The sequence below is a fragment of the Streptomyces sp. NPDC026659 genome, from assembly GCF_040638245.1.
Lineage (GTDB): Bacteria > Actinomycetota > Actinomycetes > Streptomycetales > Streptomycetaceae > Streptomyces.
Window position 1 is genome coordinate 112677 of the sequence record NZ_JBEZXY010000013.1, and the last position, 57671, is coordinate 170347.

Consider the following 57671-nt stretch of genomic DNA (forward strand, 5'->3'; position numbering starts at 1 on the left):
CCTCGGGCTCTTCTCCCTGCGCTCCTTCACGCTCGGCACCCTGATCAGTCTCACGTTCTTCGGCGGGCTGACCACGATCTTCTTCGTCCTGTCGCTGTTCCTGCAGAACTCCGTCGGGTACAGCCCCCTGGCCGCCGGTGTGACGATCCTGCCGTTCGCGGCCGCCTCGGCGGTCGGCGCGGCCTTCGGGGGGCGGCTGGTGATGCGCTACGGCCGCGGCCTGGTCGTCATCGGCCTGAGCGGGGTGGCCCTCGGGCTGCTGGGCGTGGTGCTGGCCGTTCAGCTGGTGCCCGGCGAGGGCGTGGGCTGGGCCATGGCGCTGCCGCTGCTCATCGGCGGGATCGGCTCCGGGCTCACGGTCTCGCCCAACACGACCCTGACCCTCACGCTCGTGCCGGTACGACGTGCCGGTGCGGCCGGCGGAGTGATGCAGACCGGCCAGCGCATCGGCTCGTCCGTGGGCATCGCCGTGGTCGGCGCCGTGTACTTCGCGCACCTCGCCAACCACGGCCGTGCCACGACGGCTCTCCAGCTCGGGCTGCTCACGGCCGTGGCCATCATCCTCGTCGCCCTCGCCCTGGCCGTGGCGGATCTGCGCGAGCGCCGGGAGCATCCGGACGACGACGGCCCCGCGGCGACGCCGTGGCGCGGCGTGGGGGAGAGCGGGGCGGGCGAGAAGGCGGGCCACGGGGTCTGAGTTCCGGGCGGGGAACGCGAAATCCGGGCGGCCCTGAGCCGCCCGGATTCCGGACGCGTCAGCCCTTCGACGCGGTAGGCAGTCGGCGTGCCGCGAAAAGGACCATCGAAATCTTCAGCGCGGTCGAAATGGTCAGGGCCTGGAGGAAGGGCATTCCCATGAGCCACAGGGCCACCATCATGACGGTGAGGACCAGAAGGACCGGAACCAGATTGGTCTGTCCGACCGTGGAACGCAGTACACCAACGGGAGTTCGACGCCGAGCCCCCGTATCGACCGCGTCGACGGGCCTCACTTCTTCTTCGGCTTGCGGCATTTTCTTTCCTTCCCGGATTCGTTTTCCGTGAACAGCGCAGTGTCCCTTCGCGCCGCTCCCCCGTGAGCGGTACGAAGGGACACTGCCGGGTGAGGTGACCCGCGTGTGTGCCCCGGGCGCGCTCAGGCGCGAGCGAGCGTGGGCAGCAGACGCAGGGCGTTCGCGCGGTTGATGTGGCCGCGCTCCAGGTCGCCGAGGGCGGGGTCCGCGTCCAGCGCGGGGGCGGTCACCTCCGTGACCACACGCGTGGGGGTGGGCGGCCAGTCGCTCCCGTACAGAATCCGGGAGGAGCCCGCCGCGGCCAGCAGCGTGGGCGTGGCCGAAGGGGACATCGGCGCTGCCGTGTCGTAGTAGAAGCGGTGCAGGTAGTCGCGGACGCGGCCCGGGTCGACGGCGGGGACGAGTCGGCGGCCGAAGATCTCGATCCGGCCCGCGATGTACGGGAGGTACCCGCCGCCGTGCGGGAGGATGAAGGTGAGCCGCGGGAAGCGGTCCAGCGTGCCGTTCATGATCAGGCTCAGGGCGGCGCGCGTGGTGTCCATGAGGAAGTCGCACACGAACGGCGGTACGCCCTGGGGGCCGCCGGAGGTGGCCACCTGCATGGGGTGCGTGCTGATCACCGCGCCGCGTTCGTCGAGTTCCGCCATGAGCGGGTCGAGCGCGGGATCGCCCAGGTACGTCTCGCCCGTACTGGTGCGCGCGCTGACGCCGACGGCCCCGAGCTCGTCCATCCCGTGGGAGACGGACCAGCGGGAGAGCTCGGGGTCGTCGAGGAAGACGGGCGTGAAGAAGGCGAAGCGGCCGGAGTGCCTGGCCGCCAGGGCACCGGCGGCGTCGAGGGAGACCCGCGCGCTCTCCTTGCGCGCCGCCGCCTCCTTGGAGCGTCCCAGCATGGCCACGGTGAGGATGCTGGTGCGGGTGCCGGTCCGGTCCATCAGGTCCAGCGCGGCGGTCTCGTCCCATTGGGTCCACGGCGGCAGTTTGTCCCGGTCCACCATGCCGTTCTCCTCGGCCCACCGCACCCATTCGGGGGCGGTGTAGTGATGGTGGACGTCTATTCGTTCGCGGCGGGCGTCGTCGCCGCCCGGTGCGGTGCGGCGACCTATGTCGCCCGGGGCTTGCAGGTCGGTCGGCATGGAAGGGCTCCCTGGGGTGGAAGGGTCCGGGTGCGTCTGAAAGCGGGTCAGCGGCTGAGGAGACCTTCGAGGACGTGCGTCAGCTCGAGCTCGGGGTCCGTGGGGAGGTCCGTGGCGCGCCAGGCGACCATTCCGTCGGGGCGGACGAGTACCGCACCCCGGGCGGTGACGCCGTGGACGGCGGCCCAGTCCGCGCCACCGCCGCCGTCGGCGGCCGTGGTGTCGAGGTCGAACTCCGGGCCCGCGCCGACGCGGTAGGACTTCAGCGGGACGCCGAGCCGGGTCGCCGCGGCCTTGGCGGCATACGGCCACGGACCGGCCGCGGTGCCGGAGAGCAGGACGAAGGACCGCTCGTACAGATCGACGGTCGACCCGGTCTCCCCGTCGCGCACCACGGTCATGTGCGGGGCCCGGGTACCGGGGTCCCCCTCCAGCCGGAGGTCCTCCGGGATGGTCGGCGCCTCGGTGTCCGCGCCGGACACCGCCGTGGAGACGTAGCGGTAGCCGAGCGACACGGTCATCAGATCCGTGCTCTGCGCCGTGCTCTGCGCGGCCGCGTAGCCGGGGTGCTCCTCGCGGGCCGCCTGCTCGATGGCCCGCGCGATCGTCGCCAGGGCGACCGGGCGCCGCTCGTTCTCGTACGTGTCGAGGAGGCCCTCACCCGCCCAGCCGCGCAGTACCGCCGTGATCTTCCAGGCCAGGTTGTGCGCGTCCTGGATACCCGTGTTGGAGCCGAACGCGCCGGTCGGGGGCATCTCGTGGGCCGAGTCCCCGATGAGGAAGACGCGCCCCTCCCGGTAGCTGTCGGCGACCCGGTCCGCCGCGTGCCACGGGGCGCGCCCGGTGACTTCGACGTCCAGGTCCCGTACGCCGGCGGCGGCCCTGATGTGGTCCGTGATGCGCGTGTCGGTGAAGGACTCGAGCGTCTGGCCGCGCTCGGGGAACCACGGGATGTGGAAGACCCACTTCTCCTCGTTGTCGACGGGCAGCAGGACCCCGTCGCCCTCGGTCCCGTTCAGGTAGCAGACGAGGAAGCGCTGGTCGTTCACCACCTCGCGCAGGAGCTTGCTGCGGAAGGTGACGCTGACGTTGTGGAACAGGTCGCCCGCGCCGCTCTGCCCGATGCCCAGGCGCTCGCGCACGGGGCTGCGCGGCCCGTCGGCCGCCAGCAGATAGGCCGCACGCCGCGTGTACGTCAGACCGCTCTCCCGGTCGCGCAGTTCGCACGTCACGCCGTCGGCGTCCTCGGTGAAGGAGACCAGCTCCGTACCGAAGCGCACGTCCCCGCCCAGTCGGCGGGCGTGGTTCAGCAGGACGGGCTCCAGGTCGTTCTGGCTGCACGCGCACCGCACGGTGGAGCACAGGCCCTTCTCGGGCGCCCCGCCGGTGAGCCGGGCCGAGAGCCACCGGCTGGTCTCACCGCCCGAGAGCCGGTCCGTCTGCAGGATGCCGTGATTTTTGGACAGGGCGGACGCCGCCTCCCTGATGTCCGGCTCCAGACCGGCGGTGCGGAACAGCTCCATCGTCCGCATGTTGTTCCCCCGGCCCCGGGGGTGGTCGGACGTGGCGGCCCGGCGTTCGGCGACCATGTGGCCGACGCCCAGTCTGCCCAGAAACACCGACGCGGACAGTCCGACGAGCGAACCGCCCACGATCAGTACCGGCAGCATTTCTTCGTTTTCTTCGACTTCTGAGGCACGCTTGTCCACGGCCCGTCCTCCTCCAGTGACCCAGCGGTGGTTCGGGCAGCGATTTCGAACTCGTGGCGGCCCTGATTCCGAACCTGTCATACGGCCACCGGGTCGGCAATCGATCCTTCCCTCGGACGGCGCATTCGCCGTTTTCCGCGTCCGTACGGTGCCCGTAAAGACCGGTCGGCGTCAGGGTGAATCGGGTTTTCCCGTTCCGGGTGGCGTCAATGCATTCCAGCGTTCCGGCGTTCAGCCGCCTCGTGCCACTGCGGGAAGACCACTGCGGGAAGAGAAGAAGGACCGTCGATGACTCAGTTGCAAGAGCAGGAGAACACGGACGAGACAGCCCGGGCAGTGGACGCGGCATCCCGCGGCTGCCCCGTGTACCGCGCCAACCCGCACCCCCTCTACCGGCATCTGCGCGAGAACGCGCCCGTGTCCCGGCTCACCCCGCCGCACGGTGTGGACTCGTACCTCGTCACCCGGTTCGAGGACGCGAAGGCGGCCCTGGCCGACCCGCGGATCAGCAAGGACATGTACGCGGCCATCGACGCCTACCGGTCCATCTTCGGCGACTCCTCCATCGCCCTGGACGACAACATGCTGTTCGCCGACCCGCCGAAGCACACGCGGCTGCGCCGGATCGTCAGCAAGGCATTCGTCCCCCGCCGCATCGAGGCCCTGCGCCCCCGCGTCCAGGAGATCACCGACGCGCTGCTCGACCGGTGCGCCGCCCAGGACTCCGTCGACCTCCTGTCGGCCTTCGCCTTCCCGCTGCCCCTCCAGGTGATCTGCGAGCTGATCGGCGTCCCCGAGGAGGAGCGGGACGAGGTCCAGCAGTGGTGCAGCGTCGTCGCGCGCACCGGGTTCAGCAAGAAGGACAAGGACAAGCTGGCCGAGGCGGAGACCACGCTCAAGGAGTACTTCGAGGTCCTGATCGCCCGCAAGCGGCAGACCCCCGAGGACGACCTGCTGAGCGTCCTCATCCAGACGAGCGACGAGCAGGAGTCGCTGACCGACGGCGAGTTGCTGTCCACGCTGTGGGTCCTGCTCTTCGCGGGTCACAAGACAACGGCCTACCTCATCGGCAACGCCGTCTACACCCTCCTCACCCACCCCGACCAGCTCAAGCAGGTCATCGACTCGCCCGACCTCCTCCCCAACGCCATCGAGGAGGTCATCCGCTACGAGGGCTCGGTCGAGAACGCGACCTTCCGCCACGCCCTCGAGGACATCACCATCGCGGGAACGGTCATTCCCAAGGGCGCGCTCGTACAGATCGCGGTGACCTCGGCGAACCGGGACGACGCCGCGTTCGAGAACCCCGACGTCTTCGACATCACCCGCCCGGGCGTACAGAGCAACCACCTGGGATTCGGCACGGGCCCGCACTACTGCCTGGGCGCTCCGCTCGCCAGAATGGAAATGCAGATCGCCCTGACCTCCCTCCTCCACCGCTTCCCGGAACTCTCCCTGGAAACCCCGGACGACGAGGCGCAGTGGCTGAAGGTGCCGTTCCCGGCGTTCCGGGGACTGACGGAGCTGCGTGTGGCGCTGGGGTCGGCCGGGGCCCGGGGCGACCGGGAATCCGAGATGGCCAAGACCTTGTGAGTGCGTAGAGGCAGGGGCGGGGCCGGCGTCATCACCGACGCCGGCCCCGCCCCTGCTCACCCCTTCACCCGCGGTGCTACGGCGCCTCGAAGGCGCCCTCCCTCCCGGCCAGCCAGTGGTGTACGGCGAGCGCGGTGGTCCGAGCGTGTTCCTCCAGCACGGTGTAGTGGTCCCCGGGAACGGTGACTTCGGTGTGCGGCACGCTCCAGGGCGGGGCGGGCTCCGTGCCGGGCAGCGGGTCCCCGGCCCGTACGAAGAGGGTCGGGGCGGTGAGGCCCGAGGGCTGCCGGCCGGTGAAGAGCTCGAAGTATCCGGCCATGGCGGTGAGCCGATCCGGCTCGGCACCGGAGAACCGCGCCGCCCGGTGCAGCATGTCCGACGTCATCGCGGAGAGCGACTGACCGCGGTTGTCCGCGTCGTGAGGGTAGGTGTCCACCAGGACGACGGCGGCCGGGGCGGAGCCCTCCGCTTCCAGCCGCTCTGCCACGGCCTGAGCCACCCAGCCACCGGCCGAGCGGCCCAGGAGGACCACGGGCTCCTGACCCGCGAGCGCGCGGACAGCGGCGGTCTGCGCGGTGACGAAGGCGCTCAGCGTGGCCGGCAGCGCCTCTTCGGGCCTGAACCCCGGGTACCGTACTGCCGAAACCGGCCGCAGACCCCGCAGTCCGGCGCCGAAGCGCGCGTATTCCTGAGGCCCGGAGAGCGCGCTGAGCGCGGGGAAGCAGATCAGCCGGGCCCCCGTGCCACCCGCTTCGAGCGTCACGGGGGCGAGCACCGCATCGGTCGCCCCGGCGTCGTCGAAGACCGCGCGCAGGCGTGCGGCGACCGTGAGCAGCACCATGCCGTCCCAGGTCCGGCCCCGGCCACAGGCACTGCGGAACAGGGCGCCCAAGGAGTCCGGAGCGTCCCTGGGCTCCGGTACGCCTGCCACCCGCACCGGGGCATCCGCGGGACCGGCCGCGCTCGGACCGCCGGAAGCGCCGTCATGCGCGAGGCGGTCGGTGGCGGCCGGTCGTTCCGGAGCACCCGGGGAACCGGAAGGAACCAGCTCCCGTGCGTACCGTTCCGCCAGCTCGGCGGCGACCGCACGCGGCGTCGGGAAGTCGAACAGCAGCGTGGGCGGCAATGTCAGCCCCGTCGACGCGGACAGCAGGTTGCGCAGATCGACCGCGGCCAGGGAATCGAGCCCCAGGTCCGCCAACAGGCCGCCCTCGTCGATCGAGCCCGTGCCCTCCTGGTGGCCCAGTACCGAGGCCGCCCTGGACCGTACTTCCGCGAGCAGCAACCCCGTCCGCTCCTCCGGGGCGGCGGTCGCCAGCCGCCGGTTGAACGAAGCAGCGGCTCGGCCGTCCGCGCCTGCGGCGGCCCCCGGCAGGCGGGCCGCCTCCGGGACGCCCCCGTCGAGGACCGCGGGGTCGAGGCGGGCCGCGATCACCACGGGGTCGTCACCGGCCACGGCGGCGTCGAAGAGACTCAGCCCCTCCTCCGCGCCGAGCGGGGCGAACCCGGAGTCGGCCACCCTTCGCAGGTCCGTGCCGGCCAGGTGTGCCGTCATGCCGTCGCTCTGCCGCCACGGCCCCCAGACGATCGACGTACCGGGCAGCCCGAGTCGTTTCCGGTGCCGCGCCAGCGCGTCCAACACACAGTTGGCCGCCGCGTAGTTGGCCTGACCGGCGGCGCCGAAGACCCCCGCCACCGACGAGTACAGCGCGAACATCGCGAGCTTGTGCCCCCGCGTCAGTTCGTGCAGGGCGAGGGCTGTCTCCGCCTTGGGACGCAGCACCTTCTCCAGACGGGCGGGGGTGAGGGCCGGGACGATTCCGTCGTCCAGCACGGCCGCGGTGTGGACGACACCGGTCAGGGGATGAGCCGCCGGTACGGAGTCGAGCAGCGCGGCGAGCGCCGTCCGGTCCGTGAGGTCACATGCCCGTACGGTCACCCGGGCACCGGATTCGCCCAGCTCGGCGACGAGTTCGCCCACTCCCGGCGCGTCCGGCCCGCGCCGACTGGCGAGCAGCAGATGCCGGACGCCGTGAGTGGTGACCAGGTGCCGTGCGACCAGCATGCCCAGCGACCCGGTGCCGCCGGTCACCAGCACGGTGCCCTCCGGATCGAGCGCGGGCCGCGACCGCTGTCGCTCACCGGGCCCGGCCGACCGGGCGAGTTTCGGTACGTACGCCGTCCCCTTCCGTACGGCTGTCTCCGGTGCCGGAGTGGCCAGCAGCGCGGGAAGGACCCGCCAGGAGTCCGGGTGATCGTCCATGTCGATCAGGGCGAAACGGCCCGGGTTCTCGCGCATCGCCGAGCGGACGAGCCCCCACGCCGCCGCATGGGCCGGTACGCGGTCCCCGGGATCGTCGCCGTCATCGGCCGGATCACCGTCGTCCGGACCACCGTCTTCCGGGCCACCGTCGTCCGGGCCGACGGCGCCGGAGGTGACGAGGACGAGCCGGGAGCCCGCCAGGTTCGGATCGGCGAGCCATTCCTGTACCAGTCGCAGGGTCAGGCTCGCCGTCCGCAGAATCTGCGCCGACGGGCCCTCCGTACCGTCGGTCGTGCCCTCCGTACCACCGGTCCTGCCCGGCGACCACGGGCACGGTGCGACGACCACGGCCGGTGAACCCTGGCCCGCCGAAGCCGGATCGGCATACACGGGAACGCCGGAGCCCCGGGGTGCGAGCACCTCCGTCAGCCTGTTGCCCGCCCTGCCCAGAACGCCCCACACCGGCGCCGTGGGAGGCACCGGCGGCTCGGACAACGGAACCCAGTCCCTCCGGTGCAGCACCGCGGTGTCCGGAACCGCCCGTCCCGGTCCGCCGGGCGGAAGCGGCCGGAGCGCCAGCGAACGCACCCGCGCCACCGGAGCCCCCTTCTCGTCGGCCAGCTTCACTTCCGTCCGCCCGTCCGGTCCCGGAGCGAGCCGCACCCGCAGCCGCCGCGCGCCAGAGGTGTACACGTGCACCCCGCCGAAGGTGAACGGCAGGGCCGTGCCCCCGCCGCCGTCCGCCTCGAAGCGGCCCACCACCATGGGGCCGGCGAGTGCCAGCGCGTGCAGCGCGGCGTCCAGCAGCGCGGGATGCAGGACGAACCCCGGGCCGCCCGTCTCCGTGGCACCGGCCGCGTCGGGCAGCGCGACCTCGGCGTACAGCTCCTCCCCGACCCGCCAGGCGGCGCGCAGACCCCGGAACGCGGGCCCGTAGTCCAGACCGCTCCCGGCCAGCGGCCCGTACGGGTCGGCCCCCGGACCGGCTACGTGCAGCGGGACCGCGCCCGGCGGGGGCCAGGGCGCGGCGCCGGTCCCGGTGGCCGGTGTTCCGCGATCCGTCGGCCGCTGTGGGACCAAGGTCCCCGAGGCGTGCCGGTGCCAGGGACCATGACCGGCAGACGCGTGCGGCCGGGCGTGGAAGCGCACGGTCCGTCGCCCCGCGTCGTCCGGCCCCGACACCTTCACCTGGAGTTCGACCGGGCCCTCCGGGGGCAGCGACAGTGGCGCCTCCAGGACGAGTTCGTCCAGTACCGGTGTGCCCACCGACTCGCCGGCATGCAGGGCCATCTCGACGAAAGCGCTCCCCGGCAGCACCACCTCCCCCGCGATCCTGTGGTCGGCCAGCCAGGGCCGCTCCCGCACGGAGAGCATCCCCGTCAGCAACACTCCGTCGTCGTCGGCCGTCGTGGTGCGGTACGACAGGAACGGATGGGCCGGCGTGTGCGACGGGGGAGTGGGCCGGTTGCGCGGAGAGGCGTCGAGCCAGTAACTACGGCGCTGGAAGGGGTAGGTGGGCAAGGCGACCCGTCGGCCACCGCGCGCTGAGAGAACGGCCCGCCAGTCGACCGGAGCGCCATGGGCGTGCAGAGCGGCCAGGGTGTCGGTCAGGGCATCGCCCTCCGGCCGTGCCGCGCGCAGTGTCGGCAGGACCAGCGGCGGCGGCACCTCGCCGCCCGTGTCCGGAGCGGGCCCCGGCGCGGCGAGGCAGCCCTTGACCAGGCCGGTGAGCACCGCGTCCGGTCCGAGCTCGACGTAGTGTGCCGCGCCCCGGCCCCGAAGGTGTGCCAGCGAGTCGGCGAAACGGACCGGGCGGCGCACATGGTCCACCCAGAACTCCGGGGAACGCAGCTCTTCTTCGGTGGCGGCCCGTCCCCCCGCCACGGCGGAGACCAGGGGAATGCGCGGTGCGTCGAAGGACAGGCCCCGCAGCACCTCCGCGAAGTCGCCCAGCATGGGTTCCACGCGTACGGAGTGGAAAGCATGGCTCACCTGAAGCGGTGCCGTGAACCGGCCCCGGTCGCGGAAGTGCGCGACGGTCTCCCGTACCGCCGTCTCGTCCCCGGAGACGACCACCGCGCCGGGTCCGTTGACGGCGGCGATCTCCACCGCACCACCCGTATGCGCGAGTTGGGCGGTCACCTCTTCCTCACCGGCGGCCACGGCGGCCATCGCCCCGCCCGGGGGCAGCGCGTCCATCAGCCGGCCCCGCGCCGCCACCAGGGTGCAGGCGTCCGCGAGGGAGAGCACCCCGGCGACGTGCGCCGCCGTGATCTCGCCCAGTGAGTGCCCGGCCACCAGATCCGGGCGTACCCCCCAGGACTCCAGCAGCCGGAACAGAGCCGTCTCCAGGGCGAAGAGGGCCGGCTGGGCGAACCGGGTCGTGTGCAGGAGCGCGCCCGTCTTTGTGCCGGGGTCCGCGAGGACGACGTCCCGCAGGGGCACCGGCAACAGCGGATCGAGCAGGGAGCAGATCTCGTCGAACGACCGGGCGAAGGCCGAATACAGCTTCCGCGACGCGTACAACTCGCGTCCCATGGCGCTGCGTTGACTACCCTGACCGGTGAAGAGGAAGGCCAGCGGGCCGTCTTGGCGGCGCGAGGTGCCGTTGTGCACCAGGGGCCCGTTTCCGCCCTCCGCCACGACCCGCAGGGAAGCGAGCAGTTCCGCACGGTCCCGGGCCACCACCACGGCCCGGTGCTCGAAGGCCGTACGGGTGGTGGCGAGCGAGTACCCGATGTCCGCCGGGGCCGCGTCCGGATCGGCGGCCACCCGGTCGTACAACCGCCTTGCCTGCTCTTTGAGCCCCGGCGCGCTCCTCGCCGAGACCGGAACGGCGACCGCCTGGACCGCCCCGTCACCCGTCTCGGGAACCGGTGTTGGTGTGGCGGGATCCGTCGGTGCCTCTTCGAGCACCACATGGGCATTGGTGCCGCCGATGCCGAACGAGGACACTCCCGCACGGCGCGGCCGCTCCGAACTCGGCCATTCCGCGGCCCGGTTCAGCAGCGCCACCCGCCCCGGCGACCAGTCGACGCGGTCGGTCGGCTCATCGGCGTGCAGGGTGCGCGGCAGTACACCGTGTGCCATCGCCTGCACCGTCTTGATCACACCGGCCACCCCGGCGGCGGCCTGGGTGTGACCGATGTTCGACTTGACCGAGCCCAGCCAGAGCGGACGCTCCCGCTCCTGACGTCCGTACGTCGCCATGAACGCCTCGGCCTCGATGACATCGCCGAGCCGGGTGCCGGTGCCGTGCGCCTCCACCGCGTCGATGTCGCCGGGGCCCAACCCCGCGTCCGCGAGGGCCTGTTGGATCACCCGCTGCTGTGCCGGTCCGTGCGGTGCCGTCAGTCCGTTGCTCGCCCCGTCCTGGTTGACCGCCGAGCCGCGCACCACGGCCAGTACGGGGAGCCCGGCGTCGCGCGCCTCCGACAGCCGGCTGAGCAACAGCATCCCCGCGCCCTCGGCCCACCCCGTGCCGTCGGCGGACGCGCCGAACGCCTTGCAGCGGCCGTCCGGGGCCAGCGCCCGCTGCCGGCTGAACTCCACGAACGACAAGGGAGCGGACATCACGGTGGCCCCGCCGACGAGCGCGAAGGAGCACTCCCCGCGGCGCAGCGACTGGGCCGCCAGATGCAGAGCGACCAGGGACGACGAGCATGCCGTGTCCACCGTGATGGCCGGGCCCTCCAGCCCGAAGGTGTAGGCGATACGGCCGGAGGCGACGCTTCCGGAGTTGCCGATGCCGAGGTACCCCTCGACATGCTCCGGCACCTCCGTCAGCCGGCCGGCGTAGTCGCCGTACATCAACCCTATGTACACCCCGGTCGCCGAGCCGCGCAGAGTACGGGGAACGACACCGGCGTTCTCGAAGGCCTCCCACGCCACTTCGAGCAGCAACCGGTGCTGTGGATCCATGGCCGGGGCCTCGCGGGGCGAGATGCCGAAGAAGCCCGGATCGAATCGGTCCACACCCGAGAGGAAACCGCCCTCACGCACATATGTCCGGCCGGGGCGACCCGGGTCCGGGTCGTACAGCGCGTCCGTGTCCCAGCCCCGGTCGGTGGGGAACGGACCGATCGCGTCCCTCTCGTCGGCCACCAGCTGCCACAACTCCTCGGGGGAGGTCACACCCCCGGGATAGCGGCATGCCATCCCCACGATCACCACGGGGTCGTCGTCCCGCCGTGCCACGCCACGGTCCACGGAGGCGGGGCCGGACGACGCGGCGGCGCGCAGCGACCGGAGGTGCGCGGCGAGCGCGGCGGCCGTGGGGAAGTCGAAGGCGACGGCCTCGGAGAGCGGGAGCCCGGTCGCGTCGGACAACCGCTCACGCAGCACGGTGGCCGTCAGGGAGTCCATGCCCAGGTCCCGGAGCGCCGTCGTCGGCTCCACCGCCTCGGCCGGGCGGCCGAGCAGGGCCGCCACCTCGCTCCGCACCAGCGCCAGCAGTTCCCCCGCCGGTTCCCCGGTCGCCTCGGCGTCCAGCGCCCGACGGGACAGCCCGGCGAGGGCGTGCCGCCGTACCTTCCCGGAGGCGGTACGGGGAACGCGCTCCACCTCGTACAGGTCCGTGGGCACTTTGAAGGCGGACAGTTCCGCACGGCAAGCGGTGAGGATCGCTGCCCTGTCGAGGGCCTTGCCGCCCGGTGCGGCCACCAGGTAGGCGACCGGTACCTCGCCGAAGAGGGGGTGCGGGCGGCCGGCCACGGCGGCGTCCGCCACACCGGGCAGGCGCCGCAGTACCGCCTCCACCTCCGAGGGGTGGACGTTCGCGCCACCCCGGATGATCAGATCACTGGCCCGGCCGGTGATCACGACGTCCCCCGAGGGCTCGATCCTGGCCAGGTCGCCGGTGCGGAACCAGCCGTCGCGGAGCACCTCGGCGGTGGCCTCCGGCGCCCGGTGGTAACCGGCCATCACACCCGGCCCGCTCACCCACAACTCGCCCTCGCCCGTGTCCTGTCCGTCGGCGCCGCCGCCGACCCGGACCCGGGTGCCGGGCAGCGCCCGGCCGCACGACCCGGCCGCCGTCGCGTCACCCGGGGCCGCCATGGTCACCGGACCCGCCTCGGTACTGCCGTAGTGCTCCAGGTAGGAAGTGCCGCACACGGCTTCGAAGGCTCGCCGGAACTCCGGCCCCGCCGAAGCGCCTCCGCTGATGCAGCCCCGCAACGCGGGCGTGCCGAGTCCGTCGGCGCCTGTGCCTGTGCCTGTGCCTGTGCCTGTGCCGCCCCGCTTGTCGCGGATCGCCTCCAGCAGGGCCGAGTACGTGGTCGGTACGCCGCCGAGCAGGGTGGGAGGCTCGTCGGTACGGCGCAGTTCGCCGAGTACCTCCGTCACCGAGAACCGGGGCAGGAGCACGGCACTCGCGCCGGTCGCGGCCACCCCGAGAACGCAGACGATCTGGCTCATCGCGTGGTGGAGGGGTAAGGGCCACAGCAGCCGGTCCCGTTCCGAGAGGCCGAGGACGCCCACGAGTCCCGCCGCGATCGGCGCCAGGCGGTTGCGCTGCGTGGACAGGACGCCCTTCGCGATGCCGGAGGACCCGGAGGTGTAGAGCAGCCACGCGACTTCGTCCAGCCCGAGATCGTCCCGAGGGGGTCTGTCGGCCTCCGTGCCTGCCAGATCCTCGTACCGCCGGATGCCGCGCCCTGCCCAGGATGACGACGGAGTGCTCCCGTCCCCGTCGACCACCACTACGGTCACCCCAGGGCGGGTCAACAGTTCTGGTAGACGGGCGAGTTCGGCCTCATCGACGAGGAGTACACGCGCGCCGCAGTCGTCCAGCAGCCGGTTCAGCTCCGCACCGGGGCTCCCCGCGTCCAGCGGTACGCCCACACCGCTCGCCCGGGTGACCGCGAGCAGGCTCTCGACGGCCTCGACACGGTTGCCGAGCAGGATGGCCACCCGCTCGCCCCGCGCCAGCCCGAGCCCGGCCAGATGGCCCGCGAGCCGCCCGGTCCGCCGCTCCAGATCCCGGTACGTCAACCGCGTCCTGCGGTCCTGGAAGGCAACCTTGTCGCCGAGACGCCCGGCATGCTCCCGCAGTAACTCGGGAATCGGCCGGACCATGCCAACGTCTGTATTCATTCGCCGGAAATCCCTTGTGTGCGCTTGTGGTTGAGGGCGCCGTACGAGTCGTCCGAGGTGGTCTCGCGGAGAGCGTGTCAGGTGTCGGCCGGCTCGGTGGGGGAGGGCGTCGCGGCGTGGGCCCTGAGGAGTCCTTCGACGCCGAGCAGGAAGGTCTCGCACACCAGCGCCGGGTCGAAGAGGCAGCCCGCGGCCATCGCGCCGTCGCGCATCATCACGAAGTGGCGGGCGGCGGGTTCGGCGGGCTGCTCCCGAATCTGGGCCAGCAGCCCGGTGACGGTGTCGAGGAACCACTGGCGGTGCGCCAGGACGGCCAGGTGGACCGGGTGTTCGGGGTCCGGGTACTCGGCGACGGCGTTGAGGAAGGCGCACCCTCGGAAGCCGGGGGACCGGATGCCCTGGGCGATGGACGAGCCGAGGGCCCGGACGGTGTCGGCCGCCGGCAGCCCGGCGGCGATGGCCGCGTCCGCCTGGCCGCGCAGGGCGCGGTCGGCGTCCTCCAGGTAGGCGACGACGAGGCTCTCCTTGCTGGGGAAGTGGCGATAAAAGGTGGCCCGTGTCACCTGCGCCTCCGCGACGATGCGGTCGACACCGACGCTGTGGATCCCCTCCGCGTAGAACAGCCGGCCGGCCGTCTTGAGCAGCCGGGATCGTGCTTCCGACGGCCGGCTCTCGGATTCGCTGTGCACCATGCGGCCCATCGTAATGGGTAGAACGTTCGGTCTTGACAAGCCGCGACACGGTTGCGAGTGTTGTTGAACAGAACGTTCGTTCTCGCTGGAGGTCTTCGCGTGTCCACCGAAAGGATCACCGTGAGCACCATTACCGCTCCGTCCGGCATCAGCGGTACGGCGTCCGCCCTGCGGCGGCTGTACTTCGTCCGGTTCGCGTTCGCCATCGTCTGGGCCCTCGTGATGTTCACGATGACCGCGAAGCTCAGTCCGCTCGGGATCGTCCTGCTCGTGCTGTATCCCCTGTTCGACGTGGGTGCGGCCGTCGTCGACGCGCGGTCCTCGCGCACCACGGGATCGTCGGCGCTCCTGTACGTGAACATGGCGGTCAGCCTGGTCGCGGCCGTCGGCGTGGGTATCGCCGGCGCGTCCGGCATCCCGGCGGTGCTGCGCGTGTGGGGCGCCTGGGCGATCGTGTCCGGGCTGGTCCAGCTGATCGTGGCCGTCCCCCGTCGCAAGCTGGGAGGCCAGTGGCCGATGATCCTCAGCGGCGGGATCTCGGTCCTGGCCGGGGCGTCGTTCGTCGCGTCGGCCGGTGCGGACAACCCCATGCTCACCAGCGCGGTCGGCTACGCCGTCCCGGGCGGCATCTTCTTCCTGGTCTCAGCCCTGCGCCTGGGGCGTGCCGCCAGGGAGAACTGACACGGGCGACCGCGTGCCCGGGTCAGGCAGCCGGGGTCCACTGCTGCGCGGCCGTGCCGTTGCAGTCGTAGATCTGCAGCTGGGTCCCGTCGGCGGTGGAGCTCGCCGGGTCGTCCAGGCACCGACCCGACTGCGGGTTGACCAGCGAGGAGCCGGGGCCGGGCACCCAGCGCTGGGCGCCGGAGCCGTTGCACTGCCAGAGCTGCACTCCGGTCCCGTTCGCGGTCCCGCCGTTGCTCACGTCGAGGCAGCCGCCCAGCGCCCGCAGGGTGCCGCCCGCGTCGGGAACGTGGGCCCACCGCTGCGCGTCGGTGCCGTTGCAGCCGTACAGCTGCACAGGCGTGCCGCCGGCGGTGCCGGAGTTCCGCACATCGGCGCACTTGCCGGTGATACCCGAGTGGAACACCGCGGTGCGTACCTGGCCCTGGGACTTCAGCGCGGACTCCACGAGCGACGCGGCCGCCGCCATCCCCGCTTCGTTGGGGTGGTACGCGGAGCGGCCCGCCGCCGGACGGTACGTCTCCACCCACGGGCTCCCGGCGCACGCGTCGTGTCCGTGGGCGGCGGCCGCCAGATCGACCAGGGTCGCACCGGTGGCGGCTGCCGCGGTGGCGGTGGCGTCCGTCAGGCGCGAGGCGATACCGCGCTCGAACGCCGCCTGGTCGTCCGTCAGCGGGACGTCGGCGCAGACCCCGGCGTCCGGCAGGAGGGTGAAGTAGTTGACCAGGTAGACGTGCGCCTGCGGTGCCGCGCCGTGGACGGCGTTCACGATGGCCTCGATCCGCCCGGCCAGGGCGGGGAAGGTCTGGTCGATCGCGTTCCGGTCCACAGTGCCGCAGTTGGTGCCGCCGCCGGTCTGACAGGAATAGGCGTTGATGCTGCCCAGATAGTTGACGTCGTTTCCGCCGATGGTGACGGTGACCACCCGGGTCGCCGTGGTCACGGCCTGGGCCTGCGGCGGCCGGCCGGACTGACCGACCGTCAGCACGTTCGCGGTGGTCGCGCCACTGCACGAGACATCCGTCAGGTCTGCCCCGGTATCGCGGGCGACGATGGTGGCGTAATTGCCGGCCGACCGGGCGCATGCCGTGGCCCCGCTGCCCGCCTGCGCCGGCGGGATGCCCGGCCCGGCCGCGAAGGAGCTGCCCATCGCGACGTAGCCGAGCCCCGAGACGGCGTCGGCCGAGGCGCCGGGCCCGGACTGTGCCCGCGCCCAGGCGGTCGTCGCGGGCGTGGCGACGGCGAGGGTCAACGCGGCGGCCACGGCGCACAGCACGCGCGCCGGTCTCCGGCCGGGGACGCGGCTCTTCGAGTGTGGAACCGGCATCGGGTTCTCCACAGGAATGGGGCACGGCACGAGCGCGGGACCGTACCCGGCTTGGCAACGTTGTCGGTCCGGACCCTAACGGGTGACGGTCCCCGGGCCAAGGGCCCGAACGCGCCCGCTCGGCCGACGGCCCTCACCGGGGAGTCGCACCCTCAAGCCGCTGCGGCGGTCGCGCTCGCGCCGGCGGCGCCCCCGGAGCGCGTCAGCCGCCGGCGGGCCCCCCGCTACGGCCGTCCCGTCACCTCCGGCACGTTGTACCCCTCAACCCTCAGCCCCGGTCGCGCCCCATCCGCGCGGCCGGGCCACGACACGGTGACCGTCCGGGATTCGCCGGGCAGCAGCCAGAGGTAGTTGTCGTTGTACTCGGCGGGCAGTATCCGGTCGCCGGAGCGGGTGTCCACCAGGGAGAGGCGCAGCATCGCGGCCACCGACGAGCCCCGGTTGGTCACCCTGGCGGTCAGCTCGCGCCGCCCGTCGGAGTTGGTGTGCGGGCCGGTGACGTCCACCGAGACCCTGGTCCGCCGGGTCTTGTTCAGTGCCCGCATGGCCTGCGGTGTCCGGTACCGCCAGTAGGTGTTCTCCGCGAGGGTATTTCCGTGCTCGTCGGTGAGTCGCAGGCGCAGCAGGTACAGGTCGGGCAGGGAGTCGTTCGGGTCGGTGGTGAAGGCATGAGCGGTGGTGGATGGAGCGATGTCCAGGGTCGCCCGCTGCTCACCGGCCACCTGGCGGCCGTCGAGGTCGTACCAGTGGGCAGTCACGGTGGCCCGGCGGATGGTGTGCGGGGTGTGGTTGACGGCGATGACCTGGCCGTCGACCGGGTTCGACTGCACGTGCACGGGTTCGGATGCCTTGCGGGAGCCGTAGTAGGCGCCGTTGACGTCGAAGTCGTAGTCGTAGGTCTGCCAGACCGTGCTGTACCAGGCAGGGTGGGACATCCACAGCAGCAGTGCGCTCGCGTCGTCCCAGAGGCGGGCGTTCCACGCCTCGAACATGGCGCGGTGGTTCTCGTAGTTGAGGAACTGCGCCTTGCGGCAGAAGTCGTCCAGGTCCGTCGCCGTGCCGAGCCGCGACTCGATGGCGGCGCGGTAGTTCTGTGGGGCCTGGTTCCCCCGGGTGCTCCAGTCGTGGTGGTACCAGGCGCCGCCGACGGGCCACTCGGGCTCGTCGCCGGTCAGGTGGCGCATGGTCTCGGCCGTGGGGACCACCGGCATGCCGATCTCGGTGTGGAAGCCGTAGTTCTTGCTGCCGTAGGTCGTCGGGGAGAAGTACTTCTCCGGTTCGACCCAGCCGTAGGGGCCGCCGCCGGTGACGATGCCGTCCGCGGAGTTGTTCTGGTACAGGATTCCGGGTGCCCCGGAGCGGACCGCGTCGCGCATGCCGTCGTCGACGGCGGCGGGCGGGTTGCCCTCGTTGGCCCCGCACCACACGACGACGCTCGGGTGGATGCGGTAGCGGAGCACGACGTCCCGCGCCGTGCTGTTGAAGGCGTCGTGGTCGGGCGGGTCCATCGCCCAGGCGTTGGGGAAGTCGTTCCAGACCAGCAGGCCGTGCTGGTCACAACTGGCGTAGAACTCCTCGCGGTTGCTGCTTCCCACCCAGTTGCGGATCATCGTGAAGTTCATGTCGCGGTGCATCCGCACGGCGGTGTCCATGCGTTCGGCCGGCATCCGGCGCAGCAGCTCGTCCCAGCCCCAGTTGCCGCCCCGGCAGAACACCCGCACGCCGTTGACGCTGATCCTCAGCGGCGCGATCGAGTTGTCGACGGACGTGACGTCCGTCCAGTCCGTGCCGTTGTCGGAGACCTGGATGGTGTACGTCCGCGCGTACGCCTGCTCCCAGGTGATCGCCACCCGGTCGAACCGCTCCGGGGTGCCGAGGTCGAACCGGATCCAGCCGTCGTCCTCGTAGGCCGAGGTCCAGCGGGTGCCGGCGTCGCCGTCCACCGCGTTGCCGGCGACCGTGCCCTCGCCCTCGGTCGAGGCGGTGGCGGGCTTGCGCAGCGCCAGGTTGGTGCCCGGTCTGGCGCTGTCCACGACGGCCAGCTCCCACATCGAGAAGCCCCAGCTTGTGGCGCGCGTCCGGCACAGCACCCGCAGGTGGCGCGCGGTGACCGCGTCGAACTCGACGTTCTGCATGCTCGCCGGGCCGGGGGTGTGGAACGGCAGCGGGGCGGCGGCGTTGTCGACGTCGCGCACGTCCGTCCAGGCGGAGCCGTCGCCGGAGACCTGGACGGTGTACGTGCGTGCGTACGCCTGTTCCCAGTCGACCGCGATCCGGTCGAAGGAGACCGGCGAGCCCAGGTCCACCTGGACCCACTGTCCGTCGTCGAAGGAGGAGGACCAGCGGGTGTCGCCGTCGCCGTCGGTGACGTTGGCCGCTCCGTGCGAGGGGTCGTCGACGGAGGACGCGGTCGCCTTCCTGCCGAGGGCCAGGTCGTTGCCGGGGGCGGAGCTGTCCAGGACCGACAGGTTCCATATCGAGGAGCCCCACTGCGTGGCGCGGGTGTGGCACAGGAGGCGGACGTAACGCGCCTTCTGCCGGGCGAAGTTCACGGTCTGGGTGAAGACGTCGCTGCTCCGCCGGAACGTCATCGGCAGCGCGCCGTACTCGTAGCCGAACTGGCGTATGCCGAAGCGGGCGGTGCGGCGGTCGCTCTCCCGGCCGTCCACGGACGCGGTCAGGGTGAGGTCGTGCAGGGTTGGCTCGCCGTAGCCGTTGGGCCACCACAATGCGGGGTCGCGCAGGCGCAGTTGCGGGAAGTCGGCCGGGGTGAAGGTGACATCGGTGCTCCTGCCGCCGGGGACCGTCACGGTCCGGGTGACCCGTACCCGGCCGAACGCCGCGGTGACGGTGACGCGTTGGTCGGCGCTGTCGGCGTTGCGCACCGGGACCACCACGGTCAGCTCGGCGGTGGTGGTGGCGGGCAGGTCGGGCAGCAGGGTGTCCACGCGCGGGTCGCCGATGACGGCGGCGCCGGTGGAGCGCAGCCGGACGTGGTTCCAGATGCCGGCCGCGCGGTCGCGCACGGCGGGCATCCAGTCCCAGCCCGAAGAGGCCAGGTAGGTGGGGGAGTTGCGGTTCATCATGGTGGCGCCCGCGTCGACGAAGGCGAGACCGGCCGGGCCCTTGTCGGCCGGACTGCCGGGGAACGGCACGGGGGTGATCTTCACCGCGAGCGCCTGGCCGCCGGCCGCCAGCAGTTCGGTGATGTCGTAGGAGGCACGCGCGAACGGGTTGGTGAAGGATCCGGCCCTGACGCCGTTGAACCAGACCTCGGCCTCGTGGTTCACGCCGTCGAACTCCAGCCAGACATGCCGTCCCGAGCCGGTCCGCAGGCCCCTGGGCAGGGTGAACTCGCGCCGGTACCACCAGGAGTGCCGGGACAGGGCCTCGGGCACGTGGAGGTTGCCGAACCCGGCCACCGGGTCGGGAAGTCGGCCCTGGTCCACCAGTGAGGTCAGTACGGTGCCCGGAACGGTCGCCGGGAGCCAGCGGCTCGTGTCGTGCCCCGTGCGGGACAGGACGGCACCGTCGGCGCCGGCCCAGTCGTCCATCGTCAGGTCCCAGCCGGACTCCAGCGGGACGGTTCCGTCGTCGGCCGCCTTCAGCGGCTCGGGGTGCCGTTCGCGCACGCCCCAGTCGGTCCAGCCGGTGGCCTCCGGGCGCCGGGTGCGGCAAGTGCCGTAGACCTGGAGGCCGTTGAGGCCGAGCGGGTTGCTGTTGGAGCGCTTGAACACCGTCATGCGCACCCAGCGCGCGGTGACCGGCTCCGGCAGGGCGATGTCCATCTCGCCGCCCCTGCCGGAATCGGTGCGGTACACCGCCGTCCAGGACGCACCGTCGCGCGAGGTCTCGACGACGAAGTCCGTGGCGCAGCTGGAGAGGATCTCCCGGCCGGTGGTGTTGTCGCGCGGGCTTCCGGTCGGGGACTCCTTGAACGGCGGGTCGTCCGCGGTGGCCTCGAACACCAGCCGCAGCGAGGAGACTTCGCACAGCGCCTGAAGGTCCACCTTGATCCACTGGGGGTCGCCGTCCGCCGCCCGCCAGCCACTGCCCCGGACCCCGCGCACCGCGAGGCCGTCCACGGCGAACTCGCCGGGGGTCGGCGCGTAGTCGGTCGAGGACACCGAAACCGGCCGGTACGCGGCGAGTTCGGCCGGGGGAGTGTCCCGGCCGGGGTGTCCGGTTCCCGCCGCGGCGGCGGAGGCGAGCGGGCCCATGCCGAGGCCGAACCCGGCCAGGAGGGTGGATCCCGCCGACAGTACGGCACGCCGGGAGGGCACGGAGGACTGATCCGACATCAACAAGGCTCCGATCAGGGCAGACCGAGGAACGGCGAGGCTGGGGGAACAGAGCGGATGACAACGTTGCCATGCGCTTGACAACGTTGCCGAACACTGCCGCCACGCGATCGGGCTGTCAAGACGTCCGACGCGTCGCGACTTTGTTTCTCTTAAATTAGGAATAAATATTGACAGTGTTTCGGCCGGGCGCCACAGTCGTCGCCGTGACACCGCAGGCCCCTGCTCCGGTGCGCCGCCGCGCCGGTGCCCGCCCGCGGCCCGTGGCACACATCCCGCTTCCCAACCTCTGGGAGAGGCACGTGACTTCACGCCCGCCCGTACCCGATCCCCGCCGCGTCCGGCTCGCCCGGACCACGCTCGCCGCGGCGAGCGCGGTGGCCCTGGCCGCCACGATGACGCCCTCCGCCCACGCGGCTCCGGGCGTGGACCAGGGCGCGCCGGACTACTACGACAGCGGTCTCGCCCCCACGCCCTACATGGGCTGGAACACCTATTACGGCCTCGGCGCGCCCACCGAGAAGGAGGTGCGCTCCGTCGCGGACAAGCTGGTCAGCAGCGGTCTGCGCGACAGCGGTTACGACATCGTGTGGCTCGACGGCGGCTGGCAGGCCGACGTCCCCCGCGACGCTCAGGGGCGGCTGACCGCGAACCCCGAGCGTTTCCCGTCCGGCATCCCGGCCCTCGTCTCCTATCTGCACCGGCGCGGACTGCGGGCCGGCATCTACACCGATGCGGGCACCTACGACGGCGGCAGGAGCTGCGGTCTGGGCAGCCGGGGCCACTACGAGCAGGACGCCAGGCAGTTCGCCGGATGGAAGGTCGACGCCATCAAGGTCGACTTCCTGTGCGGCATCTCCGAGAAGCTCGATCCGGGCACCGCGTTCAAGGAGTTCGGCGACGCGGTCGCCAAGTCGGGCCGCAGGATGCTGCTGAACCTGTGCAACCCGCTCACCGACGACTGGGGCCTGCCGCACACGCCCGAGCAGGACGCCCACAACACCTACGCCTACGCGCCGACCGTCGCGGACTCCTGGCGCACCGGCACCGACATCGCCTGGGGCACCCCGAGCCCCGGTCAGTGGCCCAACGTCCTGCGCAACATGGACGCCAACGCCTGGCACCCCGAAGCCCAGGGCCCCGGCCACTACAACGACCCCGACTACCTGATCCCGACGCGACGCATGGCGGACGGGAACCTCGAGCTGACCGAGGAGGAGTCGACCACCCAGTTCGTCATGTGGGCGGAGATGGGCTCCCCGCTGGTCCTCGGCTCCGACCCGCGCACGCTGTCGCCGTCGATGCTCGCCGTCCTGCGCAACCCCGAGATCATCGGCGTCGACCAGGACCGCCTCGGCGTCCAGGGCGTCCGCGTGGCCACCGACGCGACCGGCGACGTCTACAGCAAGGTCCTCTCCGGGCACGGCCGCCGCGCGGTCGTCCTGCTCAACCGCTCCGGCCAGGCGGCCGAACGCACCGTCAAGTTCTCCGACGCCGCACTCGGCGGCCGGGTCGAGGTCCGCGACCTGCGCGCCCGCGCCGACCGGGGCACGCACACCGGGTCGTACACCGTCACGGTCCCCGCGCACGGCACGGCCTTCCTCCGTCTCACCGGCGACGACGCGCTGCCCGGCACGGAGCTCGGCCTGCCCGCCACCGCGAGCCCGGCCGCCGTCCGCACCGGCTCCATGCTCGACACGTTCGCGCGCGGCCCGCGCGGCACCCTGCTCCAGCAGATCTCCGACGGCAGGGGCAACCGCGTCCTCGACCTCGGCGGCCCGGTCCGCGGCGGCATCCTCGGCCAGCCCTCCGCCCACGCCTCGGCCGACGGCCGGATCGACGTCTTCGTACGCGGCGCCGACTCCCATGTCTACCGGCGCTATTACACCGGGGGCCGCTGGAGCGGCTGGCAGAGCCTGGGCGGCCGGGTCGCCGACGCCCCGGGCGTCGCCTTCACCGACCCCGGGCACTGGACGCTGTTCGCCACGGACACCGGCGGCCGCATCGTCCAGCGCGGCGCGAACACCGGCTGGACCTCGCTCGGCACGCCCGGCGACCGCCCGGCGTACGGCAGACCGTCGGCGGCCGTCGACTCCGAGGGCCGTGTCCACGTCGCCGTGCGCTCCGCCGCCGACGACATCCGGACCCGCAGCCGCACGGCGGACGGCGAGTGGTCCGACTGGACCTCCATCGGCGGCACGGTCGGCGGCAGCCCGACGCTCGTCGCCTCCGGCGACCGTGTGCTGCTCTACGTCCGCGCCGGCGACTACACGCTCTGGCAGCAGCGGTACGACACCGGTGCCTGGCAGGGCTGGAGCAAGCGCGAGGAGTTCCCGAGCGCCGCGTTCGACGGCTCGCTCGGCGCCGTCGCGGGCCCGGACGGCACGGTCGACGCGGTGTACCGAGGGGTCGACGGCACCGTCCACCACACCCAGTTCAAATAAATTAGTAATTAATCTTGACGTGGTGCGGGCACCACGCGAACCTTGATCCGCCGCGACGGGGCCGCCCCCGGCCCCCGGCCGACCGGCCCCGTCGCGTGAATCCACAGGGAGCGCTTCATGACGAACCTTCAGCCCAGTCGCCGCGGACTCCTCGCCGGACTCGGCGCCACCGGCGCGGCGGCTCTGCTCAGCGGCTGTGTCACCTCGTCCTCCTCCGCCAAGTCCCCCTCCTCGGGCGCGGTGACCCTCCAGTCGAACCTCTCGGCGCCGCAGGCCAAGGCCGCGATGGAGGACCTGGCCGCCGCCTACGCCAAGAAGGGATCCGGGCGCGTCAGCCTCAACACCGTCGCCGCCGAGACCTTCCGCACCCAGCTCCCCACCTACCTCACCTCCGCCAACCCGCCGGACGTCTACACCTGGTACCCCGGATCGGTCGCGGACGCCTACGCGAAGAAGGACCTGCTGCTCGGCCTCGACGACGTCTGGGCCTCCTCGCCCGACCTCAAGCGCTACTCCAAGGCGCTGAACTCGCTGTGCACCGCAGGCTCCGGCAAGAAGGTGTTCGTGCCCTCCACCTACTACTGGTGGGGCATGTTCTACCGGAAGTCGAACTTCGCCAAGTGGGGCGTGCGGGAGCCCCAGACCTGGGACGAGTTCCTGGACCTGTGCGACACCCTCAAGTCCAAGGGCGTCGCCCCGATCGGCCTCGGCGCCGGAGGCAACACCGCCTGGGTCGCCTCCGCGTGGTTCGACTACCTCGACATCCGTATCAACGGCGCCGGTTACCACCGCGAACTCCTCGCCGGAAAGCACCGCTTCGACGACCCCGAGGTGCGCCGGGTCTTCGACCGCTGGCAGGAAGTGCTGCCGTACTTCGACCCCAACGGCACCGCCGTCGCCTTCCAGGACGCCACCACCGCCCTGCTCAACGGCCGCAGCGGCATGATGCTCATCGGCACCTTCTTCGCCGACGCCGCCCCCAAGGACGCCCTCGACGACATTGACTTCTTCCGCTTCCCCGTGATCGACCCCAAGGTCCCGCTCGCCGAAGAGGCCCCCACCGACGGCTACTTCGCCAGCGCCCGCAGCGGACGTACCCGGCAGGTCGGCGACCTGATGAAGTACCTCGCCACGGCCGAGGCCCAGGAGATCTACATCAAGGGCTCCTCCGGCACCGTCCTGCCCTGCCACCCCGACGCCAAGGACGCCGGCACGCCCCTGGTGAAGAAGGGCCGCGCGCACATCGAATCCGCCGCCGAACTCACGCAGTTCTTCAACCGCGACTCCAGCGACGCCCTCCAGCCCACGGCCGACACCGCACTGACCAAGTTCATCGCCCAGCCCAAGAGCGTCGGCTCCATCCTCACCGACTGGCAGCGCGACGCCGCGAAGATCTGGAGTGCCTGAGGTGGCAGTGCTCACGACCACCACGCGGAAAACCCCGGCCACCACGCCGTCCGACGGCGGCAGGCGCGGCCGGGGGCCGGTCCGCCGCACCCCGCCACTCGTCCTCGCGTTCGTCCTGATACCGCTGCTCGCCGAGGCCCTGTGGGTGTTCTGGCCCGCCCTCCAGGGCTTCTACCTCGCCCTCACCTCCTGGGACGGCGTCTCCCCGCCCCGGTTCGTCGGCCTCGGCAACTTCCAGGAGATGGCGCACGACGAGGTCTTCCGGACCGCCGCCCTCGACACCGTGCTCTGGCTGGCGCTGTTCGGCGGGCTCTCCGCGCTCCTCGGCCTCGGCACCGCCCTGCTGCTCCAGCAGGAACGCCGCGGCGTCGGCTGCTACCGCGCCGCCCTCTTCCTGCCCGTCGTCTTCTCCCTCGTGGCGACCGCCCTCGTCTGGCAGGCGATCTACCAGCCCGACGGCGTACTCAACCAGCTCCTGCAAGGCGTCGGCCTCGGCAGCCTGCGCCACGCCTGGCTCGCCGACCAGGACACCGCCCTCTACGCCGTGATCGTCCCCGCCCTGTGGCGCCAGATCGGCTACGTGATGGTGCTCTACCTGGCCGGCCTCAAGGGCATCGACCCCTCGCTCTACGAGGCGGCCAGGATGGACGGCGCCGGACGATGGCACCGCTTCCGGCACGTGACGCTCCCTCAGCTGCGCGGTGTCAACGCCGTCGTGCTGTCCGTCATCGTCATCGACTCGCTGCGCTCCTTCGACGTCGTCTGGTCGCTCACCCGAGGCGGCCCCTACCACACGTCCGAACTGCTGAGCACCTACATGTACTCCACCGCCTTCCAGTCCCTCCGGCTCGGCTACGGCTCCGCCCTCGCCGTCGTCATCTTCGTACTGGCCTTCGGCGTCATCTGCTCCTACCTCGTCCGCGCCTTCCGGGAGGCCGACTGATGTCCGCCAACTCCAGCGCCCTCAGGCGCAGGCGGGCCGCGACCGCCGGATTCCATCTCGGCGCCGGAGCGCTGTCCGCGCTCTGGCTGGCCCCCATCGCCCTGGTCCTGGTCACCAGCCTGCGCTCGTTCGACGACATCGCCGCCCACGGACTCGGCAGCCCGCCGCACTCCTTCACCCTCGGCAACTTCCGACAGGCCTGGGTGGACGGCGGCCAGCAGCGTGCCCTGATCAACAGCCTGATCGTCACCGTCCCCTGCGTGCTGATCACCCTCGCGCTCGCCGCCATGGCCGCGTTCGCCCTCAGCCGCTACGACATGCCGCTGCGCCGCACCCTGTTGCTCGTCATGCTCGGCGGCAATCTGCTGCCCCCGCAGATCCTGCTCATCCCGGTCTCCAAGCTCAGCGAGATCATGGGCGTCCACGACACGCTGCCCGCCCTGATCGGCGTGCAGATCGGCTTCGGTGTCGGCTTCTACGTCTTCGTCCTGCACGGCTTCATGCGGGCGATCCCGGACGAGATCCAGCAGGCGGCCGTCGTCGACGGCGCGGGCCCCTGGCAGATCTTCTGGCGGATCATCCTCCCGCTCACCCGCCCCGCGCTCGCCGCCCTCGGTGCGCTCGCCTTCACCTGGGTCTTCAACGACCTGCTCTGGGCCATCACCGTCCTGCGCAGCGACACCAAGATGCCCATCACGGCCGCCCTCATCGGCCTGCAGGGACAGTACGTCTCCATGTGGAACGTGATCGCGGCCGGATCCGTCATCGCCGCCGCCCCCACGGTGGCCGTGTTCCTCAGGTTCCAGCGCCACTTCGTGGCGGGCCTCAACCTCGGAGCGGTGAAATGACCCCCTGCGAACGCTGGACTCTCCGTACGGAGCACACCAGTTACACGGTGCGGCTCTCCCCGCTCGGCCCCTGGGCCGAACTCGACGCCTGGGGCCCGCTGGGCGTGGAGGACGGCCCGTCCGCCCTCGACTGGTCCCGGCGCACGCACTTCATCACCCCCGCCGACGCCGCCCCCGCCGAGTATCTGCCGCAGGGCCAGCGGCCGTTCACCGGCGCCGACCTCGTCGTCGGGCACTCGGGGCGCACGGGTCACTCGGGTCACTCGGGTCATTCTGGGCACGAGCGCGGCGTGTGGTGGGAGTTCTCCGGTGCCGAACAGGACGCGGACGGCCTGTGGTTGACGTTCACCGACGACGTCGCCGGACTGCGCACCACCCTGCGCTACGCCACCGTGCCCGGCACCGACATCGTCCTCCGCCGGACCGAGCTGACCTGCACCGGCGACACCGAACTCCGCCTGGAACGCCTCGACTCGGGCGCGATCAACGTGCCCGTCACCGCCGGAGCCCGCCTCACCTACCTCACCGGACAGTGGTCGCAGGAGTTCACCCGCACCCAACTGCACCTGAAACACGGCACGTTCACCATGGGCAGCACTCAGGGCGTGGCCGGACACGCCTACGCCCCCTGGCTCGCCGTCCAGGACGCGGCCCTGCCCGACGACGGCACCGCCCCCACCTACGGCATCGCCCTGGAGTGGCCCGGCAACTGGCACATCACCGCCGAGGCCGAACCCGGCGGCGCCGTCCGTGTCCGCGCCGGCCGTGTTCCGCACGAGGGCGCCGTCGTCCTGCGGCCCGGCGAGACCCTCACCACCCCGCGTCTGGCCTGCGCGTTCAGTCCCGAAGGGCTCGACGGCCTGGCCCGCGTCTGGCACCGCTACGAGCGGCATCTGAGCGGCGAGCGGCTGCACCGCCCCCGCAAGGTCCTCTACAACTCCTGGGAGGCGACCGGCTTCGACGTCGACGCGGCCGGTCAGCTCGAACTCGCCAAGCAGGCCGCCGAGATCGGCGCCGAACTGTTCGTCGTCGACGACGGCTGGTTCACCGGCCGCGCCGACGACACCGGCGGCCTCGGCGACTGGTACCCCGACCCGGCGCAATTCCCGCAGGGCTTCGACCGGTTCGTCAAGGACGTGCGCGCACTCGGGCTCGGCTTCGGCCTCTGGGTCGAACCCGAGGCGGTCAGCCCGGACAGCCGCCTGTACGCCCAACACCCCGACTGGGTCTACCGCGTGGAGAACCGCCCGGGGCGCCTGGTGCGCAACCAGCTCCTGCTCGACCTCGGCCGCACCGACGTACAGGACTTCGTGATCGGCACCTTCGACCGGCTGCTCACCGAGTACCCGATCGAGTACCTCAAGTGGGACATGAACCGGCCGCCCACCGAACGCGGCCGTCCCGGCGCCGGACCCGCCGACCGGCTCGACCTGGACGCCGAGCACGTCACCGGCTACCTCCGTGTCCTGGACCACCTGCGCGCCGTCCACCCGCACGTCACCGTCGAGGGCTGCGCGGGCGGCGGCGGACGCGTCGAGCACGCCACCCTCGCCCGCACCGACGTGGTCTGGCCGAGCGACAACACCGCACCCCTGGACCGCCTCACCGTCCAGTACGGGTTCCTGCACGCCCACGCCCCGCACATGATGAGCTCCTGGGTCACCGACGCGCCCGGCGTGTTCGACCCGCGCCCCCGCTCGCTCGCCTTCCGGTTCGTGCTGGCGATGTGCGGCGTCCTCGGCGTCGGCGCCGACCTGCGCTCCTGGACCCCGGAACAGCGGGCCGAGGCCGCCCGCTGGATCGCCCGCTACAAGGAGATCCGCGACGTCGTCCACCACGGCGAGGCCCGCCTGCTCGGCACCCCCGAGGACCCGGCCTGCGGCGTCCAGTACACCGAGGCCGACGGCCCGCGCACCGTCGTCGCCGCGTTCGGCACCGGCGTGCTCGACGGCGCCCCGCTCGTGCCCGGCCGCCCCGCCCGGCTCCGGCTGCGCGGACTCGACCCGGCCGCCGTCTACGGCGACGAGGACACCGGCACCGCGTACAGCGGCGCCCACCTGCTGCACTACGGCCTGCCGTTCGCCTGGACCGCCGACCACGACGCCCAGCTCGTCGTACTGACCCGCCGATAGCCGCGCGGCCACGCAACCCATGAAGCGGCCACGCAACCCATGAAGGAGCCGAACCCCACGATGGACCAGCCCGCACACCGGCACGGTGCACGCTTCACCGGCCTCACAGCCGTGGTGACCGGAGCCGCCTCCGGCATCGGAGCGGCCACCGCCGAACGCCTCGCGCAGGAGGGAGCCGCCGTCGTGCTCGCCGACATCGCGGACGAGCGGGGCGAGGCGGTGGCCGAGCGCATCACCAAGGACGGCGGCCAGGCTGTCTACGTCCACGCCGACGTCTCCGCCGAGGACGACTGGACCCGCGTCATCGACGCCGCCCACGCCTTCGGCCCGGTCGACGTCCTGGTCTCAGGCGCCTACACCGTCGACGTCCGCCCCGCCCACGAGCTGACCCCCGAGTCCTGGCGGCGCCAGCTCGACGTCAACCTCACCGGCGGATTCCTCGGCTTCCGCGCCGCCCTGCCCGACCTGCGCGCACGCCGGGGCGCCGTCGTCCTGACCTCGTCCGTCCACGCGCACAAGGGCATCCCCGGCCACCCCGCCTACGCGGCCGGCAAGGGCGCGCTGCTCTCGCTGTGCGGGCAACTCGCCGTCGAATACGGGCCCGAGGTCCGCGTCAACGCCGTCCTGCCCGGGCCGATCCTGACCGCGGCCTGGGACCGGGTCTCCGAGGCCGACCGCGAGCGCAGCGTCGCCGAGACCGCCGCCGGCCGCTTCGGCACCCCCGAGGAGGCGGCCGCCGCCATCGCCTTCCTCTGCTCCTGCGAGGCTTCCTACATCACCGGATCGCACCTCCTCGTGGACGGCGGCTGGAGCGTCGTCAAGTCCTCCGCGTGAGCGCCGCGGACCGTCCACGACCGAAGAAAGGCTCTACGACATGACGCCCTACGCCCGCCGAGGCGTCCACGGCCAGACCGTGGAGGCACTGGCGCGCCGCATCCTGGGCGGCGAGATCCCCGAAGGGGCCACCCTCGACCTCGTGGCGCTGCAGAGCGAACTCGACGTCAGCCTCACCGCCCTGCGCGAGTGCCTGAAGGTGCTCGCCGCCAAGGGCATGGTCGACGCCCGCCAGAAACGCGGCACGTTCGTACGGGCCCGCGCCGACTGGAACCTGCTCGACGCCGACGTGCTGCGCTGGCAGTTCGAGGGCGGCACGGGCGCCGAGGCCGACCGGCTGCTGCTGCGCGATCTCGCCGAGGTCCGCGCCATCATCGAGCCCGCCGCCGTACGGCTCGCCGCCGAGCGGCGCACCGACGCCGACCTCGCCGCCCTGGACGACGCGCTCGCCGCGATGGACCGCACCGAGCCCGACCCGGCACACGCCGTCGACGCCGACCTCGCCTTCCACCGCGCGCTGCTCGCCGCCACCCACAACGAACTCCTCGAACGCATGGAGATGGTCATCGAGTCGGGCCTCGCCCACCGCGACCGGATCGTCCACAGCTCCCCGCACAGCGAGGACCCCGTACCCGCCCACCGCGCCGTCCTGGACGCCGTACGGGACCGGGACCCGCTGGCCGCCGAGGCCGCGATGCGCGCCCTGCTCGACCAGGCCGGGCGCGACCTGGACCGGGTCGACACCTCCGACGACACGAAAGGCAGCGGCGCCAAGTGAAGATCGCTCGTATTGAAACCTTCCTGGTCCCGCCGCGCTGGCTGTTCTGCCGCATCGAGACCGACGACGGCGTGGCCGGCTGGGGCGAACCCGTGGTCGAGGGCCGCGCGGAGGTCGTCAGGAGCGCGGTGGAGGTCCTCTCCGAATACCTCGTCGGCCAGGACCCGCTGCGCATCCAGGACCACTGGCAGGTCCTCACCAAGGGCGGCTTCTACCGGGGCGGCCCGATCCTGTCGAGCGCCGTCGCCGGTCTCGACCAGGCCCTGTGGGACATCGCCGGCAAGACCTACGGCGCGCCCGTGCACGCCCTGCTCGGCGGCCCCGTGCGCGACCGTGTCCGGGTCTACGCCTGGGTCGGCGGGGACGAACCCGCCCGGATCGGCGAGCAGGTCACCGAACAGATCGAGGCGGGCTTCACCGCCGTCAAGATGAACGCGGCGGGCCCGACCTCGCCCGTCGCCACCGCCGCCGAGACCGCCGCCGTGGTCGCGCGTGTGGCCGCCGCGCGTGAGGTGCTCGGCCCCGACCGGGATGTCGCCGTCGACTTCCACGGACGGTTCGGGGCCGCCTCCGCTCGCCGTGTTCTCGCCGAACTCGCGCCGCTGCACCCGTTGTTCGTGGAGGAGCCCGTCCTTCCCGAGCAGGGGCATCTGCTGGCCGGCCTGGTCGCGGCGAGTTCTGTTCCGATTGCGATGGGTGAACGCCTCTTCTCCCGCGCCGAGTTCCTGCCCGCGCTGAACGCCGGCATCGCCGTCGCCCAGCCGGACCTCTCGCACGCGGGCGGCATCTCCGAGGTGACCCGTATCGCCTCGCTCGCCGAGTGCCACGGCGCGCTGCTCGCCCCGCACTGCCCACTCGGCCCGATCGCACTCGCCGCCAGCCTCCAAGTCGCCTTCGCCACACCCAACTTCCTCATCCAGGAGCAGAGCCGCGGCATCCACTACAACAAGGACGCCGACCTGCTCTCCTACGTCGTCGACCCCGAGCCGTTCCGCTTCACCGCCGGACACGCCCACCGGGGCGAGGCGCCAGGGCTGGGCATCACCGTGGACGAGGACGCCGTACGCGCCGCCGACCGCGCCGGGCACGCCTGGCGCAACCCGGTGTGGCGGCACGCCGACGGCTCGTTCACGGAGTGGTGAGCCGTGCCGCCGGCGTTCACCACCGACCCCGGTCACGGGTTGGCGTTCACCACCGACCCCGGACACGGCGGACGTTGGACCTCGCTGCGCGACGGCGACCGCGAATGGCTGTGGCAGCGCCCGGATTTGGCCCGCGACGGTGTCGTACCAGGTGACGCCTTCGTGGACGCGGGCGGTCTGGAGGAGTGCGTTCCCACCGTGCGCGGCACGCCCGACCACGGCGATGCCTGGTCCCGGCCCTGGACCCGTGACGGCGACACCGAGCGGGTCGACTGCGGCGCGTTCGCCCTCTCCCGCACCATCCGGACGACCACCGACGGTGTGGAGGCCGAGTACGTGCTCGTGGCCGACCCCGGTTACCGCTTCGTGTGGGCCGCCCACGCGCTGCTCGACCTCTCGGAGGCGGCCGAACTCCGTGCTCGCGCGGGCACGCCCACCCGTGTCTTCCCGGAGGCGGCGCCTCTGCTGGACGGTCCCTGGCCGGACGGTGCTCCCTGGGTGGAGGGTGGCTGGCCCGCCCCGCGTGGACTGGGTCTGGACCGGCTGGGCCCCGAGGACGGCACGGCCGTCGGTGCCGTCCTCGATACCGGGCGGGTCTGCGTCCATGACGGAGCCGACCGGCTCGCCCTCGCTGTCGAGGCGGAGGGGCAGCCGGTGTCGGTGGCTCTGTGGCGCAACCTCGGCGGCTTCCCGGATACGGAGCCCTACCGCAGTACCGGAATCGAGCCCATGCTCGGCCGCACCTTCGACCTCGCCGGGGCCGGGGCGGGCGACGCGGCATGCGTTCCCGCCTCCGGCGAGGTCCGCTGGCGGCTCGTTCTGACCGCGGGCTGCCGCTGCCCCTGACCGGTCCGACCTGGCCTGGCCTGATCCGGGCCGCTGGGCTGCCGAGTGGCACCGGGGAAGTCCGCCCGGGTGGGCCGCGTGGCGACGGCCGCCCGGGGCCCCGCCGCAGTACCGAACCCGCACCCGCACAGAAGGAGCCCCTGTCCGTGGATCTACGAGCCGCCCTGGCCGCCCGCCGTCTTGTCGCCATCGTGCGCGGAGCCGACCCGGATGCCGCCCTGCGCACGGTGGTCGCGCTGGCCGAGGAGGGCGTCGGCCTGATCGAGGTGTCCCTCAGCGGCGCCGACGCGCTCGGTGTCATCGCGCGGGCCACCGCGGAACTCGGTCCCGACCGGCCGGTCGGCGCGGGCACGGTCCTGACCGCCGGCGACGCGCGTGCCGCGCGGGACGCGGGCGCCGCGTTCGCCGTCACCCCCGGTCTCGGCGCGGGCGTGGACATGGCCCGTGACCTGGGCCTGCCGGTTCTCGCCGGTGTCATGACCGCCACCGAGATCATCGCGGCCCGCGCCGGGGGCGCCGCCGCGCTCAAGCTGTTTCCGGCAGCCGACGCCGGGGGACCGGCCTACCTCAGGGCCCTGCGCGCCCCCTTCCCCGACGCGGCGTTCGTGCCCGTCGGGGGAGTGGACCTGGCCGCCGCGCGCGACTACCTCGCCGCCGGTGCCACGGCGGTCGGTGTCGGCTCCCCGCTCGTCGCGGACGCGGCCGACGGCGGCAGCCTGACCGCCCTGCGCGAGCGCGCCCGTGCCTTCCGTGCCGTCGCCGAGGAGGCCACGGCATGACCGAGGACATGACCGAGGGCCTGACCGGGAGCACGACCGAGGGCCTGACCGGGAGGTTCCGGCCCACCCGCCCCGACCGCCTGGAACTGGGCGAGGGCATCCGCTGGACCGACGGCGGTGTCGTCCTGGTGGACATCCTCGAAGGACGCCTGCTCGCCACCCCCGACGACCCGGCCCTCCCTCTGCGCGAGATACTCCGGCTGCCCGTCCCGCTGGGGGCGGTGGCGCCCGTCGCCGACCGCCCCGGCACCTGGATCGCCGCCGCCGGAACCGGAATCTGCCTGCTCGCCCCGGACGGCACGCCCACCTGGCTCGCCACCCCCGAGGACCGGCCCGGACCCGCCATGCGCATGAACGACGGCGTCGCGGACCCGGCGGGCCGGTTCTGGGCGGGCAGCATGGCCTACGACACCACCGAGGGCGCCGGCTCCCTCTACCGCGTCGACCACGACGGCACCGTCGTACGCGTCCTCGACGGCATCACCGTCCCCAACGGCCCCGCCTTCACCGCCGACGGCCGCACCATGTACCTGGCCGACAGCGCGCGCGGCGTCGTCCGCCGCCACCCCGTCGACCCCGCCACCGGCACCCTCGGGGCACCCGAGGACTTCCTCACCCTGGAGGACGGGAGCCCGGACGGCATGGCCGTCGACACCGAGGGCGCGCTGTGGTGCGCGGTGTGGGGCACCGGGACGGTACGCCGTCACCTCCCGGACGGCACCCCCGACCGCGTCGTCCGCCTCCCCGCGCGACAGCCGGCGGGCGTCTGCCTGGAAGGCCCGCTGCTGCACGTCACCACCGCCCGGGTGGGCCTCGAAGCACCGGGACCGTACGACGGCGCGGTGTTCACGGTGCCGGTCGACGTGCCGGGCACGCCCACACCCGCGTTCCGCCCCGCCCCCGCGTCACCAGTGGCGGGAGACCTCGCGTGACGGACACCTGGCGCCCGGTCGCGGGGCGCGTGGTCTGCGTCGGAGAGACCATGGCGGCCCTCGCCCCCGACCCGCTCCGGCCGCTGGCCGACACCGACCACCTCCGGCTGTCGGTCGCGGGCGCCGAGTCCAACGTGGCGATGTACCTCGCCGATCACGGTGTCCCGGCGACATGGCTCTCGGCCCTCGGCGACGACCCGCTGGGCAGCCGCGTACGCGCCGCGGTGAGCGCCGCCGGGGTGGACGTCGCTCACGTACGCACCGACCCCGACCGGCCGACGGGCCTGCTGCTGAAGAACCCGGCCCCCACTGGCACCCGCGTGCACTACTACCGCAAGGGCTCGGCGGCATCCGCCCTCGGCCCCGACCTGCTCGACCACGCGGCGGTGCGCACAGCCGCCCTCGTCCACCTCACCGGCATCACCCCGGCCCTGTCCCCGTCCTGCCGCGCCCTGGTCACCCACGCCCTCGCCGTCCCCGCCGCCGACCGCCCCCACGCGATCAGCTTCGACGTCAACCACCGCCCCGCCCTCTGGCCGAAGGACACGGCCCCCGACGTACTCCGCGCCCTCGCGGACCGCGCCGACATCGTCCTCGTCGGCCTGGACGAGGCCCAGGACCTGTGGGGCGCTGACCTGACCGCCACCGCCGTGCGTGGCCTACTGCCCGGCCCGCGCATCCTCGTCGTCAAGGACGGCTCCCGCACGGCGACGGCGTTCACCGCCTCGGACGCCGTCACCGTCCCCGCCCTGCGCGTCACCGTGGTCGAACCGGTGGGCGCGGGCGACGCCTTCGCGGCGGGCTTCCTCGCCGGGCTGCTGCGCGGCGAACCCGCGGACCGTGCCCTGCGCCTCGGGCACATCACGGCGGCGTCGGCCCTGAAGGTGGCCGCGGACCGAGGCCCGCTTCCGCCGGACCACTGTGTCGACCGGCTGCTTGCGCTGACGGACGAGGAGTGGGAGGCGTATGAGGAGACACCGAGGTTGTGACCGGAGGAGGTCACGGGAAGGAGAGCCGGCCGGCCGCATGGTCCGCGAGCCGCGCGGGTAGTTCTTGGCCAGACATTCGCCTGACAGCGGGACGGCCGGGGGGAGCCGTATGGGGGTCGCCGCGCTACTCGGCACCATCGACCGGTATGCCTGGAAGGCGCGCATCCGGCCCGTGATGCTCGCTCTGCTGCCCGTTCCCCTGCCCGTGGTGGCCGTCGCCCCCGAGTGGGCGAACGGCGGGCGGCTGTGGGCGCTCGTCCAACTCGTCGGGCTGCTTCTGCTCGCGGAACCGCTCGGCCGCGCCCGGGGGAAGGGTGTCGAGCAGGAGCTCTTCACGGCGTGGGGCGGCAAGCCCAGTGTGCAACTCCTGCGCTGGCGCGGGCCCATGAACCGGACACAGCTCGGCTATCTGCGTACCCGTGTGCAGCGGATCGTCGGAGACTCGCTGCCGCTGCCGTCCGAGGAGGAAGAGGAGGCCGACCCCACCACGGCCGACGAGGTGTACGAGACCGTGGGCACCGTGCTGCGGGCGCGCGCCCGCGCACTGTCGGGAACCGGCCTCCTCGTCGAACACAACTGCGAGTACGGCTTCCGTCGCAACGCTCTCGGTCTGCGCAACTGGGCCCTGACGGCGGCCGTCTTCGGTACCGTCGGCCTCGTGGGCGCGGCGGCCTGGGCCGGTGCGGTGGGAGCCGGGATCGGGGCGGGCCGGATCGTGCTGTGGGCGGCGCTCGGCGCGATGGACCTGGCGCTGTTCACCTTCTGGTACGTGACCGTGCGCCCGAACTGGGTCGAGTCCGCCGCCTGGGAGTACGCCCGCCAGCTCTACGAAACGGTGAACATCCCCGACGCCACCAGCCCGGCCACCGGCTCGAACTGAGCCCGCTCACCCACGGAACGACCATGGCTACGACTCTTGAGAACTGGCGGCACCTGGCCGCCGTCGACCTCTCCGCCCCCGAAGGCCCGGGTCAGGCACTGCGCTGGGTGGAGCACCTCTACGAAGGGGACCCGGACGACGACGAGGAACTCGGCGCAGCCCGCCCCGACCCGCGGGACGACGGAATACCGGTTGCGCTGGCCCTGCTGGAGCGCGACCTGGCCCCCGACGACCGGGCGCTCGTATCCGACTTCTGTTCCGGCGAGTTGCTGCAGCGGTATCTGCGGCGGCGCACGGCAGGGGACCTCGACGAGGCTCTGGACGTCCGGCGGGCTCAGGCGGACCTCGCCGGCCCGGAGTGGGCGTGCGCGGCCCACGTCAATCTCGCGTCGCTCCTCATGACGTCCTGGGACCTGACCGGACGGGAGGAGCATCTCGACCAGGCGCGTGCGGCGTTGACGGCCGCCACCGGACACGCCGGCACCTCCGTGGAACGCGCCATCGTCGCGGGAGGGCGGGGAAACCTCCACTCCCGGCTCTACGAACTGCACCGCGACGGCGAAGACCTGCGCGCGGCAATCGACGCCTACACGATCACGGCCGCCTGCGAAGAGCCGTCCGTCGCCGCGAAGGGCCAGGCGTCACTCGCATCGGCCCACCTGGATCGCTCCCGCACGGCAGCCGGTGGCGCGGCCGACCTGGCGGAGGCGGAGCGGCAGGCGAGGGCCGCCCTGGCCCATCCCACCGCACCCCCGAGTGTCCGGCACTGTGAACTACTCGTCCGCGTCCTGCGGGAGCGCTGCGCCCAGGACGGGGACGACCGCCGCCTCGCCGAGGCATGGGAGCTGATCACGGCGCTGCTGGACGCGGTCGGCGACGATCCGGCGGCACGCTCGTCCGTGGTGGGCACCGCGGCGTCCGTCGCTCATCTGCGCTACCTCGCCCACCACGACCGCGCCGCCCTGACGGAGGCGATCGACCTGACGGAGGAGGCCCTGCGCGGTCTCGAAGGCGAATCCGGCGAGGACCCGGAGAGCCGGGCGGTCCTGGCCAACGAGGTGTGCCTGCTGCTGACCGAGAGGTTCACCCTGTACGGAGTCCGGCGGGACATCGACCGGGCGGTCGACGTGGCACGGCGGAGCCTGGAGGAATCGCTGCCGCTGAGCATCGGACTGGGCCTGCGTACCAACCTCGCCAACGCTCTGTACCGGCGCTACGACTCCTACCACCGCACCAGGGACCTGGAACGGGGCATCGCCCTCATGAGATGGGTGACGCACCGGGCCACCGACGTCCCGGCGAAGGCCGACGCCCTCGACTCCCTGGCACTGTTCCTCGGTGAGAAGGGCCGCCTGACCAAGAGCGACAGGGACTTCCGGGAGGCACTCGCCCGTGTCGACGAGGCGATCGACCTGACGCCCGCGTCCTCCGCGGACCGCGCCGGCTCCCTCATCAACAAGGCGACGCTGCTCGGCGACTGGGCGGACTCGGGGCGGACGCGGCGCGGTACACCGCTCGACGAGCTGATCGCACTGCTCGACGAGGCATGGCGACACGCTCCCGCAGGGTCCGCCGTGCGTGCCCGCGCCGCTTACCTGCTCGGATGCCGCCACGCCGAACGAGCCGGGCTGCACGACGACTCCGCGACCCCCGGCGTGCCCCGCGCGGAAGCGTCGCTCACCGCCACCGAGGCCGCCGACCTGCGCCGCGCCTTCGAGCGGTGGAGCGAGGCCGTGGGCCTGGAGGAGCCGTTCGTGACCATCGAGGCGGGCCAACAGCTCGGCAACGCCTCCTTCGCTCTCCAGGAGTGGGAGACAGCGGCCCTCGGTTACCGGGCCGCCCTCGGCGCTGCCGACGAACTGACCGCCCGGCGCACCGTCGAGGCCGACCGGCAACTGGCCCGTACGCGGGTGCAGGGCGTCGCCGCGGCCGCGGCACTGGCGGAGCTGAGGGCGGGATCCGCGCGAGAGGCGGTGCTGCGCCTGGAGGAGGGCACGGCCACGCTGCTGGCTCGTTCCTCCGGGCAGCACACGCGCCACCTCCGGTACGACGACGTCGTCGAGGCCGCGCGGACACTGGACGGACCGCTCGTCTACTGGGCGACCACTCTGGCGGGCGGATTCGCCGTCGTGGTGCGCCCCGACGGGCAAGCCGTGGCGCGTCCGCTCGCGGTGACGAGCGCGCAGGTCGAATCCCGCCTCGCCACGCTCCGGGCGGTCTTCACCCGGCGGCAGGGCCCGGCCGGCACCGTGCTCGCGGACTGGGACGCCGCGGTGCGCGAGCTGCTGGGCTGGACCTGGGAGGCCGTGGTGGCCCCGGTGGTGGACCTCCTCGACGGCTGCGCCACGGTCGGCCTGATCCCCGTCGGGCGGCTCGCGTCCCTGCCGCTGTCCGCGGCGGCCGTGTCACCGACGGCGTCCTTGCTCTTCCGCACGCTGCCCAGGCTCCTGCCCCACAGCCACGCCGTCCGTCCGCAGACGCCCTGGCCCACGGCGCCCGGCATCGTCGTCGGATGCGATCCGGGCGCGGGAGAGCGCAGGCTGCCGCACGCCGAGGCGGAGGCCGCCCTGGTCGCCGGCTGCTACACCCGCGCCCGGCGTCTGTCGGTCCCGCGCCGCGCCGAGGCGGTACCGCCGGGAGCGGGGCGTGTCGTCCGGACCCGGGGTACGGCACCCGCGGCGCCGCCGACGGAGCCCGGACCCGCGGAGTGGAAACGGGTGTTCGACGGCGCTGACGTGGCCCATGTGATCTGCCACTACGACCTGCACCCCGAGCAGCCGCTCGACTCCGTGCTGCGTTTCGGCGACGGCGTACGGGTCGCGGAGCTGCTGGACCAACGGCTCTCCGGCGCCCCGCACCTCGTCCTCAGCGCCTGTGACACCGGGCTCGGCGGCGTCCGTCTGCCCGACGAGGCACTGGGGCTCGGCACCGCGCTGCTCTCGGCCGGGGCACGGTCCGTCGTCGCTTCCCTGTGGCCGTTGGACGACGAACTCGCGGCCGGTTTCATGGGTGCCTACCACCGCCTGCTGGCGAGCGGCACGCCCCCGGCGCAGGCACTGGCCGCAGTGCAGCGGGACGCGGCCGGCCACCAGCCCGCGGTGGTGTGGCCGGGCCTGGTGCACCTGGGGTGACTCAGCGGGGCGGAGCGGCCCGGCTCACGGTGCCGGGTCCGACCACGAGCCCGATGCCCGAGGTACCGCGGTGTGGGTACCGGGCTCGGTAGCCGAGCCTTTGCTGGAGGAATCCGTCGTCGTACCGTTCGGTGCTGGGCACCCGGTGGTTGAACCACAGAGTCGGCCACCGGCTCCCCAGGACGAGGCGTGCCATGGCCCGCAGACTCGGATGCGAGCCCTCCCCGGGCCGGTAACGAGCCTCCGTACCCCTGACGAGGGAACCGCCGTCGGTACTGATCAGCCACTGGTCGCAGTCGAGCACCGACAGCAGTCCGGGACTGGTGTTGTGGGCGCTGCCGTGGTGCGACACCTTGCACAGGTCCACCCGGTAGCGGCCGTCCGGCGCGAGCCGCCTCAGCGAACCGGCCAGGACCTCGGCGTGCGCGTCACCGGTGAACAGCACCCGGCTGCCGTCGCCGGTGTGCTCCGCGCAGAAGGCGATGCTGGAGCCGTTGCCGGGCGCCGGGTCCGGCCTGTAGTCGAGGGCCAGACGATGCCAGGGGATCTCCTCGGCGGACGACGGCGGCCCGAGCAGGTCCGGTGGTGCCACCGGTGTGTCAGCCGCCTTCTGCCGCTGTTCGGCCCTCCAGACGTCCCAGTCCTCGCGCAGTGCCGCGAGCCGTTCCCACGTCGGGGACAGCAGGGTCAGCGTGAGCCCCGGCAGCTCGACCACGGGCAGTGGTGCGGCCTCGTCCGCGGGCACGGTCACGGCCCGGCCGCCGACCGCGGCGTTCCACGGCGTGCCGGTCCTCGCGAGCAGCGCGGTGAGCCGCTCGGCCTTCGGCATGCCGAGCAGATCGGGCGGCAGCAGGTGGTGATGGCCGTTGAACCAGACGTCCCGCGTGCCGAAGCCCTCCGGCGGCGAGGTGAGCAGGGAGAGCAGCCCCCCGATGTGATCGTCGTCGAGATGGGTGCACACGACCAGTTCGAAGTCCCGTGCGCCGACGGGCTGACGGGCGAACCGCTCGGCAAGCGCGGAACCCGCCCGCACAGTGCCTCCGTCGATGAGCATCCTCCTGCGCCGCGCCCCGTCGTCCCATTCCACCCACAGGCAGTCCCCCGCACGGGCCGGAAGCGCTTCCACCGTGATCACGGCGTCTCCTGCCGGCCGCTCGGCGTGCCCTGCCCGGCACGCACCTCCCAGTCGGTGTCGCCGAATCCCACCAGCGCCAGCACGCAGGCGTCGCCGTTCACGAGCAGTTTCCGGCGGGCTCTCAGCAGCGCCTCACCCAGCGGCGAACCGGACGTCTCGGCGGCTGCGGTCCGGAGCTCCGCCAGCAGCCGTACGCCGACGGGGACGATGTGCTGCCCGAGTACCGGGACCGCGGTGGCGACGACACCGGGAGCGCCGTCGTCGAGCAGTGCGGTGGAGGCGTCGGAGAACGGCGTCGTGCCGCCGGCGGTCGCACAGCCCAGCAGGAGGACGACCGGTTCCGGCCCGCCGTCCCGGGCGAAGAGGAACTCCAGCCCGTCGAGGATGTCGACCTCGTCGTCCTCGCCCAGACCGAGGGCGGTGACACCGTCGCCCTTCTCCACCGAGTGCGGGAAGAGAAGGACGGCGCCGGGCGGAGTGTCCGCCTCGCGCAGCCCGCGCACCAGCGTGTACAGCTCCGTCCAGTCGCCGGCGAGCCGGACGGCCCCCGGCTCCGCCTCCGCCAAGGCACCGGCGGCAGTGGTCCAGGCGTGGACGTCGTTGTGGTCGGCGCGCGCGGCCGCGGCCGCACAGGCGGGGTCGAGGTCGCAGGCGTGCCGGTCGATGTCCGCGCTGACGGCGAGGGCGAAGCGAGTGTCGGCCGATTCGCGCCGGACATGACGCTCGATCACCTTCGACGTCCCCCAGAAGCCGAAGGGGCAGACGCTCGTGCGGTCCTCCCGCTCCGGGCAGTCCCCGCAGTCGTGGCGGTCCACCTGTGCGGGGGCGTGGGGGCACAGGTGCAGTTGCCGTCCGGGCGCGGTCTCGAGCTCGCGTTCGTAGAGGAGTTCGACAGGAAGGATGGCTTCCGGTGCCGCCGAGAACACCGAGACGCTGCGCGCCTCACGCAGCTGCCGGACCAGTCCGCCGCTCTCCCAGTCGTCCGGGAACAGTGCCTTGCGCAGCCTCCGTCCGCGCCGCGCCGTATCGATCACCAGCTCGGCGAACTCGGGACTTTGGTAACTGCCGAAGCTGTCGGCGCCGTTGACGAGCCTGCTCAGACCGTGGAGGAGTACGTCCAGGGATCTGCGGAGGTCGTGCGACGTGGTCCGGTGGACGAACTCCTTGGTCCGGGCCGTGACGAGCGGCAGGTCGTGTGCCGTACGGCCGACGAGAAGGGTCGCGTCGTGGGGCCGCGCCAGATCGAGTTCGCCGGTGGGGGCACGGACCACGGACTCGACTCGGAACACGGGTGCCTCCCGTGCGCCGGCCTGTCCGGTCAGCAGTCCGGTCTGGAGGATGCGTGAGCCGTAGAGCACGGCGACCCAGATCCTGATGTCCGTGCCGGGGTCACCCGCGGTGAAGCGCAGGTGCGCGCAGGTGCTGTCGCCGTCACCGGGGAGTTCGATCTCCTGTGTCGCGGCGCGGTCGTGGCCCGGCGCGAGGGTGAGATCCGTGGCGAGCACGGTCAGCCGGTGGGCCCGCCCCGGGGGCAGGGTGTCGGCGGGGAACACCGGCTCCGCGGGGTGTGCCCCCGGGGCGGCGGCGAGGAGCACCCGGACGTGGAACACGCCGTGGGGGGCGATGCCAAGGGCCGGGGTGGTGCCGTCCGGACCGACCACGTCGGCCCGCAGGTACCGCGCGGGCGTCCGCCGTGCCCGGTGAGTCATCGCCCGCAGGTCACTCGCCGCTGCCGGCGCGAGCCTGGTGTCCTCGGCCCCGGGACCTCCCCGCAGGGCGCGGCCCACCCGGGCCTGCTCGGACGGTTCGAGGGCGTCGGGCGGGACGGCGGCCAGCACCGGACGGATCCGGGTGGAATCGAGGAAGCGGGGGTCCGCGGCCATGACCGGCGGAAGCAGGCCGAGTTCCTCGGCGGTGCCGTGCAGAGCCATGTCGAGGGGCAGGTCGAGGGAGAGCCGGTCGAGCAGGGTCTCCAGCCAGCGTCCCGCCGTAGGGCCGGGGTGCGCCGTGGCGGCGAAGGCGGCCCGGTGCCGGACGGCGAGAGACTGCAACTCCTTTGCAGTCGGCACCAGTTCGGGTGACTCGCAGACCACGATCACAGCGGTGGCGTGCGGCCCACCCGGCGAGCGGAGCGCGTCACCGTCCCCGGCGTGGGGGACCAGCAGCAACGACGCACGGCTCCAACGGCCCTCGGTGGCGACCTGACTGAGCAGTCCGGCCTTCGCCCCGGCCGCGGTGAGCAGCTCCTGCTGCAGCGGGACGGCCGGGCCGCCGACGGCCGGGACCGCCAGGCGCAGGGGCCAGCTCCAGCGGGGAACCTCCGACGCGTCGGCGGTCCAGGCGCCGTTCAGGACGGAAGCCACACCGGCGCCCTGCAGGAGTACGGCGGCGGCCTCGGCGTTCTCGACGTCCGTCAGCAGACGGACCCGGTGCCGGGCACCGACGGCCAGCTGCCAGGTGTCGGCGATCCACTGCGCCTCCTCGGGGTGCCCGACGAGCCACGGCAGCGGGTCGGCCCAGGGGACGAGCCGTGGAACCGAACCGCCCAGTGTGCTGCGCCGCTCGCCGAGGGGCCCCGACTCCTCCCACTGCTCCGGCTCGGCGAGTTCCTCCGTGCCGAGGCCCAGCGCGGCGGCGATTCCGGCGGCGAGGAGGGTGTTCGTCAGCCGCGGACCGTCGGTGTACTCTCCCAGCGCCCGGGCGGCCAGACGCGAGGCCTGCTGGAACCGCCCTCCGGTCTTTGCCGCCGCGGCGAGAGCCAGAGCGACATCGCCCCACGGCAACTCGCCGACCCCGTCCGCTTCGACTGCGTTCTCCAGGCCCAACAAGGCGAGGACCGCAGGCAGTTCTCCGGCCAGGGCCAACAACCGCCCGGCGCGCGCGGCCCGTTCGCCGTCGTTGGGCGCCGTCTCCATCGCCTCGATCTCCGCCACCAGCCCCGGCCTGTGCATCAGCCAGTCGGCACCCGCCAACACGGGTAGACGCGGCCAGAGTTCAGCGAGTCGTGCGGCGGCACGGCGCGTGCTCATGGGCTCCCCTCACTGTCGGCGGGTACGGGAGGTTCGCCGAAAGCCGCCGCCCTCGCCCGGCGGATCCTAGACTCGCAGCCGTGGACGCACTCCCGGCCGCGCTCGCGGACTGCGAAGAACACGTGCAAGCCAAGGTTCTGCGCTACGAACGTCTGCAGCAGGCCCTCGACGACGATCTCGACGACGAGGCCAAGCTAGCGGACCTGGAAGACGAATCGGTACAGTTCGGCCGGGAATTGCTCGGCCTGACCCTCGACGGCGACACCCGGCGCCGTGTCGAGGTCTGCCTGGCCGTCGATCTGGTACGCCGCTTCCGCCGCCGGGGAGACAGCGCGCGAGCGGACCTGGACGACGCGATCCGGCTCGGCCGCGCCCGGGTGGCAGCCGATGACGCGAGCACCTGGGTCACCGACCGGGTCAATCTCGCCAGTGCCCTGCTGACGTCCTGGGAGGAGCGGGAACGCGCCGACCATCTCGAGGAATGCGTGACGCTGCTCGAGCCCGCGCTCGCGGACGACGGCATCGACGAGGAGGGCCGGGCGGTGATCGCCTCGAACCTGGCGACGGCGTACAGCAAACGCCATGCCCTCCGCCGCGATCCGGCGGACCTGGATCGCGCGGTCGTGACGTTCCGGATCGTCCTCGGCGGCCCGGACCCGGACGCCGCGACGGGTGCCCGGGTCAACCTCGCGCTGGCGCTCCTGGCCGCCCATGAGACGGGGGCCGGTGGGGGCGAGCCGTTGAACGAGGCGGTTCTTCTGATGGGGGAGGAGCCGGGGTCGCCCCTGCGCGCCCTCGACGAGGCGAGCTGGTGGGACACCCTGGCGCAGGTGAGGCTGGCACAGTTCGAGCGGGATGGGGATGCCGGGTATCTGGAGGACGCCGGGACGGCCATGGCCCGGGCGCTCGCCCTGCTGCCCGCCGATCACCCGGGGCGCCCCGGCCGTCTCGGCACGGCAGCGGTGCTGGACTTCGCGCGCTACGGTCACCGCGGCGACCGCAGCGCGCTGGACACCGCGATCACCCGTGCCCAGGGCGCACGCGCGCACGGCGGGCTCAGCCCCCAGGACCGTGCGGTCCTGGCCAATCAGATCTGTCTGACCATCACGGAACGGTTCGAGCACGACGGCAACCGTGACGACCTCGACCAGGCGATCTCCCTGGCACGCGAGGCGCTCGACGCGGGCACGCGCGTCGACATCGAGATGGCACTGCGCGTCAACCTCGCCCACGCGCTCCACCAGCGCTACGAACTGGTCGGCGAGCGGCGGGACCTGACGGACGGCATCGCCTGCCTCCTCCGCGTTCTGGGGAAGCGGCGGACCGCGTCGCCGGAACGTGCCGTCGTGCTCGCGGCGGCGGCCGGCATGTACGAGACCAAGGCGCTGGCACTGTGGTCCGACGGCCAGGACCGCCCGGCGGTCGCCGATCTCGACCAGGCCGTCCGCTATGCGCGGGAGGCCCTGAAGCTGACCCCGAAGGCTTCCCCGGACCGCGTCGTCCATCTCACCGGCCTCGCCTCCCGGCTGTCGTCCCGCGCCGAGCTGACGGACTCGCCCGAGGACTTCGAGGAGGCGATCGGCTGCTACGAAAAGGCCCTCGCCCAGGCAGCGGAGACATCCTCGGCCCGTGCCCGCATCGCCTACACCCTCGGCTGCCACTACGCCTCCCGGGCCGAACGCTCCGGGGCACCCGCCCACCTGCCCGATCTGCAACGGGCCTGCGACCTGTGGGACGAAGCCCTCGCCGCCGAGCAGCCCTTCGTCACGCAGTTCGCCGGTCGGCGTCTGGGCGACGTCGCCTTCCGGTTCCGCCTCTGGGACCAGTGCGAACAGGCCCTCGCTCTCTCCCTCGACGCCACTCGGGCCCTGACGGCACAGCGTCCCCACCTCGCGGACCAGGAGCGTGCGCGTTTCGCGGTGCAGGGAACCGCTGCCATGGCCGCCGTCGCCGCGGCCCGGGCCGAGACACCGGAGCGGGCCGTGGTCCACCTCGAGCAGGCATCCGCCACCCTCCTGGCCGAAGCCGCCGGGCTGCCCGCGGACACGGTCGTCCTCGACGACGTCGTCACGGCCGCGCGACGGCTGGGCGGCCCCCTGGTCTACTGGGCGGCCACCTACGCCGGCACGGTAGTCCTGATCGTGGCGGCGGACGGCGCGGTGACCCCTGTCTTCCTCGACGTCACCACCACGGAGATCGACGAGGTACTCGCCGACCTGCGGGAGGCGTTCAGGCCCCCGGACACGGCGGACGGCCCCGATGACACGGAGGCCCAACTCGGCCGCTGGAACGCCGCTGTCGAAGAGGTGGTGGACTGGACGTGGCGCAACCTGGTCGCCGAGGTGGTGGGGGCGATGGACGCCGCGGATGCGCTGAGGGGTGCGAGCGCGGTGGGTCTGATTCCTGTCGGCCGGATCGCCGCGCTTCCTCTCACGGTCGCGCGGGCCGAGGAGGGCGAGGCTCTGTTCGAGCGGACCGTTCCCCACGTTCTTCCCAACGCGCGCTCGGTCGGCGCTGCCGGGCCGTGGCCTGCGGTGCCGAGGGCGGTGGTCGTCTGCGACGCGGGGGAGGGCGCGGACCATCTGCCCGCGGTCGAGTCCGAGGCGCACCGGGTCGCTTCCTGCTACGTGAACGCCGACGAGCTGGTCCGCGCGACGGCAGGCGTGCCCGCGCGCCACCGGGTGCTGCGCCGCGGCACGACGCCCTCCCCGAGCCCGGGTTCCCCGGGAGCCGCACCGGCGGACGGCGGGAGCGCCGCCGACGCGTTGCTCACACACCTGAGGGACGCGGACGTGGCGCACGTCGCCTGTCACTTCGCGATCGACTTCGAGGATCCGTTCAACTCCGTCCTGCGCTTCGGAACGGGGGTCCGGCTCGCGGATCTGTTCGGCAGGAGGCTGCTGTCCCCGGTCCATCTGGTCCTGGGCGTCTGTGACGCCGCGCTGACCGGTACCCGCCTGCCCGACGAGGCGATCGGCCCCGCGCCGGTGCTGCTCATGGCGGGCGCGCGTTCCGTTGTCGCCGCTCTGTGGCCCGTCGACGACGAGACCGCCCCCGATCTGATGGCCGACTACCACCGGCGCCTTGCGCGGGGGGAGCCGCCGGCCCGGGCGCTCGTGCACACACAGCGAGCCCTTTCCGCCACGCTGCCCATCGCTCTGTGGGCTTCCTTCGTCCACGTCGGCTCCTGATCGCGGGGGTGCGGCACCCCCGACCGGCGGGTAGCGGGGCCATCCGGCCGTTCGATCCGGCTCACCGAGCTGTGGACGTCTTGGACCAACGCATCGCGGCTCCTTTCGGACGATGAGGTGTGGGAGCGCTCCCACGCTCAGGCGCAGGGGTCTCTCCGCTCGAAGTGGACTGTCGGTTACCCGGCTTGACGGCTCCCCGGGGCCGACGCGGAAGTGTCCCGCTTCCGGTGACCCCGACTCGTCGGAGCCGGACTGGGGCCCATGGAAGCCACGAACCGCCCGGCCGTCAATACTTCGATGCCGACATCGACCCGCGTCGGGGAAGTTGGCGGAAATGTCTCCGTGGCGGTGGAGGCCGGGCGCCGTCGGTCGCGCGCACCGCCCCGGCGTGGCCTCCGACCCTTCTGGTGGTGTGGGCGGGTGGTTCGTTCAACTCGCTTCCTCCGCAAGCCTGTTGACGCGGGTGTTGACAGCTTCGACGCGGAGGCGCACCGTGGGAGCGCTCCCAAGACAGGTGTCCTGTCCTCAGCGTGCTCCGCTGCCGGGCACCTCCGTGCGACGCGACGACGAACCCCGGAAGGCGCCCAGGACGCTGGGAGCGCACTCCGGGCCCGCCCGTGGCGCCGCGCCCGCAGGGACCCCCGCATTCCGCCCTGCGAGATCCGCTTACTCCCGCACCCGTTCACCGTGACATTCATTCAGGAGACCCCCATGTCCTCCCGTGAATCCACAACCCCACGTCACCCTCGGCCCAGACGGACCGCCGCACTGGCCGCCGGCGCCCTTCTCGGAGCGCTGTCCCTGACCGCCGTGCCGCAGACGGCCTCGGCCGCCGCCAAACTGGACAACCCCTACGTGGGTGCCAAGCCCTACGTGAACCCCGACTGGTCGGCCAGGGCCGCGGCGGAGCCGGGTGGTTCGGCGGTGGCGGACCAGCCGACCTTCGTGTGGCTCGACCGCATCGCCGCCATCAACGGCACGTCGGAGGCGCGCGGCCTCAAGGCCCACCTCGACGCGGCGAAGGCGCAGGGCGCCAACCTCGTCCAGCTCGTCATCTACGACCTCCCGGGCCGGGACTGCGCCGCCCTCGCCTCCAACGGCGAGCTGGGCGCCGACGAACTCGGCCGCTACCAGACCGACTACATCGACCCGATCGCGGCCGTCCTCGCCGACCCGGCCTACGCGAGCCTGCGCATCGTGAATCTCATCGAGCCCGACTCGCTGCCCAACCTCGTCACCAACGCGGGCGGTACGGCGGGGTCCACCCCCGAGTGCGCCACGATGAAGGCCAACGGCAACTACGAGAAGGGTGTCGGCTACGCCCTGCACAAGCTCGGCGCGCTGCCCAACACCTACAACTACATCGACGCCGGACACCACGGCTGGCTCGGTTGGGACAGCAACCTGGTGCCGTCCGCGCAGGAGTTCAAGAAGGCCGCGACGACCAGCGGCGCCACGGTGGACGACGTGACGGGCTTCATCGTCAACACGGCGAACTACTCGGCCACCAAGGAGCCCTACGTCAAGATCACCGACACGGTGAACGGCGCCACCGTGCGCCAGTCGAAGTGGATCGACTGGAACCAGTACGACGACGAGACGACGTACGCCCAGGGCCTGCGGTCCGCCCTCGTCTCCCAGGGCTTCGCCAGCGGGATCGGGATGCTGATCGACACCTCCCGCAACGGCTGGGGCGGCGCCGCCCGGCCGGCCGGTCCCGGCCCCACGACCGGCGTCGACGCCTACGTCGACGGCGGCCGTATCGACCGGCGCATCCACGCCGGCAACTGGTGCAACCAGAGCGGCGCCGGACTCGGCGAACGGCCGACGACCGCACCCGACTCAGGCATCGACGCCTATGTGTGGGCCAAGCCGCCGGGCGAGTCCGACGGCGCCAGCAAGGCCGTCGACAACGACGAGGGCAAGAGCTTCGACCGGATGTGCGATCCCACGTACACCGGCAACGCGCGCAACGGCAACAACCCCACCGGAGCGCTGCCCGACTCGCCGCTGGCCGGACACTGGTTCCCGGCCCAGTTCCGGCAACTCCTCGCCAACGCCTACCCGCCCGTGAGCGGTTCGGGCGGCGGAGGCGGAGACACCCAGGCGCCGACCACTCCCACCGGCGTGGCCGTCTCGGCGACGACGGCCGACAGCGTCTCCCTCACCTGGCGCGCGGCGACCGACAACACGGGGGTCACCGGGTACGACGTCTACCGGGACGGTGTCAGGACCGGGAGCGTCACCGGCACCTCGTACGCCGACGCCCCCAAGGTGACGGTCTACGTGGGCGGCACGCTCGTCTGGGGCACCGAGCCGTAGACCGTCGGCCACGAGAGCCGGGGGAACCGGGCGGCCCCTGCGTCCGGTTCCCCCCATCGGCCCTGCCCTGCCCTGCCCCGACGCGACGCGACGCGATGCGATGTGATGCGGGGCCGGGTCGGCAAACAGCCATCTGTCCCCCCCACATTCGGACGGAAGGAACTCCCGTGAACACGAAGTCCCGCACATCACGCCCCGTTCACCGGCTCGCGGCCGCGCTCGTCCTGGCCGCGGGTTCGGTCACCGCCGTCACCGCCGCAACGGGCCCCGCCCGGGCGGACACCCAGGTGTGCGACCAGTTCGGCTCGACCACCACGCCCGGCGGCTACGTCGTGCAGAACAACGCCTGGGGCACCAGCTCCCCCCAGTGCGTGAACCAGGTCGGCGACGGCTTCCGGCTCACGCGTGCCGACGGCTCGGTGCCCACGAACGGAGCCCCGAAGTCGTACCCCTCGATCTTCGCCGGCTGCCACTACACGAACTGCTCGCCGGGTACGAACCTGCCCAGGCAGATCAGGACCATCGGCAGCGTGCCCAGCACGATCGCGTACCAGTACGTCGGCGGGGCGGTCTACGACGCCGCGTACGACATCTGGCTGGACCCGACGCCCAGGAAGGACGGCGTCAACAGGACCGAGATCATGATCTGGCTGAACCGGAGCGGCCCGGTCCAGCCCATCGGCTCGAAGACCGGCACCGCCTCCCTCGCCGGGCACGGTTGGGACGTATGGCGGGGCAGCAACGGCCAGAACGACGTGATCTCCTACGTCGCCCCCTCGGCCCTGACGGGCCTGAGCTTCAACGTCAAGGACTTCATCGACGCCGCCGTCGCGCAGGGCCTCGCGACCCCGGACTGGTACCTCACGAGCGTGCAGGCCGGCTTCGAGCCCTGGCAGAACGGCGCGGGCCTGGCGGTCACGAGGTTCTCCGCGAGCGTCAACTGACCATTCTGGTCCAACCAGTTGACCAGTGTCCGGCCATCATCCACTCTGTTCGCCATGACTCCCTTACCCGTACGGCGTGAGGCGGTCTCCGACCAGCTCTACGCCGTACTGCGCGACCGGATTCTCGGCGGCTCGCTCCCGCCCGGCGCCCCGCTCACCGCCGAACGCGACCTCGCGGCCGAGTTCGGGGTGAACCGGCACGCGGTCCGCGAGGCCGTGAAGCGGCTCCAGCAGGCCCGGCTGGTCGAAGTCAGCCACGGTGGCCGCACCCTCGTCCTGGACTGGCGGCGTACCGCCGGACTCGAGCTCGCCCTGGGGATCGCGGCGGCCGACACCGGCCCCACGACCGCCGAACTCACCCGCGCCGCATTGGAGATGCGCGCCTGCATCGGTGCCGACGCGGCCCGCCTGTGCGCGCTGCGCTGCTCCGACCGGGCCGCCGCGCACATCATGGAGAGCGCGAGCCGGTACGCCGTACAGGGCCCGGACTTCACGGAGTTGGGCGAGGCGGACGTCGCGTGGTGGCGGCTCGTGGTGGAGGGCTCCGGGAACATCGCCTACCTGCTGGCCTTCAACAGCCTCGTCACCGGCGCACTCCCGGTCGCCGAGGCGCCGGACGCCCTGCGCGCCGATGAACTCCTCGATGTGGAGGCCCACTTGAGGCTCGGCACGCTGATCGCCGCCCGTGAGTCCTACGCCGCCGAACGGCTCGCCCGCGAGTTGCTGTCCCGCAGTGTCCCCACCGAAGCCCCGGAAGCGGTGAACTGACATGATCCCGGCCGTCGTCTACGCGATACCCGCCTTCGTACTCCTCGTGGTCGTGGAGGCGCTGTCGTACCGCTTCCTCCCCGACGACGACGAACGCGGCTACGAGCTGCGCGACACCGTCACCAGCATGTCCATGGGCGCCGGAAGCCAGGTGATCGGGCTGCCGTGGAAGGCGGTGACGGTCGTGGTGTACGCCGCCGTCTTCACCGTCGCCCCCTGGCACCTCTCGGCGTCCTCCCCGTGGACCTGGCTGCTGCTGTTCTTCGCCGACGACCTGGCCTACTACGTCTTCCACCGCGCCCACCACCGGGTGCGGGTGCTGTGGGCGAGCCATGTGGTCCACCACTCCAGCGTGCGCTTCAACCTGTCGACCGCGCTCCGGCAGAGCTGGACGCCGATGACGACGCTGCCGTTCTGGCTGCCGCTCGCACTGCTCGGCGTACCGCCCTGGATGATCCTCCTCCAGCAGTCCGTCAGCCTCGTCTACCAGTTCTTCCTGCACACCGAGCGGGTGGACAAGCTGTGGCGCCCGGTGGAGTGGGTCTTCAACACCCCGTCCCACCACCGCGCGCACCATGGCTCCAACAACGTCTACCTGGACCGCAATTACGGCGGCATCCTCATCGTCTGGGACCGGCTCCTCGGCACCTTCGAGCCCGAGGGCGAGCGGGTGGTGTACGGCCTGACCAAGAACATCGACACCCACAACCCGCTGCGCGTCGCCTTCCACGAGTACGCGGCCACCTGGCGCGACGTCCGCTCGGCGACGAGCTGGCGCGACCGCGCCGGGTACCTGCTGGGCCCGCCCGGCTGGGCACCCGCATCCCGCTGACTCGGGGGAGGGACGGCAGCGGCCGGTCCGTGTCGGCGACGCGGGAGGCGGGGAGTCCCCCCGCTTCGGAACGGGCGTCGACTCAACAGCCCCGTCGGTCGGCCGCCAGTTCCTCCGCGCCGCGTTCCACGCAGAACTCGTTGCCCTCGGGGTCCAGCAGGGTCACCCATCCGGAACCGTCGGGCCGACGGTGGTCGCCCTGGAGGGTGGCACCGAGCGAGAGCAGGCGCTCGACCTCCTCGTTCCGGGTACGGTCCTGGGGTTGAAGATCCAGATGCACGCGGTTCTTCACCGTCTTGCGCTCATCACTCCTGACGAACAGCAGGGCGGCGGTCGCGGTGGTCACCACGGCCTCCGGATCTCCCGGGAAGTCGTCGTCGGCGAGGGAGCCTCCCAGCGCCCCGGCCCAGAACGTGGCGAGAACGTAGGGGTCGGCGCAGTCCACGGTGATGTGACGGATCAGGGAACTCATGCGCCCACCCGACCATGACCGGCTTCCGCCGTCCAGAGGCGGGACGTCGCCGCCCGGCCGTGTCCGACGGGTCACCCGGTGTGATACGGGAGGAGGCGAGTGGCGGGTGGCTCGTGACGGTGCTCATAGGAGGCAGGTCACGTCCTATCGCGGATCGTAGAAGAGCTTCGCCGCGAACAGCACCTAAAGCCCCAAAACGGTGCATATCGGACATTGCTCCGTATCGGGGTAGTAGGTCACATGCTTGCGTGGCGATTTGTCCACCGTTAATCATGTTTGTCGTTGCCGGAGCAATACGCCGGACCAGGTGGTGATCGCCTGGTGCCGGTTCTTTTCTGCCCCGGTGACAGCGGGGCCTCGCCCCGACGCCCAACAGGCCGCGACCGATTCCGGCCCGTGCCTCAACGACGTCTTCTGGAGAGACCCCTTCATGAACACCATCTTTACTTCCCGCCGTCCTGCCCGTCTTCGCAACCTCGCCCTGACCGGCCTGGCCACCGCCGGTGCCGCGGCCGCCGCCGTGACGCTGATGCCGTCGTCCGCGTTCGCCGCCGACGCCCACGTCACCCACCAGGTCACCGCCCAGCACGCGCACACCAATGCCGCGTCGGGGAGCCTGGACGGCTGGATCCGGCAGTCGCTGGCCATCATGAAGGCCAAGCACATCCCGGGCAGCTACGACGGTCTGAAGCGCAACATCATGCGCGAGTCCAGCGGTAACCCCAACGCGCAGAACAACTGGGACGTCAACGCCCAGAAGGGCATCCCTTCCAAGGGCCTGCTGCAGGTGATCGACCCGACGTTCAACGCCTACCATGTGGCCGGCACCGCCCAGAGCATCACCGACCCGGTGGCGAACATCACCGCGGCCGCCAACTACGCCGCCCACCGCTACGGCTCGATCGACAACGTCAACTCCGCCTACTGAGCCGGCACCCTCACGCATCTCGTCGCAGTGGCCCCCGACCGCAACCGGTCGGGGGCCACTGCCGTTCAGCACTCCCCGGTGTCGGTACCGACGCGACCAGCCGGCCGGCTGAGGCCTGTTCGGCGAGTTCTTCGATGGTCTCGCGCGCCGGCACGGCCATTGCGTCGGTACCGGTCGGACCGGCGGCGCTCAGTGCTTCCGCGGCGACGGCCCGGAGGGCGGAGACGACCGCGCCGCCGTCACCGGTCCGCGCCCCGCGCCCGGGCCGGCACGCACACCCAGGCGACGGCCGCCGCGCTCAGATAGGCGAGAGCACCGATCGCCATGCTGACACGCACCCCGGTTCCGTAGCCGCCGCCGGTCGCCAGGAGACTGCCGCCGAGCGCCACACCGGTGGCGCTGCCGATCTGGCGGGTGGTGTTGAACAGGGCCGAGGCGCCTCCCTGGTACGCCGGAGGTGCGGACCCCATCACGGTGGCGGTCGTACCGGTCAGCGCGAAGGACGTCCCGAATCCGGCGGCCATCATCGGTACGACCAGCAGCGCATAGGCGGGTTCGGGGCCCGCCGCCGCCCAGCCGGCCAGTCCGAGAGCGCCCAGCAGCATGCCCGAAGTCACCAGCGGCCGGTCACCGGTGCGACGGGTCAGCCGCCCGGACAGGACCGAGGCGAACATGGTCATCGCCACCGCCGGGAACAAGGCCAGCCCGGTCTCCAGCGCACTGAAATGGCGCCGGTGCTGGAAATCCAGGCTGGCGGTGAACACCATGCCGTAGAAGCCGAAGTTGAACAGCATGCCCACGACGGCCCCGCCGCCCATGGTGCGTGAGCGCAGCAGCCGGAGCGGTAGGGCGGGGGACCGGGCCACCCGCTCACGTACCAGGAACGCCACGACGGCCACCACGGAAAGGCCCAGCCCGGCAAGAACGGCCGGGTCGGACCAGCCGCGCCGTCCCACCTCGTTCAATGACGCGGTCAGCAGGGCCACCGCCGCCACCACGGCACACTGCGCGGGCCAGTCCAGGGCCCGGCCCGCATGACGCGGAGACCGCGCCACATGGCGCAACGTCAGGACGAGACAGGCCACGCCGACCGGCAGATTGATGAGAAAGACCCAGCGCCAGCCCACCGTCGACACCAGCAGTCCGCCCAGCAGCGGGCCCGCGGAGGCCGCGACGCCCGCCATCGAGCCCCACAGGCCGAAGGCACGCGAGCGTGCCGCCGGCGCGGGGTAGGCCTCCTGGAGCAGCGCGAGGGAACCGGGCACGATCAGCGCCGCACCGAGTCCTTCCACCAGCCGCGCCGCGATCAGGAAGAGGGCGTTCGGCGCGAACGCGCAGGCCGCCGATGACGCCGTGAACACCCATACACCCGCACAGAAGACGCGCCGGTTCCCCAGCCGGTCGCCCAGCGCGCCACCCGTCATCAGAAAACCGGCGAACACCAGGGTGTAGCCGTCCGTGATCCACTGGATGCCGGTGAGGGAGGCCGACAGATCCCGGCCCACCACGGGCACGGCGACGTTGATGATCGTGACGTCCAGGATGACCATGAAATACCCGGCGCACACGGCCAGTAGCGGCGCCGGGCCCCGCCGTCGGGCCGTCGGGTCCGGGCCGCCGGACGGCCCGGGAACCCCCTCACCGACCGATTCCGCGAAGGGCACGTCGCCGACTCCGTTCTGTCCTGGGAACGCCGGTGCGTTGAGCATGCTAGGTGGCAGGCGCGGCGGAACCGACCGCGCCGCGCTCACTTCGGCAGCGGCCCCACGCTGTCGCTTGAGGCGGTGGCCCACGCCGTCCCAGCCCTGCCGAAGGACAGCGAGCAGGTGGAGCGGGCCGTCGCCCGGCCCGTCCGGACCGGCGCGAGGCCGGACGAGCGCAGCTTCCCGCTCGCCGGCCGGTGAGGTGCCCCCTCGCCTAGGGCGCGGCACCGCTTCAACCGGCAGCGTCCGGCGGAGCCTCCTTCATGTTCCGGCTCACCATCGTCGCCCCCAGCAGCGTCAGCGTGTGGATGACCGTGTTGCCGTGGCGGTGGCTGGTGATGAGGCCCGCGTCGCGCAGGGCTGTGGTGTGGTGGGTGGCCGTGGCCGGGGTCACGCCCGCGCGGTGGGCGGCTTCGGTGGTGGTGGCGCCCGCGGCGGTGGCGCGCAGGACCGTGGCCCGGGCTCGGCCCAGGAGGACCTCCAGGGAGGGGGAGCCGGGGGCCGGGCGGGGTGGCTCGTGGTGGAGGGAGTAGGTGAGGACGGGAGGCAGGGCGGGATCGGCGAGGGAGACCGGGCCCTTCCAGCAGAAGTAGGACGGGATGAGGAGCAGGCCCCGGCCCTCAAGACGGATGTCCTGCCGCGTCGGGTACGTGCCGATCTCCAGCCGGGGATGGTGCCAGCGCACCGCCGGGCCGAGTCCCCCGAGCAGGCCCTCGGTGCCGCCGTCGAGCAGCTGCCGGCCCAGGCGTACGCGTTCGGCATGGACGCTCTCCTGCATCCACTCCTCGTGGGGCTCGATCACCGCGCGGTGGTAGGCCCGCAGCACGCTCACCAGCTCGGCGCGGGCCCCCCGCTCCGGCAGGCGGGCCAGGTGCGGCGGGAGACGTCTGATCCGTGCCAGGGTGGCCAGTTCCGCCGTCACCCGCTCCGGAGGCGTCGCCAGAATCGCCCCCAGCCCAGCCTCCAGGCCGGACACGCCCTCCAGCGGAGTGAGGAAGTCCGGCCAGTACGACGCGCGGGGAAAGAGGGGGAGCAGAAGCTGCCGTACCGCGCTCTCCAGGCCCGCCTCCCGTAACCGCTCGCGCGCCGTGCGGTACCACTGCGCGTAGGCCCAGCGGCCCGCCGGGGTCTGGAAGCGGTGGAGGCTGGCGGCGATCTCCCACAGCGGATGCGGGGCGGCGGCAACCCGGGTCCTGGCCAGATCCTCAGCCGAGAAATGAAAGCGAAGCACGCTCAACACCCTCTCCACCGGCGTCATTTGACCCTCTTCGAATGAGCATGACAGCCGAAAGCGCACCCCGGAGCATGAACTCGCTCAGCCGCACCGATCCCGATGGCACCTCGGCTCCCCGGCACGCCCGCGCGGTACTCCGTCTCCCACCGGTCCGACCCGCCGCACTCCGCACCTTCCGCATGTCCCCGGCCCGCCGAACGAGCCCGCCGAACGAGTTCACCGAACGAGCCCACGGAACGAGCCCGCACCCGAGCCCACGGAACGAACGGACACCGAAGGAACCCGATGGCGAAGATCCTCACCCACCCGGCCGCGGCGGCGGCCCTGCTCGCGGCCCTCGCCGTCTCGGCGCCCGTCACCGCGTCGGCCGCCTCCGCCAACACCTCGTCGGCGGCCACCAGTTGCTACGGCGGCGCCGTCACCGTGAACTACGGGGACGCCGCCGAGTTCGGGCCCTACACCACGACGTCCCGCTGTGCCGACATCAACCTCCGCATGGTGAGCGGCGACGCCGAATTCGTCTGGGCCTGCGTGAAGTTCACCCGGGTCGGCGCGTGCAACTACTGGACCCAGGTCGGCCGGAGCTGGAAGACCATCGCCACCGACGTCAAGGACGGCAGCAAGTTCACCGTGCCTCTCGGCGTGGACCTCGAAGGCTCCTCCGCGCGCGTCCAGATCGCCTTCTGACCCGTCGACGGCCCCAACTCCCGCTTCCCTCAAGTGAGTCGAGGGCACCAACTCCCGCTTCTTCCAAGTGATTCGGAGTTCCGATGACCCGCACCCGGAGAACGGCGGCCGTACTCACCGCCACCACCGCGCTCCTCGCCGCCGGTGCCACCGCACCCGCCGCCGCCCGGCCCGAGACGACAGCGACCTCCTGCTACGGCGGCGCCGTGTCGCTCACCTACCGCTACTCCGCCGCCGCGGTCGAGTTCGGCACCTACACCACCACCTCGCGCTGCTCCGACATCAACATCAAGCTCAGCAGCTCGGCCACCGGCTTCCTGGACGCCTGCATCGTCTTCGTGGACCACACCTCGCTGTGCAACCACGACAACACCTACTCGACGTTCGGCCCCCAGTGGGCGACCGTCGCCACCGACGTCAAGGACGGCACCCGCTTCAAGCTGCGCGTGCACGCCTACGACACCGACGCCCAGGTCGTCCCGTTCCAGCTCGCCTTCTGACCGCAGACACAAGGGAGTTCACGATGACCTTCTCTCCGGACCGCCGCACCGTTCTGCGCGGCACCCTCGCCGCCACCGTCGGCGTCTTCGCCGGGCCCGTCCTGCTGTCGGGCAGCGCGCAGGCGTACAACTGGACCCGCACCATGAACCAGGGTGCCACCGGCGCCGATGTGACGGAGCTTCAGATCCGGGTGGCCGGCTGGGCCGCCGACTCCGCGTCCCAGTCCCGGGTGAGCATCGACGGCGACTTCGGGCCGGGCACGGCCGCGGCGGTGCGCCGCTTCCAGGCCGCCTACGGGCTCTCGGTCGACGGCAGCGCCGGGCCTGCGACCCAGGCGCAGCTCAACGCCCTTGAGCAGTCGGACGGTTCGACCGCGCACTTCAACTGGAGCGAGTTCTACGACCGTTCCAGCGGCAACTTCAACGGCGGCAAGGTGAGCGCGGCCGCCGTCAAGGAGAACGCCCGCCGGGCCATGTACAAGCTGGAGGCGCTGCGCAAGAAGCTCGGCAACGTGCCGATCACCGTCAACTCCGGCTTCCGCAGCATCGCGCACAACGCCGAGATCGGCGGCGCCAGCGACAGCATGCACCTCTACGGCACCGCGGCGGACCTCGACGTGCCCGGCGTCGCCAACCGCACCGTCTACCAGAAGGCCGAGACCTGCGGCTTCTCCGGCCTGGAGCGGTACGACGTCGACCATCAGCACGTCGACAGCCGTGCCGACCTCGGCCGCTCCTGGTGGTGGGAGAGCGGCACCATCTGACCTGCCGCAGCCCGGGGGCCGGGGACCGCACGAGGTCCCCGGCCCCGCACACTCCCCGCCCTCACCCGGAAGCGCCCCCGCACATCCACCACCCCCACCCGGAAGCGCCCCCACCCGGAAGGTCACACCCCCATGCCCCGCATACCCCTGGGCCGCGCGGCCCTCGCCGGCCTCGGCACCCTGGCCGTCATCGCCGCCGCCGTGCAGCCCGTCAGTGCCGCACCCCGCACCGAGAGATCCGAGGGCCCCGTCGCCCACGCCTTCAG

General features: G+C 72.4%; 38 protein-coding genes and 1 pseudogene (2 of these 39 cut by a window edge). 27 read left to right on the top strand and 12 right to left on the bottom strand.

Annotated features, from left to right (window positions below):
• Positions 1-697, top strand: the final stretch of a protein-coding gene (locus AB0E91_RS28305; RefSeq protein ID WP_361787665.1) for an MFS transporter. It extends 806 nt beyond the left edge of the window; only the last 697 of its 1503 coding nucleotides appear in the window; the start codon falls outside the window, past its left edge; it ends in the stop codon at positions 695-697.
• A 58-nt stretch (positions 698-755) separates the two neighbouring features.
• Here AB0E91_RS28305 and AB0E91_RS28310 read toward each other — a convergent pair whose 3' ends face one another.
• The 3 genes from AB0E91_RS28310 to AB0E91_RS28320 all read right to left on the bottom strand — a co-directional run bounded on the left by AB0E91_RS28310 (position 756) and on the right by AB0E91_RS28320 (position 3819).
• The gene (locus AB0E91_RS28310) at positions 756-1013 is read right to left on the bottom strand and encodes a hypothetical protein (RefSeq protein ID WP_361787667.1); all 258 of its coding nucleotides are present in this window, start codon (positions 1011-1013) and stop codon (positions 756-758) included.
• Between the two features lie 122 nt (positions 1014-1135).
• Positions 1136-2149, bottom strand: a complete 1014-nt coding sequence (locus AB0E91_RS28315) for an amidohydrolase family protein (protein WP_361787669.1) — start codon at positions 2147-2149, stop codon at positions 1136-1138.
• Positions 2150-2196: 47 nt separating this feature from the next.
• Positions 2197-3819: an FAD-dependent monooxygenase gene (locus AB0E91_RS28320; RefSeq protein WP_361787671.1), complete on the bottom strand. Its 1623-nt coding sequence runs from the start codon at positions 3817-3819 to the stop codon at positions 2197-2199.
• A 327-nt stretch (positions 3820-4146) separates the two neighbouring features.
• On the opposite strand from AB0E91_RS28320, the gene AB0E91_RS28325 reads away from it, so the two are divergent.
• Positions 4147-5451: a cytochrome P450 gene (locus AB0E91_RS28325; RefSeq protein WP_361787673.1), complete on the top strand. Its 1305-nt coding sequence runs from the start codon at positions 4147-4149 to the stop codon at positions 5449-5451.
• A gap of 76 nt (positions 5452-5527) precedes the next feature.
• Here the strand turns inward: AB0E91_RS28325 and AB0E91_RS28330 are convergent, their stop codons facing one another.
• Both AB0E91_RS28330 and AB0E91_RS28335 read right to left on the bottom strand, forming a co-directional pair.
• Positions 5528-13792: a type I polyketide synthase gene (locus AB0E91_RS28330; RefSeq protein WP_361787675.1), complete on the bottom strand. Its 8265-nt coding sequence runs from the start codon at positions 13790-13792 to the stop codon at positions 5528-5530.
• A gap of 95 nt (positions 13793-13887) precedes the next feature.
• The gene (locus AB0E91_RS28335) at positions 13888-14502 is read right to left on the bottom strand and encodes a TetR/AcrR family transcriptional regulator (protein WP_361787677.1); all 615 of its coding nucleotides are present in this window, start codon (positions 14500-14502) and stop codon (positions 13888-13890) included.
• A gap of 120 nt (positions 14503-14622) precedes the next feature.
• Between AB0E91_RS28335 and AB0E91_RS28340 the strand changes: the two genes are divergently transcribed.
• Positions 14623-15183, top strand: a complete 561-nt coding sequence (locus AB0E91_RS28340) for a hypothetical protein (protein ID WP_361787679.1) — start codon at positions 14623-14625, stop codon at positions 15181-15183.
• Positions 15184-15205: 22 nt separating this feature from the next.
• Here AB0E91_RS28340 and AB0E91_RS28345 read toward each other — a convergent pair whose 3' ends face one another.
• Complete coding sequence (locus AB0E91_RS28345; protein WP_361787681.1) at positions 15206-16510, bottom strand: ricin-type beta-trefoil lectin domain protein; 1305 nt, start codon at positions 16508-16510, stop codon at positions 15206-15208.
• A 224-nt stretch (positions 16511-16734) separates the two neighbouring features.
• Positions 16735-20811, bottom strand: coding sequence for a discoidin domain-containing protein (locus AB0E91_RS28350; RefSeq protein ID WP_361787683.1), 4077 nt, complete (start codon positions 20809-20811; stop codon positions 16735-16737).
• Positions 20812-21206: 395 nt separating this feature from the next.
• Here AB0E91_RS28350 and AB0E91_RS28355 point away from each other — a divergent pair, with 395 nt between their 5' ends.
• From AB0E91_RS28355 to AB0E91_RS28420, 14 genes are all read left to right on the top strand, one after another.
• Positions 21207-23255 (top strand): glycoside hydrolase family 27 protein, encoded by a 2049-nt coding sequence (locus AB0E91_RS28355; protein ID WP_361787819.1) that lies wholly within the window; start codon positions 21207-21209, stop codon positions 23253-23255.
• Positions 23256-23372: 117 nt separating this feature from the next.
• Complete coding sequence (locus tag AB0E91_RS28360) at positions 23373-24662, top strand: extracellular solute-binding protein (RefSeq protein WP_361787685.1); 1290 nt, start codon at positions 23373-23375, stop codon at positions 24660-24662.
• Between the two features lies 1 nt (position 24663).
• Positions 24664-25605: a sugar ABC transporter permease gene (locus AB0E91_RS28365; protein ID WP_361787687.1), complete on the top strand. Its 942-nt coding sequence runs from the start codon at positions 24664-24666 to the stop codon at positions 25603-25605.
• Positions 25605-26453 carry a carbohydrate ABC transporter permease gene (locus AB0E91_RS28370; RefSeq protein WP_361787689.1) on the top strand — a complete coding sequence of 283 codons (849 nt, stop codon included), beginning with the start codon at positions 25605-25607 and terminating at the stop codon, positions 26451-26453. Before AB0E91_RS28365 ends, AB0E91_RS28370 begins: the two co-directional genes overlap by 1 nt.
• Positions 26450-28585, top strand: coding sequence for an alpha-galactosidase (locus AB0E91_RS28375; protein WP_361787691.1), 2136 nt, complete (start codon positions 26450-26452; stop codon positions 28583-28585). Before AB0E91_RS28370 ends, AB0E91_RS28375 begins: the two co-directional genes overlap by 4 nt.
• A gap of 60 nt (positions 28586-28645) precedes the next feature.
• Positions 28646-29419, top strand: coding sequence for an SDR family oxidoreductase (locus tag AB0E91_RS28380; RefSeq protein ID WP_361787693.1), 774 nt, complete (start codon positions 28646-28648; stop codon positions 29417-29419).
• Positions 29420-29459: 40 nt separating this feature from the next.
• On the top strand, positions 29460-30197 hold the full coding sequence (locus AB0E91_RS28385; protein ID WP_361787695.1) for an FCD domain-containing protein: 738 nt from the start codon (positions 29460-29462) through the stop codon (positions 30195-30197).
• Entirely contained in the window at positions 30194-31339 is a 1146-nt protein-coding gene (gene dgoD, locus AB0E91_RS28390) for a galactonate dehydratase (RefSeq protein WP_361787697.1), read from the top strand. The genes AB0E91_RS28385 and dgoD overlap by 4 nt, the downstream gene beginning before the upstream one ends.
• A gap of 3 nt (positions 31340-31342) precedes the next feature.
• Positions 31343-32185, top strand: coding sequence for a hypothetical protein (locus tag AB0E91_RS28395; protein WP_361787699.1), 843 nt, complete (start codon positions 31343-31345; stop codon positions 32183-32185).
• A gap of 146 nt (positions 32186-32331) precedes the next feature.
• Positions 32332-32964, top strand: coding sequence for a bifunctional 4-hydroxy-2-oxoglutarate aldolase/2-dehydro-3-deoxy-phosphogluconate aldolase (locus tag AB0E91_RS28400; protein ID WP_361787701.1), 633 nt, complete (start codon positions 32332-32334; stop codon positions 32962-32964).
• Positions 32965-33008: 44 nt separating this feature from the next.
• A complete protein-coding gene (locus AB0E91_RS28405; protein ID WP_361787821.1) occupies positions 33009-33896 on the top strand; it encodes an SMP-30/gluconolactonase/LRE family protein in 888 nt (295 codons plus the stop codon).
• Entirely contained in the window at positions 33893-34885 is a 993-nt protein-coding gene (locus AB0E91_RS28410) for a sugar kinase (protein ID WP_361787703.1), read from the top strand. The genes AB0E91_RS28405 and AB0E91_RS28410 overlap by 4 nt, the downstream gene beginning before the upstream one ends.
• Before the next feature lie 109 nt (positions 34886-34994).
• On the top strand, positions 34995-35765 hold the full coding sequence (locus tag AB0E91_RS28415) for a hypothetical protein (RefSeq protein ID WP_361787705.1): 771 nt from the start codon (positions 34995-34997) through the stop codon (positions 35763-35765).
• 23 nt (positions 35766-35788) lie between these two features.
• A complete protein-coding gene (locus AB0E91_RS28420; RefSeq protein ID WP_361787707.1) occupies positions 35789-38896 on the top strand; it encodes a CHAT domain-containing protein in 3108 nt (1035 codons plus the stop codon).
• A gap of 1 nt (position 38897) precedes the next feature.
• Here AB0E91_RS28420 and AB0E91_RS28425 read toward each other — a convergent pair whose 3' ends face one another.
• Both AB0E91_RS28425 and AB0E91_RS28430 read right to left on the bottom strand, forming a co-directional pair.
• Positions 38898-40031: an MBL fold metallo-hydrolase gene (locus AB0E91_RS28425; RefSeq protein ID WP_361787709.1), complete on the bottom strand. Its 1134-nt coding sequence runs from the start codon at positions 40029-40031 to the stop codon at positions 38898-38900.
• Positions 40028-43060 carry a hypothetical protein gene (locus tag AB0E91_RS28430; RefSeq protein WP_361787711.1) on the bottom strand — a complete coding sequence of 1011 codons (3033 nt, stop codon included), beginning with the start codon at positions 43058-43060 and terminating at the stop codon, positions 40028-40030. Before AB0E91_RS28430 ends, AB0E91_RS28425 begins: the two co-directional genes overlap by 4 nt.
• Positions 43061-43140: 80 nt before the next feature.
• Between AB0E91_RS28430 and AB0E91_RS28435 the strand changes: the two genes are divergently transcribed.
• From AB0E91_RS28435 to AB0E91_RS28455, 5 genes and pseudogenes are all read left to right on the top strand, one after another.
• On the top strand, positions 43141-46251 hold the full coding sequence (locus AB0E91_RS28435; protein WP_361787713.1) for a CHAT domain-containing protein: 3111 nt from the start codon (positions 43141-43143) through the stop codon (positions 46249-46251).
• Positions 46252-46962: 711 nt separating this feature from the next.
• A pseudogene (locus AB0E91_RS28440) lies at positions 46963-48519 on the top strand (glycoside hydrolase family 6 protein); the annotation flags it as partial.
• 221 nt (positions 48520-48740) lie between these two features.
• Positions 48741-49517 (top strand): glycoside hydrolase, encoded by a 777-nt coding sequence (locus tag AB0E91_RS28445; RefSeq protein WP_361787715.1) that lies wholly within the window; start codon positions 48741-48743, stop codon positions 49515-49517.
• A gap of 54 nt (positions 49518-49571) precedes the next feature.
• On the top strand, positions 49572-50285 hold the full coding sequence (locus AB0E91_RS28450; protein ID WP_361787717.1) for a GntR family transcriptional regulator: 714 nt from the start codon (positions 49572-49574) through the stop codon (positions 50283-50285).
• 1 nt (position 50286) lies between these two features.
• The gene (locus AB0E91_RS28455) at positions 50287-51117 is read left to right on the top strand and encodes a sterol desaturase family protein (protein ID WP_361787719.1); all 831 of its coding nucleotides are present in this window, start codon (positions 50287-50289) and stop codon (positions 51115-51117) included.
• An 82-nt stretch (positions 51118-51199) separates the two neighbouring features.
• Here the strand turns inward: AB0E91_RS28455 and AB0E91_RS28460 are convergent, their stop codons facing one another.
• Positions 51200-51589, bottom strand: coding sequence for a VOC family protein (locus AB0E91_RS28460; protein ID WP_361787721.1), 390 nt, complete (start codon positions 51587-51589; stop codon positions 51200-51202).
• Between the two features lie 430 nt (positions 51590-52019).
• Here AB0E91_RS28460 and AB0E91_RS28465 point away from each other — a divergent pair, with 430 nt between their 5' ends.
• Positions 52020-52517, top strand: coding sequence for a transglycosylase SLT domain-containing protein (locus AB0E91_RS28465; RefSeq protein WP_361787723.1), 498 nt, complete (start codon positions 52020-52022; stop codon positions 52515-52517).
• Between the two features lie 239 nt (positions 52518-52756).
• Here AB0E91_RS28465 and AB0E91_RS28470 read toward each other — a convergent pair whose 3' ends face one another.
• Both AB0E91_RS28470 and AB0E91_RS28475 read right to left on the bottom strand, forming a co-directional pair.
• Positions 52757-54067 carry an MFS transporter gene (locus tag AB0E91_RS28470; protein WP_361787725.1) on the bottom strand — a complete coding sequence of 437 codons (1311 nt, stop codon included), beginning with the start codon at positions 54065-54067 and terminating at the stop codon, positions 52757-52759.
• 385 nt (positions 54068-54452) lie between these two features.
• Positions 54453-55451, bottom strand: coding sequence for an ArsR family transcriptional regulator (locus tag AB0E91_RS28475; protein ID WP_361787727.1), 999 nt, complete (start codon positions 55449-55451; stop codon positions 54453-54455).
• A gap of 288 nt (positions 55452-55739) precedes the next feature.
• On the opposite strand from AB0E91_RS28475, the gene AB0E91_RS28480 reads away from it, so the two are divergent.
• The 4 genes from AB0E91_RS28480 to AB0E91_RS28495 all read left to right on the top strand — a co-directional run.
• Positions 55740-56141 carry a hypothetical protein gene (locus AB0E91_RS28480; RefSeq protein ID WP_361787729.1) on the top strand — a complete coding sequence of 134 codons (402 nt, stop codon included), beginning with the start codon at positions 55740-55742 and terminating at the stop codon, positions 56139-56141.
• Positions 56142-56224: 83 nt separating this feature from the next.
• Positions 56225-56641, top strand: a complete 417-nt coding sequence (locus AB0E91_RS28485; RefSeq protein ID WP_361787731.1) for a hypothetical protein — start codon at positions 56225-56227, stop codon at positions 56639-56641.
• A gap of 23 nt (positions 56642-56664) precedes the next feature.
• The gene (locus AB0E91_RS28490) at positions 56665-57405 is read left to right on the top strand and encodes a D-Ala-D-Ala carboxypeptidase family metallohydrolase (RefSeq protein ID WP_361787733.1); all 741 of its coding nucleotides are present in this window, start codon (positions 56665-56667) and stop codon (positions 57403-57405) included.
• A 132-nt stretch (positions 57406-57537) separates the two neighbouring features.
• On the top strand, positions 57538-57671 hold the start of the coding sequence (locus AB0E91_RS28495; protein WP_361787735.1) for an N-acetylmuramoyl-L-alanine amidase. 1417 nt of this gene lie beyond the right edge of the window; only the first 134 of its 1551 coding nucleotides appear in the window; its start codon is at positions 57538-57540; its stop codon lies beyond the right edge, outside the window.

Bases quoted from the DNA above. Each gene is read 5' to 3' on its own strand.
- AB0E91_RS28310 (WP_361787667.1), bottom strand. From the start codon at position 1,013: ATGCCGCAAGCCGAAGAAGAAGTGAGGCCCGTCGACGCGGTCGATACG.
- AB0E91_RS28315 (WP_361787669.1), bottom strand. From the start codon at position 2,149: ATGCCGACCGACCTGCAAGCCCCGGGCGACATAGGTCGCCGCACCGCA.
- AB0E91_RS28320 (WP_361787671.1), bottom strand. From the start codon at position 3,819: ATGCTGCCGGTACTGATCGTGGGCGGTTCGCTCGTCGGACTGTCCGCG.
- AB0E91_RS28325 (WP_361787673.1), top strand. From the start codon at position 4,147: ATGACTCAGTTGCAAGAGCAGGAGAACACGGACGAGACAGCCCGGGCA.
- AB0E91_RS28330 (WP_361787675.1), bottom strand. From the start codon at position 13,792: ATGGTCCGGCCGATTCCCGAGTTACTGCGGGAGCATGCCGGGCGTCTC.
- AB0E91_RS28335 (WP_361787677.1), bottom strand. From the start codon at position 14,502: ATGGTGCACAGCGAATCCGAGAGCCGGCCGTCGGAAGCACGATCCCGG.
- AB0E91_RS28345 (WP_361787681.1), bottom strand. From the start codon at position 16,510: ATGCCGGTTCCACACTCGAAGAGCCGCGTCCCCGGCCGGAGACCGGCG.
- AB0E91_RS28350 (WP_361787683.1), bottom strand. From the start codon at position 20,811: ATGTCGGATCAGTCCTCCGTGCCCTCCCGGCGTGCCGTACTGTCGGCG.
- AB0E91_RS28355 (WP_361787819.1), top strand. From the start codon at position 21,207: ATGACGCCCTCCGCCCACGCGGCTCCGGGCGTGGACCAGGGCGCGCCG.
- AB0E91_RS28360 (WP_361787685.1), top strand. From the start codon at position 23,373: ATGACGAACCTTCAGCCCAGTCGCCGCGGACTCCTCGCCGGACTCGGC.
- AB0E91_RS28370 (WP_361787689.1), top strand. From the start codon at position 25,605: ATGTCCGCCAACTCCAGCGCCCTCAGGCGCAGGCGGGCCGCGACCGCC.
- AB0E91_RS28375 (WP_361787691.1), top strand. From the start codon at position 26,450: ATGACCCCCTGCGAACGCTGGACTCTCCGTACGGAGCACACCAGTTAC.
- AB0E91_RS28380 (WP_361787693.1), top strand. From the start codon at position 28,646: ATGGACCAGCCCGCACACCGGCACGGTGCACGCTTCACCGGCCTCACA.
- AB0E91_RS28385 (WP_361787695.1), top strand. From the start codon at position 29,460: ATGACGCCCTACGCCCGCCGAGGCGTCCACGGCCAGACCGTGGAGGCA.
- AB0E91_RS28415 (WP_361787705.1), top strand. From the start codon at position 34,995: ATGGGGGTCGCCGCGCTACTCGGCACCATCGACCGGTATGCCTGGAAG.
- AB0E91_RS28420 (WP_361787707.1), top strand. From the start codon at position 35,789: ATGGCTACGACTCTTGAGAACTGGCGGCACCTGGCCGCCGTCGACCTC.
- AB0E91_RS28430 (WP_361787711.1), bottom strand. From the start codon at position 43,060: ATGAGCACGCGCCGTGCCGCCGCACGACTCGCTGAACTCTGGCCGCGT.
- AB0E91_RS28450 (WP_361787717.1), top strand. From the start codon at position 49,572: ATGACTCCCTTACCCGTACGGCGTGAGGCGGTCTCCGACCAGCTCTAC.
- AB0E91_RS28455 (WP_361787719.1), top strand. From the start codon at position 50,287: ATGATCCCGGCCGTCGTCTACGCGATACCCGCCTTCGTACTCCTCGTG.
- AB0E91_RS28460 (WP_361787721.1), bottom strand. From the start codon at position 51,589: ATGAGTTCCCTGATCCGTCACATCACCGTGGACTGCGCCGACCCCTAC.
- AB0E91_RS28465 (WP_361787723.1), top strand. From the start codon at position 52,020: ATGAACACCATCTTTACTTCCCGCCGTCCTGCCCGTCTTCGCAACCTC.
- AB0E91_RS28470 (WP_361787725.1), bottom strand. From the start codon at position 54,067: ATGGTCATCCTGGACGTCACGATCATCAACGTCGCCGTGCCCGTGGTG.
- AB0E91_RS28480 (WP_361787729.1), top strand. From the start codon at position 55,740: ATGGCGAAGATCCTCACCCACCCGGCCGCGGCGGCGGCCCTGCTCGCG.
- AB0E91_RS28485 (WP_361787731.1), top strand. From the start codon at position 56,225: ATGACCCGCACCCGGAGAACGGCGGCCGTACTCACCGCCACCACCGCG.
- AB0E91_RS28490 (WP_361787733.1), top strand. From the start codon at position 56,665: ATGACCTTCTCTCCGGACCGCCGCACCGTTCTGCGCGGCACCCTCGCC.